General features: G+C 57.2%; 49 protein-coding genes and 4 tRNA genes (1 of these 53 running past the window's edge). 25 read left to right on the top strand and 28 right to left on the bottom strand.

Features of this window, described 5'->3' with window-relative positions:
- Positions 1 to 182 carry the 5' end (the start) of an HTH-type transcriptional regulator CysB gene (gene cysB, locus AC2D8U_RS10730; protein WP_484619046.1) on the bottom strand. Its footprint begins 793 nt before the window's first position, so the window shows 182 of its 975 coding nt (coding positions 1-182); the start codon lies at positions 180 to 182; its stop codon lies beyond the left edge, outside the window.
- A 155-nt stretch (positions 183 to 337) separates the two neighbouring features.
- On the opposite strand from cysB, the gene AC2D8U_RS10725 reads away from it, so the two are divergent.
- Entirely contained in the window at positions 338 to 1,102 is a 765-nt protein-coding gene (locus AC2D8U_RS10725; RefSeq protein WP_484619045.1) for a hypothetical protein, read from the top strand.
- A gap of 72 nt (positions 1,103 to 1,174) precedes the next feature.
- Here AC2D8U_RS10725 and topA read toward each other — a convergent pair whose 3' ends face one another.
- Positions 1,175 to 3,838 (bottom strand): type I DNA topoisomerase, encoded by a 2,664-nt coding sequence (topA, locus tag AC2D8U_RS10720; RefSeq protein WP_484619044.1) that lies wholly within the window; start codon positions 3,836 to 3,838, stop codon positions 1,175 to 1,177.
- Between the two features lie 329 nt (positions 3,839 to 4,167).
- On the opposite strand from topA, the gene astB reads away from it, so the two are divergent.
- Complete coding sequence (gene astB, locus AC2D8U_RS10715) at positions 4,168 to 5,499, top strand: N-succinylarginine dihydrolase (protein WP_484619043.1); 1,332 nt, start codon at positions 4,168 to 4,170, stop codon at positions 5,497 to 5,499.
- Between the two features lie 56 nt (positions 5,500 to 5,555).
- Here the strand turns inward: astB and AC2D8U_RS10710 are convergent, their stop codons facing one another.
- The gene (locus AC2D8U_RS10710; protein ID WP_484619042.1) at positions 5,556 to 7,649 is read right to left on the bottom strand and encodes a hypothetical protein; all 2,094 of its coding nucleotides are present in this window, start codon (positions 7,647 to 7,649) and stop codon (positions 5,556 to 5,558) included.
- 227 nt (positions 7,650 to 7,876) lie between these two features.
- On the opposite strand from AC2D8U_RS10710, the gene AC2D8U_RS10705 reads away from it, so the two are divergent.
- Positions 7,877 to 9,166 (top strand): dicarboxylate/amino acid:cation symporter, encoded by a 1,290-nt coding sequence (locus tag AC2D8U_RS10705; RefSeq protein ID WP_484619041.1) that lies wholly within the window; start codon positions 7,877 to 7,879, stop codon positions 9,164 to 9,166.
- Between the two features lie 210 nt (positions 9,167 to 9,376).
- Here AC2D8U_RS10705 and AC2D8U_RS10700 read toward each other — a convergent pair whose 3' ends face one another.
- From AC2D8U_RS10700 to AC2D8U_RS10690, 3 genes are all read right to left on the bottom strand, one after another.
- Complete coding sequence (locus AC2D8U_RS10700) at positions 9,377 to 11,743, bottom strand: phosphoketolase family protein (RefSeq protein ID WP_484619040.1); 2,367 nt, start codon at positions 11,741 to 11,743, stop codon at positions 9,377 to 9,379.
- Between the two features lie 733 nt (positions 11,744 to 12,476).
- On the bottom strand, positions 12,477 to 13,502 hold the full coding sequence (gene sohB / locus AC2D8U_RS10695) for a protease SohB (RefSeq protein WP_484619039.1): 1,026 nt from the start codon (positions 13,500 to 13,502) through the stop codon (positions 12,477 to 12,479).
- A gap of 104 nt (positions 13,503 to 13,606) precedes the next feature.
- Entirely contained in the window at positions 13,607 to 16,165 is a 2,559-nt protein-coding gene (locus AC2D8U_RS10690) for a VolA/Pla-1 family phospholipase (protein ID WP_484619038.1), read from the bottom strand.
- A gap of 262 nt (positions 16,166 to 16,427) precedes the next feature.
- On the opposite strand from AC2D8U_RS10690, the gene AC2D8U_RS10685 reads away from it, so the two are divergent.
- A complete protein-coding gene (locus AC2D8U_RS10685) occupies positions 16,428 to 17,171 on the top strand; it encodes a YciK family oxidoreductase (RefSeq protein WP_484619037.1) in 744 nt (247 codons plus the stop codon).
- Between the two features lie 98 nt (positions 17,172 to 17,269).
- Here the strand turns inward: AC2D8U_RS10685 and rluB are convergent, their stop codons facing one another.
- The 5 genes from rluB to AC2D8U_RS10660 all read right to left on the bottom strand — a co-directional run bounded on the left by rluB (position 17,270) and on the right by AC2D8U_RS10660 (position 21,073).
- Positions 17,270 to 18,139: a 23S rRNA pseudouridine(2605) synthase RluB gene (gene rluB / locus AC2D8U_RS10680; protein ID WP_484619036.1), complete on the bottom strand. Its 870-nt coding sequence runs from the start codon at positions 18,137 to 18,139 to the stop codon at positions 17,270 to 17,272.
- Between the two features lie 11 nt (positions 18,140 to 18,150).
- A complete protein-coding gene (gene scpB / locus AC2D8U_RS10675) occupies positions 18,151 to 18,735 on the bottom strand; it encodes an SMC-Scp complex subunit ScpB (protein WP_484619035.1) in 585 nt (194 codons plus the stop codon).
- Positions 18,732 to 19,517 carry a segregation and condensation protein A gene (locus AC2D8U_RS10670; protein WP_484619034.1) on the bottom strand — a complete coding sequence of 262 codons (786 nt, stop codon included), beginning with the start codon at positions 19,515 to 19,517 and terminating at the stop codon, positions 18,732 to 18,734. The genes scpB and AC2D8U_RS10670 overlap by 4 nt, the downstream gene beginning before the upstream one ends.
- A 72-nt stretch (positions 19,518 to 19,589) precedes the next feature.
- Positions 19,590 to 20,210: an L-threonylcarbamoyladenylate synthase gene (locus tag AC2D8U_RS10665; RefSeq protein ID WP_484619033.1), complete on the bottom strand. Its 621-nt coding sequence runs from the start codon at positions 20,208 to 20,210 to the stop codon at positions 19,590 to 19,592.
- 29 nt (positions 20,211 to 20,239) lie between these two features.
- Positions 20,240 to 21,073: a PHP domain-containing protein gene (locus AC2D8U_RS10660; protein WP_484619032.1), complete on the bottom strand. Its 834-nt coding sequence runs from the start codon at positions 21,071 to 21,073 to the stop codon at positions 20,240 to 20,242.
- A gap of 309 nt (positions 21,074 to 21,382) precedes the next feature.
- On the opposite strand from AC2D8U_RS10660, the gene aroF reads away from it, so the two are divergent.
- The 12 genes from aroF to AC2D8U_RS10600 all read left to right on the top strand — a co-directional run bounded on the left by aroF (position 21,383) and on the right by AC2D8U_RS10600 (position 33,340).
- Positions 21,383 to 22,396 (top strand): 3-deoxy-7-phosphoheptulonate synthase, encoded by a 1,014-nt coding sequence (aroF, locus tag AC2D8U_RS10655; protein WP_484619031.1) that lies wholly within the window; start codon positions 21,383 to 21,385, stop codon positions 22,394 to 22,396.
- Positions 22,396 to 23,952 (top strand): anthranilate synthase component 1, encoded by a 1,557-nt coding sequence (locus tag AC2D8U_RS10650; RefSeq protein ID WP_484619030.1) that lies wholly within the window; start codon positions 22,396 to 22,398, stop codon positions 23,950 to 23,952. Before aroF ends, AC2D8U_RS10650 begins: the two co-directional genes overlap by 1 nt.
- Complete coding sequence (locus AC2D8U_RS10645) at positions 23,952 to 24,545, top strand: aminodeoxychorismate/anthranilate synthase component II (RefSeq protein ID WP_484619264.1); 594 nt, start codon at positions 23,952 to 23,954, stop codon at positions 24,543 to 24,545. Before AC2D8U_RS10650 ends, AC2D8U_RS10645 begins: the two co-directional genes overlap by 1 nt.
- Positions 24,539 to 25,558: an anthranilate phosphoribosyltransferase gene (gene trpD, locus AC2D8U_RS10640; RefSeq protein WP_484619029.1), complete on the top strand. Its 1,020-nt coding sequence runs from the start codon at positions 24,539 to 24,541 to the stop codon at positions 25,556 to 25,558. Before AC2D8U_RS10645 ends, trpD begins: the two co-directional genes overlap by 7 nt.
- Positions 25,555 to 26,964 carry a bifunctional indole-3-glycerol-phosphate synthase TrpC/phosphoribosylanthranilate isomerase TrpF gene (gene trpCF / locus AC2D8U_RS10635; RefSeq protein ID WP_484619028.1) on the top strand — a complete coding sequence of 470 codons (1,410 nt, stop codon included), beginning with the start codon at positions 25,555 to 25,557 and terminating at the stop codon, positions 26,962 to 26,964. Before trpD ends, trpCF begins: the two co-directional genes overlap by 4 nt.
- A 30-nt stretch (positions 26,965 to 26,994) precedes the next feature.
- Positions 26,995 to 28,182 carry a tryptophan synthase subunit beta gene (trpB, locus tag AC2D8U_RS10630; protein WP_484619027.1) on the top strand — a complete coding sequence of 396 codons (1,188 nt, stop codon included), beginning with the start codon at positions 26,995 to 26,997 and terminating at the stop codon, positions 28,180 to 28,182.
- Entirely contained in the window at positions 28,179 to 28,982 is an 804-nt protein-coding gene (gene trpA, locus AC2D8U_RS10625) for a tryptophan synthase subunit alpha (protein ID WP_484619026.1), read from the top strand. The genes trpB and trpA overlap by 4 nt, the downstream gene beginning before the upstream one ends.
- A gap of 212 nt (positions 28,983 to 29,194) precedes the next feature.
- On the top strand, positions 29,195 to 29,755 hold the full coding sequence (locus tag AC2D8U_RS10620) for a septation protein A (protein ID WP_484619025.1): 561 nt from the start codon (positions 29,195 to 29,197) through the stop codon (positions 29,753 to 29,755).
- A 368-nt stretch (positions 29,756 to 30,123) separates the two neighbouring features.
- A complete protein-coding gene (locus tag AC2D8U_RS10615; protein WP_484619024.1) occupies positions 30,124 to 31,353 on the top strand; it encodes an L-lactate MFS transporter in 1,230 nt (409 codons plus the stop codon).
- Between the two features lie 113 nt (positions 31,354 to 31,466).
- The gene (locus AC2D8U_RS10610) at positions 31,467 to 31,766 is read left to right on the top strand and encodes a YciI family protein (RefSeq protein ID WP_484619023.1); all 300 of its coding nucleotides are present in this window, start codon (positions 31,467 to 31,469) and stop codon (positions 31,764 to 31,766) included.
- On the top strand, positions 31,766 to 32,578 hold the full coding sequence (gene xthA, locus AC2D8U_RS10605) for an exodeoxyribonuclease III (RefSeq protein WP_484619022.1): 813 nt from the start codon (positions 31,766 to 31,768) through the stop codon (positions 32,576 to 32,578). Before AC2D8U_RS10610 ends, xthA begins: the two co-directional genes overlap by 1 nt.
- 432 nt (positions 32,579 to 33,010) lie before the next feature.
- Positions 33,011 to 33,340 carry a hypothetical protein gene (locus tag AC2D8U_RS10600; RefSeq protein ID WP_484619021.1) on the top strand — a complete coding sequence of 110 codons (330 nt, stop codon included), beginning with the start codon at positions 33,011 to 33,013 and terminating at the stop codon, positions 33,338 to 33,340.
- 242 nt (positions 33,341 to 33,582) lie between these two features.
- On the opposite strand, the gene panF is transcribed toward AC2D8U_RS10600, so the two are convergent.
- Together panF and AC2D8U_RS10590 are read right to left on the bottom strand one after the other, a co-directional pair.
- Positions 33,583 to 35,040, bottom strand: coding sequence for a sodium/pantothenate symporter (gene panF, locus AC2D8U_RS10595; RefSeq protein ID WP_484619020.1), 1,458 nt, complete (start codon positions 35,038 to 35,040; stop codon positions 33,583 to 33,585).
- Positions 35,033 to 35,245: a DUF997 family protein gene (locus AC2D8U_RS10590; RefSeq protein ID WP_484619019.1), complete on the bottom strand. Its 213-nt coding sequence runs from the start codon at positions 35,243 to 35,245 to the stop codon at positions 35,033 to 35,035. Before AC2D8U_RS10590 ends, panF begins: the two co-directional genes overlap by 8 nt.
- Before the next feature lie 581 nt (positions 35,246 to 35,826).
- On the opposite strand from AC2D8U_RS10590, the gene pflB reads away from it, so the two are divergent.
- From pflB to AC2D8U_RS10575, 3 genes are all read left to right on the top strand, one after another.
- Complete coding sequence (gene pflB, locus AC2D8U_RS10585) at positions 35,827 to 38,109, top strand: formate C-acetyltransferase (protein WP_484619018.1); 2,283 nt, start codon at positions 35,827 to 35,829, stop codon at positions 38,107 to 38,109.
- A 208-nt stretch (positions 38,110 to 38,317) separates the two neighbouring features.
- Positions 38,318 to 39,058 (top strand): pyruvate formate lyase 1-activating protein, encoded by a 741-nt coding sequence (pflA, locus tag AC2D8U_RS10580; protein WP_484619263.1) that lies wholly within the window; start codon positions 38,318 to 38,320, stop codon positions 39,056 to 39,058.
- Positions 39,059 to 39,158: 100 nt separating this feature from the next.
- Positions 39,159 to 39,803, top strand: coding sequence for an energy-coupling factor ABC transporter permease (locus tag AC2D8U_RS10575; RefSeq protein WP_484619017.1), 645 nt, complete (start codon positions 39,159 to 39,161; stop codon positions 39,801 to 39,803).
- A gap of 222 nt (positions 39,804 to 40,025) precedes the next feature.
- Here the strand turns inward: AC2D8U_RS10575 and yfbV are convergent, their stop codons facing one another.
- Complete coding sequence (gene yfbV / locus AC2D8U_RS10570) at positions 40,026 to 40,463, bottom strand: terminus macrodomain insulation protein YfbV (protein WP_484619016.1); 438 nt, start codon at positions 40,461 to 40,463, stop codon at positions 40,026 to 40,028.
- A 260-nt stretch (positions 40,464 to 40,723) separates the two neighbouring features.
- On the opposite strand from yfbV, the gene AC2D8U_RS10565 reads away from it, so the two are divergent.
- Positions 40,724 to 41,917 carry an acetate kinase gene (locus AC2D8U_RS10565; RefSeq protein ID WP_484619262.1) on the top strand — a complete coding sequence of 398 codons (1,194 nt, stop codon included), beginning with the start codon at positions 40,724 to 40,726 and terminating at the stop codon, positions 41,915 to 41,917.
- A gap of 58 nt (positions 41,918 to 41,975) precedes the next feature.
- Entirely contained in the window at positions 41,976 to 44,111 is a 2,136-nt protein-coding gene (gene pta / locus AC2D8U_RS10560) for a phosphate acetyltransferase (protein ID WP_484619015.1), read from the top strand.
- A 193-nt stretch (positions 44,112 to 44,304) separates the two neighbouring features.
- Here the strand turns inward: pta and AC2D8U_RS10555 are convergent, their stop codons facing one another.
- Genes AC2D8U_RS10555 through AC2D8U_RS10540 form a run of 4 tightly spaced genes read right to left on the bottom strand, consistent with a single transcriptional unit; the run spans position 44,305 to position 46,491 of the window.
- A complete protein-coding gene (locus AC2D8U_RS10555) occupies positions 44,305 to 44,694 on the bottom strand; it encodes a CBS domain-containing protein (protein WP_484619014.1) in 390 nt (129 codons plus the stop codon).
- Complete coding sequence (locus AC2D8U_RS10550; protein ID WP_484619013.1) at positions 44,691 to 45,041, bottom strand: P-II family nitrogen regulator; 351 nt, start codon at positions 45,039 to 45,041, stop codon at positions 44,691 to 44,693. Before AC2D8U_RS10550 ends, AC2D8U_RS10555 begins: the two co-directional genes overlap by 4 nt.
- Complete coding sequence (locus AC2D8U_RS10545) at positions 45,026 to 45,802, bottom strand: DUF1538 domain-containing protein (protein ID WP_484619012.1); 777 nt, start codon at positions 45,800 to 45,802, stop codon at positions 45,026 to 45,028. Before AC2D8U_RS10545 ends, AC2D8U_RS10550 begins: the two co-directional genes overlap by 16 nt.
- Positions 45,790 to 46,491: a DUF1538 family protein gene (locus AC2D8U_RS10540; RefSeq protein WP_484619261.1), complete on the bottom strand. Its 702-nt coding sequence runs from the start codon at positions 46,489 to 46,491 to the stop codon at positions 45,790 to 45,792. Before AC2D8U_RS10540 ends, AC2D8U_RS10545 begins: the two co-directional genes overlap by 13 nt.
- A gap of 178 nt (positions 46,492 to 46,669) precedes the next feature.
- Between AC2D8U_RS10540 and AC2D8U_RS10535 the strand changes: the two genes are divergently transcribed.
- On the top strand, positions 46,670 to 47,107 hold the full coding sequence (locus AC2D8U_RS10535) for a hypothetical protein (protein ID WP_484619011.1): 438 nt from the start codon (positions 46,670 to 46,672) through the stop codon (positions 47,105 to 47,107).
- On the opposite strand, the gene ggt is transcribed toward AC2D8U_RS10535, so the two are convergent.
- The 4 genes from ggt to AC2D8U_RS10515 all read right to left on the bottom strand — a co-directional run bounded on the left by ggt (position 47,104) and on the right by AC2D8U_RS10515 (position 51,407).
- Entirely contained in the window at positions 47,104 to 48,837 is a 1,734-nt protein-coding gene (gene ggt, locus AC2D8U_RS10530; RefSeq protein WP_484619010.1) for a gamma-glutamyltransferase, read from the bottom strand. The two genes, AC2D8U_RS10535 and ggt, sit on opposite strands and share 4 nt — an antisense overlap.
- Positions 48,838 to 48,969: 132 nt before the next feature.
- The gene (locus tag AC2D8U_RS10525; RefSeq protein WP_484619009.1) at positions 48,970 to 49,092 is read right to left on the bottom strand and encodes a hypothetical protein; all 123 of its coding nucleotides are present in this window, start codon (positions 49,090 to 49,092) and stop codon (positions 48,970 to 48,972) included.
- A gap of 365 nt (positions 49,093 to 49,457) precedes the next feature.
- Positions 49,458 to 50,366: a class I SAM-dependent methyltransferase gene (locus AC2D8U_RS10520; protein ID WP_484619008.1), complete on the bottom strand. Its 909-nt coding sequence runs from the start codon at positions 50,364 to 50,366 to the stop codon at positions 49,458 to 49,460.
- Between the two features lie 12 nt (positions 50,367 to 50,378).
- On the bottom strand, positions 50,379 to 51,407 hold the full coding sequence (locus AC2D8U_RS10515; protein WP_484619007.1) for an AI-2E family transporter: 1,029 nt from the start codon (positions 51,405 to 51,407) through the stop codon (positions 50,379 to 50,381).
- 87 nt (positions 51,408 to 51,494) lie between these two features.
- Here AC2D8U_RS10515 and folX point away from each other — a divergent pair, with 87 nt between their 5' ends.
- Together folX and AC2D8U_RS10505 are read left to right on the top strand one after the other, a co-directional pair.
- A complete protein-coding gene (folX, locus tag AC2D8U_RS10510) occupies positions 51,495 to 51,860 on the top strand; it encodes a dihydroneopterin triphosphate 2'-epimerase (RefSeq protein ID WP_484619006.1) in 366 nt (121 codons plus the stop codon).
- 20 nt (positions 51,861 to 51,880) lie between these two features.
- Entirely contained in the window at positions 51,881 to 52,786 is a 906-nt protein-coding gene (locus tag AC2D8U_RS10505) for a TIGR01777 family oxidoreductase (RefSeq protein WP_484619005.1), read from the top strand.
- Positions 52,787 to 52,840: 54 nt separating this feature from the next.
- On the opposite strand, the gene AC2D8U_RS10500 is transcribed toward AC2D8U_RS10505, so the two are convergent.
- Both AC2D8U_RS10500 and AC2D8U_RS10495 read right to left on the bottom strand, forming a co-directional pair.
- Complete coding sequence (locus AC2D8U_RS10500) at positions 52,841 to 55,306, bottom strand: ABC transporter permease (protein WP_484619260.1); 2,466 nt, start codon at positions 55,304 to 55,306, stop codon at positions 52,841 to 52,843.
- On the bottom strand, positions 55,306 to 55,992 hold the full coding sequence (locus tag AC2D8U_RS10495; RefSeq protein WP_484619004.1) for an ABC transporter ATP-binding protein: 687 nt from the start codon (positions 55,990 to 55,992) through the stop codon (positions 55,306 to 55,308). Before AC2D8U_RS10495 ends, AC2D8U_RS10500 begins: the two co-directional genes overlap by 1 nt.
- 40 nt (positions 55,993 to 56,032) lie before the next feature.
- On the opposite strand from AC2D8U_RS10495, the gene AC2D8U_RS10490 reads away from it, so the two are divergent.
- Positions 56,033 to 56,647: an arylesterase gene (locus tag AC2D8U_RS10490; RefSeq protein ID WP_484619259.1), complete on the top strand. Its 615-nt coding sequence runs from the start codon at positions 56,033 to 56,035 to the stop codon at positions 56,645 to 56,647.
- Positions 56,648 to 57,121: 474 nt separating this feature from the next.
- Here AC2D8U_RS10490 and AC2D8U_RS10485 read toward each other — a convergent pair.
- From AC2D8U_RS10485 to AC2D8U_RS10470, 4 genes are all read right to left on the bottom strand, one after another.
- Positions 57,122 to 57,197 (bottom strand) — tRNA-Glu (locus AC2D8U_RS10485).
- A gap of 63 nt (positions 57,198 to 57,260) precedes the next feature.
- A tRNA-Ala gene (locus AC2D8U_RS10480) sits at positions 57,261 to 57,336 on the bottom strand.
- Positions 57,337 to 57,343: 7 nt separating this feature from the next.
- Positions 57,344 to 57,419, bottom strand: a tRNA-Val gene (locus AC2D8U_RS10475).
- Positions 57,420 to 57,577: 158 nt separating this feature from the next.
- Positions 57,578 to 57,653, bottom strand: a tRNA-Glu gene (locus AC2D8U_RS10470).
- Between the last annotated feature and the right edge of the window lie 18 nt (positions 57,654 to 57,671).

The raw sequence follows: 57,671 nt of genomic DNA, 5'->3' as shown, positions 1-57,671 counted from the left end.
GGGGTCACATGGGTCAAATGTTTGCCGCTGCGGCCGAAGATCTGGATCCCCAACTCATCTTCCAGCATCCGAACCTGTTTGGAGATCCCGGGCTGGGAGGTATACAGGCTCTCTGCTGTGGCGGAGACGTTGAGGTTGTTATTGACCACTTCAACGATGTATCTAAGCTGCTGCAGTTTCATTGGGCTTGGTAACCAGTTAATTCCTATGAGTTATATTATTACCACAAAACACTATATCAAAAGAATAACGAGTGTGGCTCGACCACATCACAGAGGTGTAGCCCGGACGCGGTTTGGTGTAGCATTAGGACAAATAGAAAGGATCCAAGAAAACCATGTCTTTAACCTTGATTCTGCTTCTGATCGGCGCCTTGCTGCTGCTGGCGATCTGCATCAATTTGCTGCAGCAGCACAAGGAGCAAGTTGAGCTTGCCCGCAGGCAACAGTTAGCCAAGCAAAGGGCCATCATCGATGAGTCCGAACAACTGCTGGCAGCCGGTGCCCTACTGCCCATGAGCAAAGCCCTGTTGCAGATGCTTAATCAACGGATCCTCGATGCCGTTCTTGCTTCCCTCGAGTTGGACAAAAAGAGCAGCGACCTTCAGCGACGGAAAAGTGATATTGAGGCCCAGCTGCTGATCCTGGGTAAGGACTCGGGCAACGATCAAAGCCTGGATAGCTTTACCGTCCCCAATAACGACAAACAGGTCCTTTCTCTGGTCCAGTCCCTGAAACGTCTTAAGGATGTGATCCGCCATGAGCACAACAAAAGCCGGATCAGCCAGGAAACCTTCGTCTCAGAAAACAGCCGGGCAGACCAGTTACTGGCCCGGATCAACGTCGGCGTCCTGGCAGACCGGGCCCGCCTTGCCATGCAGAACGGTCAGCTAGGCTCGGCCAAGCATCTACTGTCAAAGCTGATCAGCAACCTAAATATCAATCACAATCAAGATATTACCTTTCGAGACAGCATGATGGGCAAAGCCCAGCAGATGCTTGCTGAAATCGATCTGCGCCAGCAGGAGAGCCTGCATGAGGCCAATCCTGGTCGAGCTCCGGACGAACTGGACGAACTCTTCCAGCCTAAGAAAAAATGGTGACCCGTTGGCGGTAAACCCAAGACATAAAAAAGGGCGCTCCATGGAGCGCCCTTTTTTGTGGTGAACGCCGGATCAATCGGCTTTCTTCACCTTGGACTTCTTAGTCTGCTCCTCGCGCCACTGGCCGCCCTCATACTTGGCGATCCAGCCACTGGCCTTACCCTCCACCTCGGAGGCCACATACTGCTCCTTGGTCTTGCGACTGAACTTCAGCAGGTAGGGGTTGCCATCCTCGTCCGCCACAGGCGCATCGGCCAGGTAGTAGAACTTGGGTGAGATCCGATCCTTAAAGCGCTTAAGCTCCTCGACCTTGGGCGCGCGGGTTTCGCGGCTCTTGGGGAAGGTGCTGGCAGCCAGGAACAAACCGGCTGCGCCATCACGCAGTACGAAGTGCGCATCGGACTTTTCACAGGGCAACTCCGGCAGCGGCACCGGATCTTCCTTCGGTGGCGCCACTTCGCCGCTCTTAAGCAGCTTGCGCGTGTTCTTACAGCCGGTTTCCTTGCCGTCGGTGCAGGCAAAGTACTTACCGAAGCGGCCGTCTTTGAGCTCCATATCCGAGCCACAGCGATCACACTCGATCAGCGGTCCGTCATAGCCCTTGATCTTAAAGCTGCCCTTTTCCACCTCGTAACCGTTGCACACCGGGTTGTTACCACAGACGTGCAGCTTACGGGTCTCGTCCACCAGATAGCTGTCCATGGTACTGCCACAGATCCCACAGCGACGCTTGGTGATCAGGGCTTCCGCTTCCTGATCGTCCGAGGTGATCGCTTCCGCTTCCTCCCCCGGGGTCAGATTTATGGTGGTCTTACAGCGCTCTTTGGGCGGCAGGGCGTAACCGCTGCAGCCGAGGAACACCCCGGTGGTGGCGGTGCGGATCCCCATGGGACGTTCGCAGGTCGGACACGGAATGTCGGTCAGCACCATCTGGTTGGGGCGCATGCCGCCTTCCGCTTCGTCCAGCTCGGCGGTTTCCAACTGCTGGGTCAGATCGCCGTAGAAGCCGTCAAGGACATCCTTCCAGTCCAGGTTACCCTGGGCGATCTTATCCAGTGTCTCCTCCATGGAGGCGGTGAAATCATAGGAGAGCAGCTCCTGGAAGTTCTCCACCAGGCGATCGGTGACGATCTCCCCCATCTTCTCAGCAAAGAAACGGCGACTCTCCACCCGCACATAACCACGGTCTTGGATGGTACCGATGATGGAGGCGTAGGTGGATGGGCGTCCGATCCCACGCTTTTCCAGTTCACGTACCAGGGAGGCTTCGTTAAAGCGAGCCACCGGCTTGGTGAAGTGCTGCTTGGGATCCAGGCTGGCCAGCTTCAGGGATTCACCCACGGTCACATCGGGAAGGGTCTTATCCTCTTCGCCTTTGCGTCCAACCGGTGGCTGAGCACGGGTCCAACCATCAAACACCATGATCCGGCCTTTGGCCTTGAGCTCATAATCGCCCGACGTCGCAGTAATGGTAGTGGCATCGTATTTTGCCGGGGTCATCTGACAGGCCACGAACTGACGCCAGATCAGCTCATACAGGCGCTGGGCATCACGCTCCATGGTGCTCAGGGTACTGGCCTTCACGTTAACGTCTGAGGGACGGATAGCTTCGTGTGCTTCCTGTGCCCCCTCTTTCGAGCCGTAGACATTCGGTCCCTTGGGCAGGTACTTGTCGCCAAATTCCTGACCGATAAAGTCCCGTGCACTCTCCACCGCTTCTTTGGACAGATTAGTGGAGTCGGTACGCATATAGGTGATGTAGCCCGCTTCGTACAGACGCTGAGCCAAGGTCATGGTCTTCTTCACCCCAAAGCCCAGGCGGGTACTGGCCGCCTGTTGCAAGGTAGAGGTGATGTAGGGGGCTGACGGACGGCTGGAACTGGGCTTGTCTTCCCGGTTGCTGATCACATACTGGGCACCGGTCAGCGCGGACACCGCCTCGTCGGTTTCGGCCTTGTTGGTCAGCTTCAGGGTTTTCCCCTGAAACTTGGCCACTTCCATTCGCAGCGCGGTACCGCTGGCATTGCTCAGATCGGCATGGATATCCCAGAACTCTTCAGGCACAAAGGCCCGGATCTCCCGTTCACGCTCGACAATGAGGCGTACGGCCACGGACTGAACCCGACCGGCAGACAAGCCACGGGCCAGTTTTTTCCATAGCAGTGGCGAGACGGTAAAACCCACCAGACGATCCAGGAAGCGGCGAGCCTGCTGGGCATCGACCTTGTGATGATCCAGGAATAGGGGCTGGGCAAACGCGTCCTGAATAGCAGATTTGGTGATCTCATTGAACACCACGCGACGGTAGCGAGAATCATCACCACCAATCACTTCCTGCAGGTGCCAGGCAATGGCTTCCCCTTCCCTATCCAAATCCGTTGCGAGATAGACGGTATCGGCTTTTTCCGCCAGGGTCTGCAACTCTTTGACCACCTTTTCCTTACCCGGCAGAACTTGATAATCGGCTGCCCAATTATCCTTAGGATCGATCCCCATTCTCGCAATCAAGGATTGGTAGTCACGCTTCGCTTTGTAGCGCGCTTTCTCTTCCGGCGCCATCTTGCGCACTTCCGCCGCTGTCTTGGTCGCCACGGGCTTCTTGCCGGACTGACTCGCAGAGGTCGGCAGGTCCCGGATGTGACCCACGGAAGACTTCACGACAAAATCTTTGCCGAGGTATTTATTGATGGTTTTCGCCTTGGCTGGCGACTCCACAATGACCAGGGATTTGCCCATTTGACTGGTTCGGACCTTATAAACGCGGTGGATGGTAATTTGGCTTCATATATAGAGGCATGAAGGCTGAGATTCAACCCTAGCACCGGCGAATGCCCGCTGCTGAGTCGATTTTTGTTCAGTAAAGGTTTTTTTCGCGACTGAACACGCACTTGCAGAAATTACTAATGCATCCAGCGCCGACAAGCAAGTAATAGTTATGCAAATGTTGGTTTTTTGGCAGTTTCCCGCTCACTTGTGGCGAATATTTAACCCCGTATACTGGCTCGCATACCCTTGGGTCGCTCACCGGCTCACCCACATCCACGGCAAAATTCAGGAGGGACCCAATGCACCTTGAGGCCAATTTCGACGGTCTGGTCGGTCCAACACACAACTATGCGGGCCTGTCGTTTGGCAACGTTGCCTCCCAGTCCCACGCCAACCTGATCTCTAACCCCAGGGCCGCCGCACTGCAGGGCCTGGATAAAATGATCGCCCTGACCCGGTTGGGGATGATCCAAGGGGTATTGCCGCCCCAGTCTCGGCCGGATCTGCACACCCTCAAGCGACTCGGCTTTGCCGGGCCGCCGGAGCGACTCCTCGAACAGGCCTTCCATCAGGCCCCCCAACTGCTAATGGCCTGCTGCTCAGCCTCTAGCATGTGGAGTGCTAACGCGGCTACCGTCTCGCCAAGCCCCGACAGTGCCGACGGCATGGTCCACTTCACCCCTGCCAATCTGGTGAATCAACTGCACCGGGCCCTTGAGCCGGAACAAACGGCCCGCACCCTCAAAGCGGTATTTGCCGATACCAATCACTTCGTCCATCACGCGCCACTCCCCGCTCATGAGACGCTCGGAGATGAGGGTGCCGCCAACCACACTCGATTGTGTCGGGGCTATGAGCATCCAGGTGTACAACTTTTTGTCTATGGCCGCAGCGCCACCGATCCGGCCCGCCCAGCCCCTAAGCGTTTTCCCGCCCGGCAAACCCTGGAAGCCAGCCAGGCCATTGCCCGCCTGCACCAGCTGGATCCCGCCCAAACCCTGTTTATTCAGCAAAACCCCGACCTGATCGATCAGGGGGTATTTCATAATGATGTGATAGCCGTGGGCAATCGAAATCTCTTGCTGTGCCATGAACAGGCCTTCCTTGCCCAAGCCCAGGCCCTGGCACAGATCCGCCGAGCCTTTGGTGAAGGCCTGCAGATCCTGGAAGTACCTACCGAAGCCGTTTCCATCGAGTCAGCGGTACGAAGTTACCTGTTCAATACTCAGCTCCTCACACTGCCAAACGGCCGCCACGTCATCATCGCCCCGACCGAATGCCAAACCGATCCTCAAGTGGCAGCCTATCTGAACGGTCTGATCCAACCGGGGGGGCCTATCGAAGAGGTGATCCATGTCGATCTGAAACAGAGCATGCAAAACGGCGGCGGGCCAGCCTGCTTGAGACTGAGGGTCGTCCTCTCCGCCGCCGAGCGTGCCGCCGTCAACCGAGAGTGTCTGATGAATGAAGCTAAATACCGCCAACTGAGCGACTGGGTCAAACGCCACTACCGTGACCGGTTACTGCTGGAAGATCTGCGTGATCCCAAACTGCTCGAAGAGAACCAAACGGCCCTGGATGAACTGACCCAACTGCTGGCCCTGGGCAGCATCTATCCGTTCCAACGATAAATTTTTCCATATATAAGAAGGGCCAGCAGTCACTGGCCCTTTTTGCTCGTCATCGCTTAAGGTGTGGGGGCGACAATAGCGACGCTGTCCGATGAAACAATGCCACTGGGCGTTTCGATCTCGACCCTCAGGGTGCCATAGCCATCACTGGTATCCACCCCAACACCATAGGCACCGGGACCACAGCTGCTTCGCCAATCGGCCAGAAGCTCCCCTTCATTAGAAAGATGGTAGGTTGCCGCTGAAGTACTGGGCTGCTCGTAGCTGGCACGCCCGGCCGTTTTGAGTGGATCATCACCCGAAAAACGAATGCTGGACTCCACCGGGACCGGATTCCAAGTGCCGTCCGGTGCGATATCAATCACGCAGGCCTGAGCACTGGCAACCCCTTCAAGCTCGTCGGCAAACCAGAAGCTGCCATTACCATTATGCCAGCAGTCATACCAGTTGAGGCCATCCCCGTCTTCATCCAATTGATCAAGGTGACAGAAGTAAGCCAAGGGCGCTGCACCTGAAAAGACGATCACGCCAGACCGATTCACATCGACCAGTTCCTGGCTGCAGTGACCATTGTTCAGCGCATCACCCTGGCACAAGATCCCGTTGTACTGGCCATCCGCCGGATCCCGTTCGCCGTTGCTGTTCCGATCAAGCAACTGCTCATCCCGATCGAAGTTACCATCTTCATTGGCATCCACGTAGGCCTCTGACTGATCAAACCCAGCCTCAAACTCGCCGAAGTCAAACAGGCCATTACCATTGGGGTCGACGAAGGACTCCTCACCTTCGATAAATGCCATCACGGTCGCTCGGGCATTGTCGGGGCGATGATCCTGGGATTGCCACAGCACCGAACAGCCGCCATCAAGGGTCAGGCACCGGGACTCAATGCCTCCGCCTTCGGTAATAAAGGAGATCGCCGTCCCGTCAGGCACCCAGTTGCCGAAATGGTCCGCCGCTAAGACATTGACGCTGATCTCGACTCCGTCATAGCGCCAGGCCTCGGGGTTATAGGCCGAAAAACTCAGCGAAAAGTTCTTGTTTGTTGGCAGGCCAGTACCGATACTTAGTCGCTTGGAGACGCTGGCGATCACCGGTGCACTGTCCACGATCTCGGCCAGTACCCGTACCGATCCCGGTAGATTCGCCGAGCGCAGGGTGGTCGAAACCAGGCCCTGGCCGTTACTCAACGCCTGCTCCGGGGAGAAAGTCACCTTCTCCTTCCCACTGGCCAAAGCGAAGGCGACATTCACACCCTGCTTGGCTCGGCCACTCTCATCGAGCACCTTAAATTGCACAACGGAACTGGTTGCCCCCCCGGTCCCCTGCAGCTGCAAATACTCAGGTGAGACGGACTCAAACTGGAGACTGGCCACGGGAGTCTCGGCCAGGGCCACGGTCACACTGTCGGAAGCCACATTGCTACCGAGCAACAAGGTTGCCGTGATCAGATCTTGTTGATCACAGCCCGAAGCACGGTAGGTGGCAATCGCCTGCCCGTCACTGGCCATCACCTCCTGATCGATCTCCGCAAGTCCGGCCTGACTGCAAGTTGAGCTGAAGTCGACCCGGACCGGCTCGGTATAGGCCTGGCCCTCGACGGAGAGATCGGCGATCACTGCCAGCGTGGAGCCATCGGCCAGTTCCTCGCCAGCAGCCAGAGAGAGTGACAAGGAGAGGTCCACCTCAATGGCGTTGATCTCGCCATACAGGGTGGTGCTGGTATCGGCGTAAGCAGCCGCCACAGTTACTATCCCCTCAGCTTCCCCCGCCAACAGGCGCACCAGGGCGGAGCCATCACTGGCACTCAGTACCCGACCATCAGAGGGGATCAGCGCCCCCTTATCTGTCGTGATCTGGATCAGCTCGCCTTCCACCTTCACCCCGTCACGCATCACCTGCGCGCGAAGCACGGCCGGTGCCCGAGCATCCAGACGGTTGGACTCGGTACAGTTGGACAGTTCGATGGTGCTCTGTTCGGGACAGGACCACATGGTCAATGCCACCGTATGGATGGCATCTACCGGGGGATTGGCAGGATCGATCGGACCCGTGGAGGGATCACTCTCCTGTAAACTGCCTCCCCCACTGCAGCCAGCAACCGAAAAACTCCAAAACAGTGCAATAAACCATCGAAAAACAATACGCATCACCGACTCCATGTCACATAACGAGCACGCCGCAGCAACGATGCGCCAGCGCGGCCACATCAAAACCACCCCAAAACTCAAACAAAACAAACATCTGCACTAAACATAATAGCCACCCCCGCAACAACTGATGTCAAACTTATACATTTGCCCCCTTTTTTGTTGGCGGGGGTTCCTGCTAGGCTATCGGCCATTAGAAAAACGATAAAATTCTCGAAGGAAGTAACATGAGCTTAAATTCCACTAAGAAAATGGGCCTAACGACCCAGATCCTGCTGGGCATGTTTGCCGGTATTTTTATCGCGCTGTTGCTGCGCAACCTGGCCCCGGGCAGTGAGTTGGTTGAAACCGTCTTCACCGACGGGATCTTCAACGTCCTGGGCTCCATCTTTGTCTCCGCCCTGCGGATGCTGGTCGTGCCACTGGTCTTCATCTCTCTGGTTTGTGGTACCTGCAACCTGTCTGAACCGTCCAAACTGGGACGCCTGGGTGGCAAAACCGTGGGTCTGTATCTGCTGACCACGGCCATCGCCATCTCCGTGGCCATGGCCGCCGCGATCCTGATCCACCCGGGTAACGCCTCCCTGCAGCAGCCGGACCTGGCTTTTGCCGCCAACACCGCGCCTTCACTGGCTCAAGTCGTGATCGATCTGGTGCCTCGTAACCCGCTGGCCGCCATGGTCGAAGGCAATATGCTGCAGATCATCGTATTCGCGATCATCTTTGGTTTCGCCATCGCCCAACTGGGTGAGAAAACCACAAAGGTTCGTGCACTGTTCAATGAACTGAACGATGTTGTCCTGAAGATCGTTAACATCGTCATGATCCTCGCACCATACGGCGTCTTTGGCCTGATCGCCAAACTGGGCATGACCCTGGACATGAACGCCTTTGAGTCGGTAGTAAAATACTTCTTCGTCGTCCTGGGCGTACTGCTGTTCCATGCTGCCGTGGTCTACCCAATCCTATTGAGCGTGTTCGCCGGTCAAAACCCGATCACCTTCCTCAAGAAGATGGCCAGCGTTCAGATGTATGCCTTCTCCACCGCCAGCTCTGCAGCCACCCTGCCGATCACCATGGATAACGCTGAGAAGCGCCTGGGCGTACACAACCGGGTTGGTTCCTTTACCCTGCCTCTGGGTGCCACCGTCAACATGGACGGCACTGCCATCATGCAGGGCGTAGCCACCATCTTCATCGCCCAGGTGTTTGGTATCGATCTGTCCATCGCCGACATGCTGATGGTGATCCTGACCGCCACCCTGGCCTCCATCGGTACCGCTGGTGTACCGGGTGTTGGCCTGATCATGCTGGCCATGGTGCTGCAACAGGTTGGCCTGCCAGTAGAAGGGATCGCCCTGATCCTGGGTGTCGACCGCCTGCTGGATATGGTCCGTACCGCCGTGAACATCACAGGTGATACCGCCGTTTCCGTGATTGTTGCCAAATCCGAAGGCGAACTGGATGGCGAGATCTACGGTAACCCAAGTGCCGGTGCCGAGCTGAAGCGCGCCTGATCATCACGCGATAAGAGAAGCTCCCGAGCGGGTCATGCCGTTCATTTAAGAGAAACAGGATCGGTTGACCGCTCCCAGTGAGACTCTGTAAAGGTCCCAGCTATCACTAGTTGGGACCTTTTCTTTTGCAACTCACCTCAGCTCTTCACCCCTGCGGTTCACACCGATGCTCCTCCCGGACCCATCATGTCGCTCCCCCCTTCCCAACATCTAACGGGACCAAACCCAGTCGGTGATCTCCTGGGGATCCACCCCATGCGCCTTGATGTAACTGCGGTGATCAACCAGCCGCTGCAGCATGTCAGTGGTGATCTCAATGTGCTGGGCATCGGTGATCACCCCCTGCTGGAACGCCTTGTAGGCCATGTCGACCACAAGGTGGTAGCGACTGGTGCCGTTGCGGACCCCCATATCAAACGGCGTAGTGGTGGACCCCTCCTCGACATACCCTTTGACCCGGCAACGCTTGATCCCCGTGTAGTTGAACAGCAACTTTTGGATGGTATTGGGGTAACCGTGATAGTTGATCACCACCCCCTTGTCGGACGTGAAGAACTGATCGAGCTGTGTGGGCCTCCTGCCATACTTGAGACTGCCGATGCCATCGGAGGTCAGCTCCGAGATGTTGACGAAACGGATCCGCAACTCCGGCACCAACTGACGGATGATCACCAGAGCCGCCATACACTCCTGAGTGACATAGTCGCCGCAGGAGGCGAGCACCACATCCGGATCGTCATCGGAGGCGAAGTCCCAAATCATGATCCCCTCTTCACACTGCCGCCGTGCCTCCTCCAGGGTCAGCCACTGGGGCAGGGATTTCTTACCCGCCACAATCACATTGAGCTTATCCCGGTCGTCAAACGCCTTCTCCGTGTAACACAGGGTGCTGTTGCCATCAGCGGGCAAATAGGCGGAGATGATGGTGGGGTGTTTCTCCAGCATCGCCCCCAGCAAAGAGGGATTCTGGTGTGAGTAGCCGTTGTGGTCCTGGCGCTCCAGCAGTGAGGAGAGCACCACGTTGCAGGCGGGCACCGGCTTGCGGAACGGCACGCCCTGACTGGCGTAGACGTATTTACAGTATTGATCGCACATGGAGGAAACCACCTGGGCAAAGGCTTCGTAGGTGGGGAACATGCCGTGCCGCCCGGTCACCGTGTACCCATGGAGCATGCCAAACAGCAGGTTCTCAGAGAGCAGCTCCATCACCCGACCATCCCTGGCCATATCCTGGTCCCAGGGCTCTATCGGCCACTGCCAGGCCCGGTCGGTCTCCTCAAACACCGCTTGCAGCTGGTTGGAGTAGGTTTCGTCCGGGCTGAAGATCCGCAGGTTACGCTGCTTTGAATTCAGCCTGAACGCGTCCCGCAACCACTCACCCATCTTGTTCATAGAGACGCCACGCTGGCCCCTCGGCGTCTCCGGACCATAACTGAGCTGACTCAGGTCCGGCTTATTCAGTGGCCGGACGATCTCGCCGCCATAGGAGAGGATCTGGCGTCCAATATGCAGATGCTCGGGGGGGATCAGGGAGCAGATCTCCTTGTCGAACTTCACCTCCCCCTCGTCGGTGATCTTGTAAAGATCATCAAACTGGTAGCTGGCCAGCCATTCATTCAGCAGGGACAGGTGCTCGGGGTTGGTGGCCGCCTGATTGATGATCACCTGGTGAGACTCGCAGTTGCCCTCCAGCTTCTTGCCGTCCGCTTCCTTGATGCCGGTCCAGCCCTTGGCGGTGCGCATGGCAATCAGGGGCCAACGGGGCTTGCTGACATCCTCGCCGCTGCGGGCTCGAGTCTGGATCTCATCGATCACTTCCATCGCCCGATCCATGGCATCCGCCATCTGGGCGTAAACATCCTTATCGCGCTGATCATCGACAAAAAGCACTTCGTAGCCCAGGCCGGTAAACTCCATTCGGATCTCATCATCGTCCATCCGGCCCAGTCGGGTGGGGCCAGAGATCTTGTAGCCATTGATGTGCAAAATCGGCAGCACGGCACCACAGGTGGCCGGGTTCACCAAGCGGTTGGCATACCAGGAGGCCGCTAGGGGCCCGGTTTCCGATTCCCCGTCGCCGACCAGTACCACATTGATCAGATCTGGATTATCCAGGGCCGCCCCCCACCCCACCGCAAGGGAGTAACCCAGCTCCCCCCCCTCCAGGATCTGGCCCGGCGCTTCCGGGTTGGCGTGGGAGGGATAGCCGTAGGCGGCGGAGAACTTCTCACAGATATTGCGCATTCCCGCTTCGGAATAGGGGATGGTATTGGGGTAAAAGTGGGACAGCGAGCCTTCGATAAACAGGTTGGCCTGCACGGCGGGAAAGCCGTGACCCGGCCCAACCAGATAGAGGAAGGGGCGCTGATGCTGGCAGATGAGCCGGTTGATATGGGCGTAGACAAAGGCGATGCCGGGACAGGTTCCCCAATGCCCCAGCAATCGAGGCTTGATGTCATCATGCTGCAGCGGGCGCTTCAACAACACATTCTGCTTCAGGTAGATCTGTGCGACGGAGAGAAAATTGCTGGCGCGCACCATCTTTTTCAGGGCGCTTAACTCTTTCTTGCTGGCCATGGTCTGCCTCGATTTCACTATAGGAAGTTAGAGGATACTTAGGCCGATAAGGGTAGTTGGCTGGCAAAGGCTTTGCGTCGCGGATCGAGGGTAAACAGCCACATTCGATTGGCAAAAAGAGTCCTCTTACCGTGATACACTGGATGGACCATGGCGGAGCCCGTGGCTTTCTTTTCAGGCCGACTCAACAGCGCCTCCTTGCCCTCCTTGCCGTCAGCCGCTCCCACTCCTCTCAGATCACTTGATCTGGGAAGGGTCCCGATCAGCAGAGGCTTCGCTCTTTATCCTGAAGCAGCTCCCTGACGCTCACCTCGACCAGGACGCGATCGTTGCAAAAACCTTCATGCAGGTAACCAGAAACCGTTCGCCCTTCAATAGCGGCACCAGCACCGAATGACGCTCCAACTCACATTGAGCCTCCCGCCTCAAACATCCTGCACGCCTTCTGTTGTGTAGCTCTCCACAACTCAGAAAACAGCGTTCATAAGCAGACCGGATGATGAAACGAAGAGAGCGGCAGAGGATGGCGCTTATCCCGACGAGCTTGAAAAAGGTTCATCGCGGATCTCAGCAGAAAAAAGAAGCGCCGTCGTAACGACACAGCCTTCCAGGTGCTGGCCCTGTTGCTGCTGAATCATTGCTCAGAGCGGGTTTCGCCATCGGTTTGTCGGCCGACAGGATCAAAAAAGCCCCGCAGGCAAAACCTGCGGGGCGATTCAATCGGGCACAAGCCTCAGCGTTTAATGGATTGCCCCATCTCCGCCAGCTTCAGCATCACACCTTCCACTGCCCCTTCGGCCCCCTTGCCCAAACGCTTGGCCAGGTTCTTCTTCTCGACATACTCCAGCTGCAAAACCGGCTTATCTTTGAATTTGGCCATCAGGAAATCATCAGAGGTCTGCAGCCGGTCTACCAATTCCAACTCCAGGGCCTGCTGACCGAACCAATGCTCCCCGGTCGCCACCTTGGCCAGATCCAGCTGAGGCCGATACTTCCCCACAAACTGTTTAAACAGCTCGTGGGTGTGTTCCAGTTCATCGCGGAACTTGTCCCGAGCATCCTCGGTGTTCTCCCCAAACATGGTCAGAGTACGCTTAAACTCGCCCGCCGTGTGCTGCTCAAACTCGATGTCGTTCTTCTTAAGAACCTTATTAAAGTTCGGTAGCTGAGCGATCACGCCGATAGAGCCCACGATGGCGAATGGCGCCGAGATCACGGTGTTGGCGACACAGGCCATCATATAGCCACCGGAGGCCGCCACCTTATCCACCGCGATGGTCAGGGGAATGTTTGCCTCCCGTATCCGGTCCAATTGGCTGGCCGCCAGACCGTAGGCGTGTACCATGCCGCCGCCACTCTCAACCCGCACCAAAACTTCGTCTTTGGCTTCAGCCACCATCAAGAGGGCGGAGATCTCCTCCCTCAGGTTCGCCACCTGGGCTGCATCAATACCCGCTTTGAAATCGATGACAAACAGGCGCCCTTCCCGCTCCTGGCCTTTGCTGGCCTTCTCCTTGGCCTTACGTTCGGCTTTGCGCTCTTTAGCCTTCGCCTTCAACTGCTCCTCACTGAGCAGCTCAGATTCCAGCTGATGCTGGTAACTTTCCAATTTCTCCGACAGATCATGGATCTTCAGCGTGCCCTTCTGGGCCTTCTGGGATTTGTTCACCGCCGCGGCAGCGACAATCACCAGCAGGATCGCCGCCACCAGGGTCACGGCCTTGGCCAAAAACAGGCCGTACTCGTATAGAAATTCCAAGATCTTCTCCCAAAACACAATTTCTCGCTTCAGTGTACCCAAAGCCCACCATGGTTCGAAACAAAAAAGCCCGGCGAATGCCGGGCTTGCAGCTCCAATTCAGACTATTGAGTGCCTTGTATCACGCCGGGATCACTGTTCTTGATGCTTTGTCCGAGGGTCCGGGCATGTTCCACTACCTGAGTTTGCATCTCCTTGGTCGCCCGAAGCGAATCCATTGGATCGATCCCCGGGATCTCCGTATCCGGTGTGATCAGTGAACTGTGATGCCCCTTACTGAACCGCACAGCGCCACTTGCTCGCTCTACACTCGATGGCGTGCTCTGAGTGATCCCCGGTAAGCCCATGACGGCGATCAAAGGTTCGGTTCCGGACAGCGGGAAACCCGTCACGGTATTGGGCAGCGTCTGGTCGCCCGGGTTGGTACCACCCACCGCCTCATCGCCAACGATCTCCACCAAGTGCACCGGTGTCCCGGTCGCCACCAATTGCTTCGCATGGTTGATGGGATCCATCGCATCGACGGCGGTCTGCATTGCCAGAGCCAAGGCTGGGATTATCTCTGCCTGGATCTGAGCCACCACGGCATCACATTGTGGCGAATCGATAACGCTTTTCGCACTCTGGTCGAAGCAGGCGGGTTGCAGCTGCTGGACAAGAGTAGTGATCAACAACGGACCAAAAGCCGGCGAACCCGCGAATACGCCCGCCAATCCCCCGGCTGGAGCAACCAGGCTGGCATTGGCAATGCCATAGGGATTCGGCGCCTCGCCGGCATCAAAGCTGTTGGCATAGGCTGTCGCACTCGTTCCAATGATCGCTCCAAGACTCAGCCCCTGCAAACTGACCCGACCCATATCAAAGGTCGGCGCTCCTCCTGCCAATAGCTCACCTTGGGTCAAAGCTGTCAAAGCAAGACGCAGTGCCAGGTGGTCGATGATCCCCTGACGGAAGTTGTCTCTCAGGGTCAAGGGACTACCAATATTGACGAAATTCAGCGGATTGCCCTTGTCGAACAGGTTAAAGCCAGGAAACAGGGCGTTCAGGCTGGGATCCGTTGCCGATACCGCGTAAGCACCTGTCGTCGGATCAAACAGCTTGGAGCGCTCGCCATGCAGCGGCATATCGATGGTGATCGTCGCAATGCTGGCCAGGGTGTAGGCACCGGCTGTGGCCAAAGTGGTTTCCTTGGTCCCACCCAGGCCGTGAAGATTGATCGATACCGGCCAGGACGCGGGTGCCTGGTAGGCGGGTGCGCCGGGGATCTCCGCAAAAAACGCAGTCAGCTTGGCGACATTGGGGATAGAGATCAGTACGGGAACCTCGTCTCGGATCTGGCCACCGCCAAGACAGGTCATCAGATCTGCGCCACCACAGGGGTTGGGCACAGGATTAAAGCGGGTCAGATGCTTATTGGGATCCGCGGGGGTACCGGCATTATCGCCGGTATCCAGAATAAATTGGCCGCCGACCAGTTGACTGGGATCCGCAAGGGCCCCCTGAGGATCGATCCCTTGAGCCAGTGCCTGAGCCTCAAACCCGGCCAGACTCAAGCTGCCCGCCTCCAGCGCCTGAAGCACCGCCACCGGGCTGTCACCCAAGGCACTCCAGCGGTCATTGATCTCCTCGCTGTCCATCGGGAAGGCCTGCAGATAGGGCAGCCTGAGTATGGCACCATAGAGATCCGCCATATCCGCCAATGCGCAGGCGTCATCCCCCACAGCACACTCGCCGCCAAGTGGCTTTAAACCCAGTCGTTCCGCCACTGTCATGCCTGTGGACGCCGGTGGCCTTACCCAAACCGGTGCAAACAGAGGAGAGATCGCAACCTGAGGATCCGGCTGCAACCCATCGGCCATCAGCATCGCCGTGGTCGCCACCACATCCTGTACCGACTGAGTGGTAAATACGCCGGAGTAGGTGATGCTCTCCTTATCCACCGAGTGCGCCGCCGCCAGGGCATTCTCATAATTATTGGTCAATCCCTGCAGCAACAACTGCGAAGGCGTCACCAGAGGCTGGCTGTCGATGTCCAGCTTGAGCAGCTCGTAGATAGTCGAGGGAGCAACGGCCTTGCCTTCGCTGTCCATCAACTGGCGGGTGGTGATCACCGCATAGCTGCTGGCCGGTGCCAGAGGCTGAAGGGGCACAACCTGGATACTGTTTCCGCTGGCCGCGGTGACAAACGCCTCACCAAACTTAAGCTCTTCACCCACCTTGCAGATGGACAGATCCGGCGCACCCGAGCATTCGGGGTCCGGCGACAGGGCGCCGCCGAGCGTCACCTCAAACAGGCGCACCGAGCCCGGCAGCGAAGCCGAGGCCTCGTCGAGCATGACCCCTTCGATAGCGGGGATCATCTCAAGAACGATCGGCATCTGGGTCGACCAACCATCCAGCGCTCCCAGGGCAATTTGAGGGTTGGTATAATCACCACTCTCCTCCCCCGGGATCTCCAGGGTGCCATCTGGCGTACCGGAAAAGAGCAGATCATTAGGCAGAGGCAACACCGGCTCCGCGGCCCCCGGATCGAAGGCGATCCGGGATAAACGCTGTGGCTCGGGTGTGGGTGTGCTGTTGATAAGGTCCTGATGGCTGTCTCCATTGCAGCCTGAAAGGCCAATAACGGCGGTGATGGCGACACTTAGCAGCAAGCGTTTCATGTACTCTCCCCAATCCTTTGCTTTTCCTTTGTTTTCCAGCGCAGCATTGGTCACAATAATGCTCCGTATTGGGACCGGAAATACATCCAGAGCTGACTGTTCCCGATTAGGAAAGTAACTCACAATCCGACGGTTAGCTACAAAATCAAAACATTTGTTTGATGATTTCCTCCCTCCATGGCAGGTGCACGTTTAAAACAACGCGCAATAGAGTTAAATCACGAATTAAGTCAGACAATTAAACTCAGCACAGGAAGTCATCATGTTGGAATTTCATGCTCGACCCGAAGCACTGCAGGGCAAGGTGATCCTGATCACCGGAGCCGGAGCCGGGATCGGTCGCTGCGCCGCACTGACCTATGCCGCCCACGGTGCCACCGTGATCCTGCTGGGCCGGACAACGGCCAAACTGGAGCAGGTCTACGATGAGATCCTGGCCGCCGGTGGCCCGGAGCCCGCCATCGTACCCCTGGATATGAAGGGGGCCAGCGAGCAAAACTATGCCGATCTTGCCCTCACCATCGAAGAGCAGTTTGGCCGCCTCGATGGCCTGCTGAACAACGCCTCCCTGCTCGGTGCCATCACCCCGTTCGAGCAGATCGAGCCGGCCCTGTTCGAGGAGGTGCTTAAAGTCAATGTCACCGCCCAGTTTATGCTGACCCGTGCCCTGCTCCCTCTGATGAAGCGAACGCCGGGTGCATCCATCGTCTTCACCAGCTCTGGCGTGGGTCGCAAGGGACGGGCCTATTGGGGCGCATACGCCATCTCCAAGTTCGCCACCGAAGGGATGATGGAAACCCTGGCCGACGAACTGGCCGGTACCTCGCTGCGCTGTAATTGCATCAACCCCGGGGCCACGCGCACCAAGATGCGTGCTACCGCCTTCCCGGCGGAGGATCCCCAGACGTTGAAGAGCGCCGAGGATCTGATGCCACTTTATCTCTACCTGATGTGTGACGACAGTGCCGAGATCAACGGCCAGAGCCTGGATGCCCAACAGCGCTAGCCGTTCGTTTTTAGCCTTTAGCTAAAAGCTTCCAGCTGACGACTAATGACGAACAAAAAAGGCAGCCCGAGGGCTGCCTTAGTTTTCCTGTCCGCACCTTACTTGCGTTTTGGCGTGGCACCACGGGTACGGTGACGACTGACCGCACGGCGGATCTTGCTGGTCTTCAGATTCTTCTGACGACGCTGACCCACTTTATCCTGGGACAGCAGGGTACGGCTCTCCGGATCCATCTCCACCAGAGCACGCAGGTAGTTGACCTGATCCAGTGGCAGCTCCATCCAGCCACCACGGGGCAAGCCCTTAGGCAGGGGGATATCGCCATAACGGATCCGCATCAAGCGGCTCACCTGTACCTCCTGGCTCTCCCACATACGGCGAACCTCACGGTTACGCCCCTCGGACAGCACCCCGTGATACCAGGTATTGATCCCCTCGCCACCAGCGCGGCCCAGGCGTTTGAACTTAGCCTGACCATCCTCCAGCTCCACGCCCTGTCGCAGGCGATTGAGCATGGCATCATCCACTTCACCGAACACCCGAATGGCATACTCCCGCTCGACTTCACGAGAGGGGTGCATCAGACGATTGGCCAGTTCACCATCTGTGGTGAACAACAACAGACCCGAGGTGTTGATATCCAGGCGACCGACGGCCACCCAACGGCTATCTTTCAGCTTGGGCAGACGGTCAAATACGGTAGGACGACCCTGAGGATCGATACGGGAACACAGCTCCCCTTCCGGCTTGTAATAGGCCAGTACCCGGCAGATCACATCCTCTTCCGTTTTCAATGACACCGCATGGCCGTCGATCCGCACTTTCAGATCCGTGCCGCCATCGATGCGGTCGCCTAGCTTGGCCACCTTACCGTCGATGCTAACGCGCCCTGCGGCGATCATCGCCTCCATCTCACGACGGGAGCCATGACCTGCTCGAGCTAAGACTTTCTGTAGTTTCTCGCTCATTAATCTCTTCTTTAATGTACCTGTGGCTCGGGCTCTGCCTCACCGGCGCTGAACAGGGCCACCAGGGCCTGTTCATCGTCCAGCGGCGGCAATTGAGCCAAGCTGTCCAGACAAAAGTATTGCAAAAATTCATCGGTCGTTGCGTACAACGCCGGCCGTCCTGGCACTTCTTTATGTCCGATCACACGGATCCAACCGCGATCGGACAGGGTTCGCATGATGTTGGCACTGACCGACACGCCGCGAACCCGTTCAATTTCACCCCGGGTAATGGGCTGCCGATAGGCGATTAACGCCAGTGTCTCAAGCAATGCCCGGGAATAACGTGGCGCCTTTTCCTGCCACAAGGCACTTAAGGGCTGGCTGAGATCCGGATGGCTCTGGAAACGATAGCCACCGCCCACCTTGACCAGTTGAATGCCACGTGGACGGTAATCCAGTTCCAGTTCATCCAGCACTTCGTTGATGCGACCGACAGAGACCGCGAAGTCCGCCAGCACACTCTGTTTCAAGCCCTTGGCGCCCAATGGACGGTCCGCCACAAACAGCGCGGCTTCAATCAGCTGCTTGAGCTGTTCATCATTAATCCGGCTCATGCCCTTGCCCTGACGTGGATCTGGCTGCCCGGTGCAGCCTGTTGCAGCTCGATCAGCCCCTCCTTGGTCAACTCCAGGATCGCCAGGAAACTGACCACCACCCCGGCACGTCCCTCTTCCGGCGTAAACAGCGCCTGAAAGGGAGTAAAACGATCCGCTGTCAGCATAGCCAACACCTTGCTCATTCGCTCCCGGGTCGATAGGGCTTCCTTCGCTATCTGGTGATGCTCAAAATGATCGGCCCGTTGCACCACCTCACGCAGTGCCCCCACCAGTTCGGACAAGTCCACTTCCGGGGGGATCACCACAGGGGCCAGATCGGCCGCCCGCTCGGCATGGGCTGGCCAGAAATCCCGTTCGGCCCGAGGCCGTGCGTCCAGATCCTGAGCAGCCTGCTTGATCACTTCGTAGGCCTGCAGTTGGCGGATCAGCAAGGTACGGGGATCGATCTCCTCCTCCTCCTCACTGATCTGACGCGGCAGCAGCAGGCGTGATTTAATCTCAGCCAGGGTCGCCGCCATCACCAGATACTCCGCCGCCAGCTCAAACTTCATCTGCTCCATCAGGCCGATGTATTCCATATATTGCCGAGTGATGGGCACCACGGGCAGATCCAGAATATCGAGCTTCTGTTTTCGGATCAGATAAAGCAGCAGATCCAATGGCCCTTCAAAGGACTCAAGGATCACTTCCAGTGCCTCGGGTGGAATAAAGAGATCCACCGGTGGTGCCATCACCGGCTCACCACGGACAACGGCCAGCGGCAAGGGTTGTTGGATCATCACGGAAGTCTGGGCCATAGATCGAGTAAAAAACGCGTCATTATAGGGAGCGCTATAGCCTTTGTCAGCGAATTATTCAAAGGGTGTGGGATCCCCCGCACCACGACGCAGGATCCGGGCTTCATCGTCACTGAAATCGACGACCGTCGTTGGGCTCTCCCCCAGGATCCCGCCGTGGATGATCAGATCCAGTTGGTGCTCCAGTTTCTCCCGGATCTCTTCCGGATCCGACTCGGTCAATTCGGCACCGGGCAAGATCAAGCTGGTGGACATCAAGGGTTCTCCCAACGCCTCCAGCAGCGCCAGAGCAATAGTATTATCCGGTACCCGAATGCCGATCGTCTTACGCTTCTCATTGAGCAAACGACGGGGCACCTCCTTGGTGCCTTTAAAGATAAAGGTATAGGGTCCAGGGGTATGGCTCTTGAGCAGACGGAAAGCCGTATTGTCGACCCGAGCATACAGGGAGAGCTCGGCCTGATCCCGACACATCAGGGTAAAATTATGATCAGAGCGCAACTGGCGGATCCGGCAGAGCCGGTCCAGCGCCTTCTTATCGCCGATGTGACACCCGATGGCATAACCGGAATCCGTGGGGTAGGCGATCACGCCGCCCTTATGGATCAATGCCACCGCCTGATTGATCAATCGGGCCTGAGGATTGTCCGGGTGCATATAGAAAAACTGACTCATAACCATTCCTTTGTTATAGGCACAGCGACTTAAGACGGCAACCAGTCCAGTCGGTGCCAGACTCCGGGTTGCTCCGGCCGATGAAGACCCCGGCCCAGTTCAACCCAGCGACTGGGAAAGTGAAAATCCGAACCGGCGGAGATCAACAACTCATACTCACGGGCCAGTTCCAACAAAAATTGCCGCTGCTGAACATTCTGCTGGCAGTGGATCGCCTCCATGGCATCACCACCAACCGCTTTAAATTCCACCAGAAGCTTGCGTAACCACTTGTTAGACAATTGATATTTACTCGGATGGGCCAGGACTGCAAGACCTCCGGCCCGATGGATGGCCGCCACCGCCTGCTCGATGCTGCACCATTGGTTACGCACGAAGGCACTTTGCCCCCGCCCCAGATACTTATCAAAGGCAGCCTGCTTGGCACTGACGATCCCCCGCTCCATCAAAACCCGGGCAAAGTGGCTGCGTCCTATACTGCCACCGGCAGCATAGCCTAGGGCTTGCTCCAGGGTTCCCTCAATCCGTCGCTTGGCCAGCTTGGCGGCGATCGCTTCGGCCCTGCCCTGTCGCTGCTGCGCCTGGCTCTCCAGCAGCGCCTTGAGCGTCGGATCCTCCAACTGAAAATTCAGCCCGACAACATGAATATCGAAACTGTGCCAGCTGGTGGAGATCTCAACGCCATTGATCAGGCGCAAGGCACTGTCGGCTGCCGCATTTTGGGCTTCAACCAGGCCGTCAACCGTGTCGTGATCCGTGAGTGCCAAAATATCGACCTGCTGATTCAAGGCACGAATCACCAGATCGGTGGGAGAGAGCGTGCCATCGGAGGCGCGGGAGTGGCAATGCAGATCGATTTTCATAACGGTCCTTTATGGAATTCGAAGCATTGTACTCCAGCCAGGCGCAAAAGTCCGTTTGCACGAATTTTGTCCTTGACACAGATAAACGCCAGCCGGTAACCTTTCGGTGTAAAGACAATCCGTCAACTTTTCATTACAGGTTTACACTCGATGTCAAACTCCCAGTTCAACAACGCAAATTGGTGGTGGCTCTCCCGAACATAGCGGGGGTGCAATGAACTGTACCTGATTGAAAAAGTAAGAATTTCATAAAACCCGCTTTCGCCAATACGAAAGCGGGTTTTTTTATGCCTTTAGGAAATACACCCAATGATCATCATTTTGAAAGCCGGCGTTTGTGAAGTGGATGCCAAAGAGCTGGTTCAAAAAATCGAAAGCACCGGCCTTAAACCACTCTACATGCCAGGTGTAGAGCGCACGGTCTTGGGTGCCATTGGCGACGAACGGATCCTGCAATCGCTCAACCTGGACAGCGATCCCCGCGTCGATGAGATCAAACCCATCCTGTCCAAGTACAAGCAGGTTTCCCGTGAACTCAACCCCATCGACACCCATGTCATGCTGGGCAACCACGCCGTCGGTGGCGAACGGTTCACCGTCATCGCCGGCCCATGTGGCGTCGAAGGACGCGACCAGATCCTGGATGTGGCCGAGATGGTCAAGGGCCATGGCGTCGCAGCCCTGCGCGGGGGCGCCTTCAAGCCGCGAACCAGCCCTTACAGCTTTCAGGGCATGGGCGAAGCCGGCCTGAAGCTGCTCAAGGAAGCCAACCGCGCCACCGGACTGCCGACGGTGTCCGAAGTGATCGAAGCCAGTGATGTAGATCTGATGGCGCAATACGTTGATGCTTTGCAGATCGGTGCCCGCAACATGCAGAACTTCCGCTTACTGGAGGCCGTCGGCGAATGTGGCCTGCCGGTGCTGCTCAAACGGGGCATGAGTGCCACCATCGAAGAATTCCTGCTGGCCGCCGAGTACATAGTCAACGCCGGCAACCCCAACGTCATCCTGTGTGAGCGGGGCATTCGCACCTTCGAGACCGCCACCCGCAACACGCTGGATCTCAATGCCGTCGCCTACCTCAAACGCAAAACCCATCTACCTGTGCTGGTCGACCCCAGTCACGGCACCGGCATTCGCGAGTTGGTTGCGCCACTGTCTTATGCCAGCGCAGCCGTCGGTGCCGATGGTATTATCGTCGAAGCCCATATGAACCCAAGGGAAGCCTTGTCGGATGGCCATCAGTCTCTCGATGGCAATGACTTCGCCGCCTTGATCTCGGGCCTACGCCCCTTTGTTGAAGCCGCCGGGAAGCGCCTCTAATGACCACGAACCTTCAGTCCGGGCAAGCTCGGACCCTGACCACATCCGTGAACTACCACAGGGAAGCCGCAGAGGTATACCAGGCGCTGTGCGGGGATCGCCCACACACCCTGCTGCTCGAATCTGCGGAGATCGAATCCAAAGCCGGGCTCAAAAGCCTGTTGATGATCGACGCCGCCCTGTCCCTGCGATGCATGGGCCGCACCGTGGAGATCACCGCATTAACCGTCAACGGTGAAGCCCTGCTGCCGTTCATCGCCGAGCTGCTGGCCGAATACCAGCCACAACCCAGTGACAAAAGCCTAAGCGTCACCCTGCCACAGCCCATAGCCGGGCTCGATGAGGACAGCCGACTCAAAGCCGCCTCACCCTTGACCGTGCTGCGCCTGCTGCAGCAGCAGATCCGCTCTGATAACGCCCTGCCGGAGTCGGTGCTGCTGACCGGCTGCTTCGCCTTCGATCTGGTGGCCAGCGTCGAACCACTGCCCGAAGTAGCCGACAGCGCCAACAACTGCCCGGATTACCTGTTCTACCTGGCAGAGACGACCCTGTTGCTGGATCATCAGGCCCGCACCGCGCGGCTGCTGGGGTCCGTCTTTGGCGGCGACAAAGCCGAACTGGTGATGAACGACAAGCGCCAGCGCTTGGGTGCGCTCAGTGCCACACTGGCTCAACCTCTGGCCCCACTGCCGCAGGAAGTCCCGGCGCCCCACCCGGTCGAAGTGAATCAGAGCGACGCGCAGTTTCGGGCCGTGGTGAACGATCTCAAAGAGCACGTGATCGCCGGCGATATCTTCCAGGTGGTACCGGCACGCCGTTTCTCCCTGCCCTGCCCCGACCCGTTAGCCGCCTACGGCCGCCTGCGGGTGCTCAACCCCAGCCCCTACATGTTCTACATGCGAGCCGAAGACTTCACCCTGTTTGGCGCCTCGCCCGAGAGCGCACTCAAGTATGAAGTGAGTACCAACCAAGTGGAGATCTATCCCATTGCCGGCACCCGTCAGCGTGGCAAGTTTGCCGACGGCCGCATCGACCACGATCTCGACAGCCGCATTGAGCTGGGCCTGCGTCAGGATCAGAAAGAGCTGTCTGAGCACATGATGCTGGTGGATCTGGCCCGCAATGATGTGGCCCGCATCTCTCAGCCCGGCACCCGCCGTGTCGCCGAACTGCTGAAAGTGGATCGCTACAGCCATGTGATGCATCTGGTGTCCCGGGTCACCGGCCAACTGCGTGAAGATCTGGATGCCCTGCACGCCTACCAGGCCTGCATGAACATGGGCACCCTCACCGGCGCCCCCAAGGTCAGCGCCGCCAGCCTGCTCCGTCAGGCCGAAGGCGAGCGTCGCGGCAGCTACGGCGGCGCCGTCGGTTACCTCAATGGTCGCGGAGACATGGACACCTGCATCGTGATCCGCTCGGCACTGGTCAATGACGGCATCGCCCACGTTCAGGCCGGGGCCGGGGTGGTGTTTGACTCCGATCCCCAGTCCGAAGCCGATGAAACCCGCAACAAAGCCCAGGCCGTGCTGCGCGCCATAGGAGGTGGACAATGATCCCGGTAACGCTTCTTGACAACTTCGACTCCTTTACCTGGAATCTGGTGGATCAATTCCGCAGTGCTGGCTACCCGGTCACCGTCTACCGCAATGACATCAAGGCCCAGGTGCTGGCTGATAAACTGCTGGCCCAAGACGAGCCTGGGGTGCTGGTCCTTTCCCCCGGCCCCGGTGCCCCACACGAGGCCGGATGCCTGATGGAACTGCTCGGCTTAGTGGCCGGTAAATTGCCGGTATTGGGGATCTGCCTGGGTCACCAGGCGCTGATTGAACACTATGGCGGCCGGGTCGGCCGGGCAGCCGAGGTGATGCACGGTAAATCCAGTCCGATGCAGCACGATCAAAGCCCGCTGTTTGACGGCCTGCCCAACCCGCTGACCATCGCTCGCTATCACTCTCTGGTCGGCCTGGAGCTGCCGGATTGCCTGCACGTACCGGCACAAGTCGACGGCATGGCCATGGCCGTGGTGCATCCCCAGCACCGTGCCGTGGGCTACCAGTTCCACCCCGAGTCCATCCTGACCGAGCACGGCGCACAACTGTTAAGCCGTACACTGACCCTGCTAACCAAGGACGCGCCGCTATGCTAACTCCAACCCAAAAACTGATGGCCCAACTGTTTGAAGGCCAGCCCCTTTCCCGTGAGCAGGCCAAAGCCCTGTTTGCCGATGTGGTGACCGGCTTGGTCAATGACGTGGAGTTGGCCACCGTGCTGACCGCGATGAAGCTGCGCGGCGAAACCATCGAGGAGATAGCCGGTGCCGCAGAGGCGCTGCGCGATGCCGCCAAGCCCTACCCGCGGCCGGAAGGAGACTTGCTGGACATCGTCGGCACCGGCGGTGACGGCGCCAATACCTTTAACATCTCCACTACCGCCACCTTTGTCGCCGCCGCCGCTGGCGCCAAAGTCTCCAAACACGGCAGTCGCAGTGTGTCCTCGCTGTCCGGTGCGTCGGACTTGCTGACCCAATTCGGCATCAACCTGACCATGACCCCGGAGCGCTCAGCCGAATGCTTAGAGCACTTAGGGGTAACCTTCCTGTTTGCCCCCTTCTACCATGCCGGCATGAAACACGCCGCCCCGGTTCGAGCTCAGCTCAAGACCCGCACCCTGTTCAACCTGCTGGGGCCGCTGATCAACCCGGCCCGTCCAACCCAGATGCTGCTGGGCGTCTATGATGCGGCTCTGGTTCGCCCCATTGCCGAAGTGGTCCGTTCCTTGGGGGTAAAGCGCGCCCTGGTCGTCCACGGCCTGGGCCTGGACGAGCTGGCCATCCATGGTGAAAGCACCGTGGTGGAGCTTAAAGAGGGTGAACTCATCGAGCGCAGCTTCAGCCCGCAAGATCTGGGTGTCGCCCAGTTTGATCTGACCGAGATCCGTGGCGGCGAGCCGGAGGAAAATAAACACATCACCGAACAACTGCTCAGCGGCGGTGGCACCCCGGCGCAGCGTGCGGCGGTAGCCGTCAATGCCGGCGCCGGCTTGTATCTGGCAGGGTTGGCCGATTGTCTTAAAACCGGCACCCAGTTAGCGCTGGCCACCATGGACTCCGGCAAGCCGCTAGAACTGCTGCGTGCCTTTGCCGAGGCCAGCAGCCAATGAGCGAACTCAAACACAACTTCGACATGACCCAGCTGCGCCAGACCGGCACCGTGCTGGATAAAATTGTCGCCACCAAACCGGCCCACATTGATGCCCTGGCCGAGCGCTATGGCGACTTGCTCAACACCCGCGGCGCCCCATCCGAACGCAGCCTGTTTGCTGCGCTCAAGCAAGGCCCCACCGGTTTCCTGCTGGAATGCAAGAAAGCCAGCCCCTCCAAAGGGCTGATCCGTGCCGATTTTGATCCCGTAGCCATAGGTACCGTTTATGACAAGTACGCCGCCGGGATCTCCGTTCTGACCGACGAGCAGTTCTTTCAGGGCGATTTCGAATACCTGCGAGCCGTTCGGGAAGCCGTCTCGGTTCCCGTTCTGTGCAAAGATTTCATCATCGATCCGCGCCAACTGCGCCTGGCACACAATCTGGGTGCCGATGCGGCGCTGCTGATGCTGTCGGTGCTCAACGACGAACTCTATCTGCAACTGGCAGAAGAAGCCGAACTGCTGGGGCTGGACATACTGACGGAAGTGAGCAATCAGGAGGAGATGGATCGTGCCATCGCCCTCAATGCCCGCATCGTCGGCATCAACAACCGGGACTTACGCGATCTCTCCATCGATCTGGCGACCACCGAGCGCCTGGCCGGCCAGGTACCCTCCGATCGCGTCGTGATCAGCGAGTCGGGCATTTACACCCACAGCCAGGTCCGTCGCCTGGCGCCCCATGCCGATGCCTTCCTGGTGGGATCCAGCCTGACCGAACAGGCGGATGTGGATTTGGCCTGTCGTCAGCTGATCTTCGGTCACACCAAGGTGTGTGGCCTGACCCGGGCGGAGGACGCCGTGGCCGTGGCCCGTGCCGGTGCCAGCTATGGCGGACTGATCTTCGCCGAGAAGTCGCCCCGCTGTATCAGCCCAGAGCAGGCCAAACGGATCATTAATGCCGCGCCTCTGAACTACATCGGCGTGTTTGTGAATCAGTCCAAGCGGCAGATCGCCGCCTTGGCCAAGGAGCTGAACCTGTTTGCGGTGCAACTGCATGGCGACGAAGACGAAGTCTATCTCGACAAGTTGCGCCATGCCTTGAGTCGGGAGGGCTGCAGCTGCCTGCTCCTAAAGGCGGTACGCAGCGATCTGAGCAACGACGTCGGCAACGCCGATCGCCGCCTGTTCGACAGCGCCACAACCAGCCAGTTTGGCGGTACCGGGCAGACATTTGACTGGGATCGGATCGCCGAGCAGCGCAATGAGGCGTTTCTGGCTGGCGGCCTGGGGCCTGAGAACATTCACCAGGCGGCGCAGCAACATTTCTACGGACTGGACCTCAACAGCGGTGTTGAGTCCAGCCCAGGGATCAAAGACCCCGCCAAGATCGCAGATTGCCTGAACCAGATCCGTCAGTATTGAATTGAATAGAAGAGATAAAGAGAACCCAAGATGAGCATCCTTAACCCCTATTTCGGCGAGTTCGGTGGCCAGTTTGTGCCACAGATCCTGATGCCGGCCCTGGATCAATTGGAGCAAGCCTTTATCGAGGCCCAGCAGGATCCCGATTTTCAGCGCGAGTTTACCGATCTGCTGAACAACTATGCAGGACGCCCAACGGCCCTGACCAAGACCCGTAACTTCAGCCCCAACCCCAAGGTCACCATCTACCTCAAGCGGGAAGATCTGCTGCACGGTGGCGCCCACAAGACCAACCAGGTGCTGGGCCAGGCACTGCTGACCAAACGCATGGGCAAAAAAGAGGTGATCGCCGAGACCGGCGCCGGCCAACATGGTGTGGCCAGCGCCCTGGCCTGTGCCCTGCTGGGACTCAAATGCAAGGTATACATGGGCGCTAAAGACGTCGAGCGTCAAAGTCCTAACGTCTTTCGCATGCGCCTGATGGGCGCCGAGGTGATCCCTGTCCACTCGGGCTCCGCCACCTTGAAGGACGCCTGTAATGAAGCGCTGCGCGACTGGAGTGCCAACTACGACAAGGCCCATTACCTGCTGGGCACCGCCGCCGGTCCCCACCCCTTCCCCACCGTGGTGCGCGAATTCCAGCGCATGATCGGTGAAGAGACCAAGCAACAGATCCTGGCCAAAGAGGGTCGACTGCCCGATGCGGTGATCGCCTGTGTCGGCGGCGGCTCCAACGCCATCGGCATGTTCGCCGATTTCATCGAAGAGGAGAGTGTTGCACTGATTGGTGTCGAGCCGGCTGGCCACGGCATCGAAACCGGCGAACACGGCGCCCCCCTGGCCCACGGCAAGCTGGGGATCTTCTTCGGCATGAAAGCCCCCCTGATGCAGGACGAACACGGCCAGATTGAGGAGTCCTATTCGGTCTCCGCCGGACTGGACTTCCCCTCCGTCGGCCCACAGCACGCGCACCTGGCGGCCACCGGCCGTGCCCAATACCCCTCGGTGACCGATGCCGAAGCACTGGAGGCGTTCCAGTTGCTGGCCCGCTCTGAGGGCATTATCCCGGCACTGGAGTCGGCCCACGCCCTGGCCCAGGCCTACAAGATGGCCGAAGCCGCCACCGAGGAGACCCTGCTGGTGGTTAACCTGTCCGGTCGCGGTGACAAGGACATCTTTACCGTTCACGATATTCTGGAGAAGGAGGGCAAACTGTGAGCCGTTACTCCCAACTGTTTACCGCCCTCGAGCAGCGCAATGAAGGCGCCTTCGTTCCCTTTGTTACCTTGGGCGATCCCAATCCGGGCGACAGCCTGGCGGTGATCGACGCCCTGGTGGCCGGTGGCGCCGATGCCCTGGAGCTGGGCTTCCCCTTCTCCGATCCCTCAGCCGATGGCCCCACCATTCAGGCGGCCAATATCCGTGCCCTGGATGCGGGCACGACCCCAGCCCAGTGCTTCGAGATCCTGGCGCAGGTTCGGCAAAAATACCCCCAATTACCCATCGGTCTGCTGGTCTACGCCAACCTGGTGTACGCCCCGGGTCTGGAATCCTTCTACGCCCGTTGTGCCCAGGTAGGCGTCGACTCGGTCCTGGTGGCCGATGTGCCGGTGCAGGAGTCGGCCGAGTTTGCCCAGGTAGCCCAACGCCATGGAGTAGCCCCCATCTTCATCGCCCCACCCAACGCCAGTGAGGACACCCTCAAGGCGGTTGCCGAAGCCGGTGACGGCTACACCTACCTACTCTCACGCGCCGGGGTGACAGGAACCGAGACCGCCGCTGGCATGCCGGTAGATCATCTGCTGACCGGCCTGAAGCGTTTCAATGCGCCCCCGGCCATCCTGGGCTTTGGCATCGCCAAGCCTGAGCAAGTTCGAGAAGCGATCGGTGCTGGCGCGGCGGGGGTGATCTCCGGCAGTGCCGTGGTGAAGATCCTCGAAGCCAACCTGGATGACGGCCAGGCCCGTGATGAAGCGCTCAGAACCTTCTGCCAGGAGATGAAAGCGGCGACCCGCTAACAGGTAACATCACTTGAGATTGGCCGCCCCACAGGGCGGCCTTTTTGGTTCCCTTTACCAAGCGCTGCGGCCCAATGACCCGGATTCACCCCATCCCTGTGGCGCAGATCACCTGACAGGGGATCCCAGGTTCGGTAGACTGTGCCCTAGGCTCGGCTCTGAGCCAGGTTCAGGAAGCTGCCCCGACGTCCACTACGAAGCAAGAGAATTCAATGAAACAACTGCTCGATTTTCTACCCCTGCTGGTGTTTTTCGCCGTCTACAAGTTCTATGGGATCATTCCGGCCACCGGTGCCATTGTAGTGGCCTCGGCGGTGCAGACCGGCCTGATGTACGCCTTGTACCGCAAGGTTGAAAAGATGCATCTGATCACCTTCGCCCTGCTGGTGGTCTTTGGTGGCCTGACGGTAGCCTTTAACGACGACGCCTTCATCAAATGGAAGGTGACCATCGTCTACAGTCTGTTTGCCGCCGCACTGCTGATCAGCCAATGGATGGGCAAGCCTGCGATGAAGGCCATGCTGGGCAAGGAGATCACCCTGCCCGATGCCATCTGGGCTCGGATCGGCTACGCCTGGTCTGCCTTCTTCCTCTTCTGTGCTGGCCTCAACCTCTATGTCGCCTTCACCATGAGCCAGGAAACCTGGGTCACCTTTAAGGTGTTCTACCTGATGGGCATGACCTTCACTTTCCTGCTGCTGACCATTGCTTACCTCTACCGCCATATGCCCAAAGAGGACGAGGTTGCCTCAAAGGAAGACAAACAGCCCTGATCCCGGCGGCTAGCTCCTCGGTACATAAAAAAGCGCCCGTGGGCGCTTTTTTACATAACGGAGCGTGATCCCGATCACACTGCTTTTTTGCAAAAACTGTGCGCCTCGTCAAAAGCCAAAACTGAACACTTTTTGTGCGTTTCAGCGCTGGTGTGCCCGTCCCTTTCCCTCTATAGTACGCCGTCCTTAAATGGACTGACCAAGTTACCAAGGTGTCGCCGGTTACGTTTTGAACAACAGGGTGGTATTGCCCCCTTCGTTTGACTGCGCCACCTTCGTGCCCTCGCCCAAAGCGATGGCGTCCCACAACCCGAATGTTGAAACTGCCCCGGCATCGCCGTCTGGGGAGCGTGTCAAAGAGAAGTGTGATGAATCGAGCCGTAAAGATCCTGATTGCTGGTATCGCAATCAACCTGTGTATGGGCGTCCTGTACGCTTGGAGTGTTTTCAGCAAAGCCCTGGTAAGCGAACTGGGCTGGTCCAGTGTTGATGCTGGCATGCCTTACACCGTGTCCATCGTAGTCTTTGCGGCCTCTTTGCTGGTTGCCGGGATCCTGCAGGATCGCATGGGCCCACGCCGTATGGTGATCCTGGGCTCAACCATGGTGGGCCTGGGCCTGATCGCCTCCTCTTTCGCCACCTCCGTAGTCGCCCTGGTGCTGACCTTCGGTGTGATGGTCGGCGCCGGCATCGGTTTTGCGTACGCTTGTCTGACGCCAGCGGCAATGAAGTGGTTCCACTCCTCCAAGAAGGGATTGGTTAGCGGCCTGATCGCCGGTGGCTTCGGCATGGCGCCCCTGTACCTGGCGCCAACCACCACGGCACTGATCAACCAATACGGCATCAACAACGCCTTCCTGGCGCTGGGCTGCGGTGTACTGCTGATCGCCCTGCCACTGGCCTTCACCATTGTGAACCCACCGGCGGGCTACACCCCGGAAGCACCGAAAGGCGTGGCCCAAGCGGCCGCCAAAGCCGATGCGGGTAAAGACTACAGCTGGCGTGAGATGGTAAAAACCAAGCAGTTCTACATGCTGTGGGTGATGTTCGCCTTTGCCTCTTCTGCTGGCCTGATGCTGATCGGCAACATCACGACCATCGCCAGCGTTCAAGGCGGGATCGCCAACGCCGCTTTCCTGGTCGCGGCACTGGCGGTATTCAATACCTTTGGCCGTATCGGCATGGGCATGCTGTCCGACAAGATCGGTCGCGTTCAGACCCTGCTGCTGGTATTCCTGCTGCAAGGCGTGAACATGATGCTGTTCCCCATGTTCACCACCGAGATGGGCTTCGTTCTGGGTGCCGCTCTGGCAGGTATCGGTTATGGCGCACTGCTGTCTGTTTTCCCGACCATCACCGCCGATTACTACGGTCTGAAGAACTACGGCTCCAACTTTGGTGTGCTGTACACCGCTTGGGGTGTGTCCGGCTTCATGGGTCCCGTTATGGCCACCGTGGTGGTTGATCAAACCGGCTCCTACGCCATTGCCTACACTGTGTCTGCCATCATGCTGGCTGTTGCCGCTGTACTCGCGGTGATCATCAAGCCCATCGGTGCCGAGTCCAAAGAAGAGAAAGCGGAACTGGCAACGGCCTGATCCGACTTAGCTTCTACGAAAAGCCGACGCCCATGCGTCGGCTTTTTTGATCCTTGCGCTCATGTTACCTTGCCTTCGATCACCGTTAACCTAAGGAAGAAAGGACCCCTATCATGTGGTATATGATCTGCTCCACCGATGTCGATAACAGCCTGCCGCTTCGCAAACTCTCCCGTGAGGCCCACCTCGCCCGTCTCCAAGCGTTACAGGACCAGGGCCGCCTTCTGACCGCAGGTCCACTGCCGGCCATCGACAGCAATGACCCGGGTGAAGCGGGCTTTACCGGCTCACTCGTCATCGCCGAATTCGACTCCCTGCAAGCGGCACAAAGCTGGGCGGACGCCGATCCCTATATCGCGGCAGGAGTCTACGCCCACTCTGTGGTGAAACCATTTAAAAGGGTCTTCGGCTAATGAAGTTCGTCTCCTTCAACATCAACGGTCTGCGAGCACGTTTGCATCAACTCCAGGCCCTGATCGACAAACATCAGCCGGATGTCATTGGCCTGCAGGAGATCAAGGTCGACAACGACCAGTTTCCCCAGGAGGCGATCGAGGCGATGGGGTATCACGTGGTCTTCCATGGCCAGAAAGCCCACTATGGTGTTGCCATGCTGACCAAGCAGGTTCCCCTTGCTGTGCAGTATGGCTTCCCCACCGACCCCGACGACGCACAGCGACGCATGATCATGGTGACAATCGAAGATCCCCAGGGACGACCAGTCCATGTGCTCAACGGTTACTTTCCTCAGGGTGAAAATATCAGCCATGAGACCAAGTTCCCTGCCAAACGTGCCTTTTATGCTGATCTGATGGCCTACCTTGAGGCACATCACTCCACTGAAGAGCAGTTGGTCGTGATGGGTGATATCAACATCAGTCCCACCGATCTGGACATCGGCATCGGCGATAACAACGCCAAACGCTGGCTCAAAACCGGCAAGTGCTCTTTCCAACCCGAGGAGCGCCAATGGCTCAAGCGCCTGCTTGATTGGGGCTTGACCGACAGTTACCGCCACCTCAACCCAAACATATCGGACCGTTTTAGCTGGTTTGATTACCGCTCTAAGGGGTTTGTCGACAATCGGGGGCTACGCATCGATGTGATCCTCACCAGTCCGCCACTCACAGCCCGACTGGAGCAGTCCGATGTTGACTACGAGCTTCGAGCCTTGGAAAAACCCTCGGATCACGCCCCGATCTGGACCCGTGTGAACACTCAGTAGAACAAAAAAGCGATAAATAGGGACGACTTAGGCCAAGCTGAGTCGTTCTTATCTTACAGCCCTGTGTGTTTCCCTCCCTAGCTGTGAATGGCTTTCATTCCGATATTGGCTCTCCGCTTTCGCTAAACCTTTAGGATCTCTCATCACTGTTTTTTTAGCAGAACAGCGACAACACCCCATCAACACTAGGGATACAACCTAAAACCATGTTCATATCAGTTCTGTAAGGACATGATATAGATAGGTATTTATTTCACAAATACTGTGTGCTCGTTCTCACTTTTTGCCATTCTCACTGGCAGGAATTAGCCGCTACTGATATCAATGGACTGCGCTTAAGGAGATTGTTCGGCAGGACCGCCTATTCAATTTGCGCCCTTGACTGAACGCCCTACTAATAAGAACCCTGTTGAGCAGAGGAAAAATACAACAATGAGTCAAGCTCAATTAAACAAAATCATGGAATGCGTTGAGATCTTCCGTGAAGTGTACAGTGAGATCCCACCCCAGACCTGCCTGATGTTTATGCAGGTATGCCAAGAGGAAGGCTGCTCCATTAAGGAGCTTCAGGAGCGCTTTGAGATGTCTCAGGCCAGTGCAAGTCGTAATGCCCGCCTGCTGTCCGATCGGGTCCATTCCGGCCGTAACGGACTGGGCCTGGTGGAGCTGCGTGTGGACGAACAGGACTACCGCATTAAACGCGCCTACCTGACCGAGCGCGGTCGTGAGATCCGTGACCGTCTGGCGGGGATCCTGCACTAAGCGGGATGCCAGTGACAAAAAAGGCTGCTCAAATGAGCAGCCTTTTTTGTCTCTAAGCGGGACCCACTAAACATTAATCGACCCCGCTGACAATGAGCAAAAAGCCCTTTGGTTCAATGAACCGGACTTGAGACCTGAGCAGCTATGGCAGGTCACAACCAGCGTTCTAACGTATCGTCGGCAGATCTCACGACGCCAGACTATGCCAGAAACCGCCTTGGCATTTGCATGGAGCCAAAGGCTCAGACCGGAGGGGAATGACGCGTTGCTTGTGCCTCGCTGCACTCCTTGGTAACACACACGCTAACCAGGAGAAAGACCAACCCGGAGAGTGCCAGTGCCGGGACAATAGGATGCAGTTGCAAGGGTTTGAGTCCCATAGTACTCCAGTACAGGAAGCTCCCCGCTCCCGAAACCATGGACAAAATAGCGCCGCGGGCGGTTGCCTTTGGCCAGAATAACCCCAGGATCAGCGGCCAGAGGAACACAACCTGGAGTACACCAAATGCGGTGAGATTCAGCCAGACGATCATCTCAGGGGGGTCCAGGGCCAGCCAGCCACAGCCCAATGCCAGGCTGATCATCACCCCATAGCTCAACAGGCGTTGCGCCCGCTCACTCAAAGGGCGAAGCCTTTGTACCAGGTCTTTTACCAGGGTCGACCCCGTCTGCAACAACATGGAGTCCACCGACGACATGATCGCGGCCATTGGTGCGGCAAGCAGCAAACCGGCTAATACTGGCGGGAACAGGGTCACCATCAGGGTGGGCAGCACATCATCAGGGCTGGCGAGTTCCGGCAGTATTGGCCGTGCCAGCACCCCTGCCAAGTGGGGCAGTAAAATCACCAAGGAAGAGACCAGGGTTCCCAGGATCATCGCCTGTTTCAGCGCCTTGCCATCGCGCACCGCCATGGCACGTAGTGCCGTATGGGGCAACCCCAGGGTTCCAACTCCTACCAGGATCCAGAACGACAGCAGGAAAGGCCAGGAGAGGAAGTCCTCGGGGCCCCTGGGCGTCAATAAGGCAGGGTCAACCTGGGCGACCTGCTCGGTCAGGTTCGGTAACCCTCCCCCATGCCACAACAGGCCAACGAACAGAGCCAGCATCCCGAATAGCATCACCAGACCTTGCAGCGCATCCGTATAGGAAACCGCTCGAAAGCCGCCCCAAAGGGTATAAACCAAGACAGTGCCCACAAACAGGGCCAGGGCGAACTCGTAGTCCATCCCGGTCATCACCGCCAAAAGGCGGGCGCCTCCGGTGAATTGCACCACGACCATACCGATAAATGCACCGATCAAGCTGATCCCCGAGATCCACAGCAAGGCACTGCTCCGGTATCGCTGATCCAGCACATCGAGAATGGTCACGGCCTGATGACGGCGGGCCAATGCCCAGATCTTGGGACCCACGACCCCCAGGGTCAACATGGCCACGGGCACCTGGATCATTGCCAACAATACCCAGCCCAGACCGAACTTGTAGGCCGCACCGGGTCCGCCTATAAAGGAAGAGGCGCTGGTATAGGTGGTGACCAGGGCCAGGGCCAACAGACCGCCCCCCATAAACTGCCCGCCGAGAAAGTAACGATTGCTAAAATCGCCGTTTGCCTCGGAACGCCTCGCTGCCAGACGCGAGATCAGCAAGGTCACCAGCAGATAGGCCAGGATCGGTAACAGCAGGCCCCAATTAGTCATCCCTGTCACCCCGCAACCACAAGGTAACCGCCACGCTCAAAGACACAGGCGCAACCACACAGGAGATCCAAAACCACAAAGGTAGACCCATCCAGTTACCCGCTTTGCTGAGCCAGAGTGGCCCGGTGATCCAAAGCAGAAAATAGGCCAGCGTCAGCAACAGCGAGCCCTTAGCCAGGCTCGCAGCATTGATCCCCTGCATCATCTCGATTCTTTACCTTAAACAGCAGCAAGTCGCCAATGGTAAGCAATGCAAAACGGGATGCCAAGTAAAGTTCAAAACAGGTCAAACATATTTGGTCAGACCATTAAGAGTGATTCATTTTTGATCCAACCCCGCCAGCTTGACTCCACAGCCACACCGAACGACGAGATCCAGATCACCACAAAACCACACCAGCACAGATTCAGATCACAATTTTTGAATAATTTGTCACCAGCCGAGATTTCAGTCTGCGGGAGCAATGCACCCTCATTGCGGCTGTGGTAATCTTCGCCTTGTAATTTGGTAATACCAATACTTAACAAGTAAACTGCCCCCGGCGACTTACAGGATGCAAAAGGCGGCAGGGTTCACACAAATACATCGGCAGCGCGATATACTCTCAGCTGTGATTGATGTTTGTGGCGAGCTGACCAGGCGAAAACTTGGCGCGTTACCACACAGTTTTACAACCTCCGGCTAAGGCGGGAGGTGCGGCTGAATTGCTCATCCGCTTTTTTCCGACTCCGACGGTACGGGGTCGGCACCGGTTAACCTCGGAATGTACGAGAAAGGTAGATCTCATGACTGATAAAACCGAACAGTTCTCCCAAGCTTGGGACGGCTTCGCCGCTGGCGATTGGAAAACCGAAGTCAACGTCCGTGACTTCATCCAGCAAAACTACACCCCATACGAAGGCGACGAAGCCTTCCTGGCCGGTGCCACCGAAGCCACCAACACTCTGTGGGCCAAGGTGATGGAAGGTATCCGTCAGGAAAACAGCACCCACGCGCCTGTCGACTTCGACACCGATGTGATCTCCACCATCACCGCTCACGACGCTGGCTACATCAACAAAGATCTGGAGACCATTGTTGGTCTGCAGACTGAAGCACCGCTGAAGCGTGCCATCATCCCTAACGGTGGTATCCGTATGGTTGACGGTGCCTGTAAGGTTTACGGTCGTGAACTGGATCCTACCATCAAGGAGTTCTACTCCGAGCACCGTAAGACCCACAACGCCGGTGTCTTCGACCTGTACAGCCAGGACATCCTGCGCTGCCGTAAGTCCGGTGTACTGACCGGTCTGCCGGATGCCTACGGCCGTGGCCGCATCATCGGTGATTACCGTCGTATGGCTCTGTACGGTGCCGACTTCCTGATGAAGGACAAGTACGCTCAGTTCGTCTCCACCCAAGCGGATTTCGAAAACGGCGTTAACCTGTCCGAGACCATGCAGCTGCGCGAAGAGATCGCTGAGCAGCATCGTGCCCTGGGCAAGATGAAAGAGATGGCGGCCAAGTATGGTTTCGACATCGGTCGTCCAGCACAGAATGCCCAAGAAGCGATCCAGTGGACCTACTTCGCTTACCTGGCGGCCATCAAGTCCCAGAACGGCGCTGCCATGTCTCTGGGCCGTGTCTCCACCTTCCTGGACATCTACATTGAGCGTGACATCGCCAATGGCGTACTCACCGAGTCTCAAGCTCAGGAGATGGTTGACCATTTCGTCATGAAACTGCGTATGGTTCGCTTCCTGCGTACCCCTGAGTACGATGAGTTGTTCTCCGGTGACCCAATCTGGGCGACTGAGTCCATGGCCGGTATGGGCACCGACGGTCGTACCCTGGTTTCCAAGACCACTTTCCGCTTCCTGAACACTCAGTACACCATGGGCCCTTCTCCAGAGCCAAACATGACCGTACTCTGGTCTGAGCAATTGCCAGAAGGCTTCAAGAAGTACGCGGCGAAAGTATCCATCGATACTTCCTCCATCCAGTACGAAAACGATGATCTGATGCGTCCTGACTTCCAGTCTGACGATTACGCCATCGCGTGCTGTGTATCCCCAATGGTTGTGGGTAAGCACATGCAGTTCTTCGGCGCCCGCGCTAACTTGGCCAAGACTCTGCTGCTGGCCATCAACGGTGGTGTTGATGAGAAGACCGGCATGCAGGTGGGTCCTAAGATGGAAGCGATCACCGCCGACGTTCTGGACTTCGAAACCGTTTACGCCAAGCTGGATACCTTCATGGACTGGCTGGCCAAGCAGTACGTGACCGCGCTGAACAGCATCCACTTCATGCACGACAAGTACTCTTACGAGTCTGCACTGATGGCACTGCACGATCGCGACGTAACCCGCACCATGGCGTGTGGTATCGCCGGTCTGTCCATCACCGCTGACTCTTTGGCTGCCATCAAGCACGCCAAAGTGAAAGTGATCCGGAACGAAGACGGCATCGCGGTTGACTACGAGATCGAGGGTGATTACCCGAAATTTGGTAACAACGATTCTCGCGTAGATGACATCGCCTGTGAGCTGGTAGAAACCTTCATGAACAAGATCCGTTCTTTGAAGACTTACCGCAACGCGATCCCAACTCAGTCCATCCTGACCATTACCTCTAACGTGGTATACGGTAAGAAGACTGGTAACACTCCGGACGGCCGTCGTGCCGGTCAGCCGTTCGCTCCGGGTGCCAACCCAATGCACGGCCGTGATGAGTCCGGTGCCGTAGCTTCCCTGACTTCCGTAGGTAAACTGCCGTTTGCCCACGCCAAAGACGGGATCTCCTACACCTTCTCCATTGTACCAGGTGCCCTGGGCAAGGATGACAACGGTCGTCGTGCCAACCTGGCTGCCCTGATGGACGGTTACTTCAAGCACACTGAGTCCCGTGAAGGTGGCCAGCACCTGAACGTGAACGTGATGAACCGCGATATGCTGCTGGATGCGGTGGAGAACCCAGAGAAGTACCCACAGCTGACCATCCGTGTATCCGGTTACGCCGTACGCTTCAACGCTCTGACCAAAGAGCAGCAGCAGGACGTGATCACCCGTACCTTTACCAACGCCCTGTAAGGGATAGGTAAAACGGATAGGCCCCACCGGATAACCGGTGGGGCCTTTTTTATGGCCTTTATAAAGCATTTGGGTTATAAATTGTTCGGTCAGGCGCCATATGGCCAGAACTTATGGCCGAACCCGGGGTGTTTTCGTTATCCTAATCCCATAATCAGAGATTATTTTGACGATAGTCACTCTCTACACTGTGAGTCAGGAGTCGATCATGGGCGTCAAGGGACGCGTACATTCTTGGGAGACCTGCGGCACCGTTGACGGGCCGGGGATCCGCTTTATCGTATTTTTACAAGGCTGCTTGATGCGCTGTCTTTACTGCCATAACCGTGATACTTGGGATCTGGATGGCGGCAAAGAGGTCAGTGTCGATCAGATCATGGAGCAGTTAACCAGCTATCGTCACTTCTTTGAAGCCAGTGGTGGTGGCATTACCGCCAGTGGTGGCGAAGCGGCCTTGCAACTTGAATTTGTTCACGAGCTGTTCTCTGCCTGTAAAGCCGAGGGGATCCACACCTGCCTGGACACCAACGGCATGATCCGCAAGCACACTGAGATCGTTGATCAGGCACTGGCCGTGACCGATCTGGTGCTCCTGGACATAAAGCAGATGAACGACACGATCCACCAGAACCTGGTGGGCGTCTCCAATAAGCGTACCCTGCAGTTTGCCGAGTATCTCAACCGGATCGGCAAAAAAACCTGGATCCGCTATGTTGTGGTGCCGGGTTACACCGACGACGATGCCTCAGCACAAGAGTTGGCCGATTTCCTGGCCCCCATGGACAACATTGAGAAAATCGAAATGTTGCCCTACCACGAACTGGGTAAGCATAAGTGGGAAGCGATCGGCGAAACCTATCAACTTGATGGTGTGGCCCCACCGCCGAAAGAGACCATGGAGCGCCTCAAGGCAATCTTTGTCAGTCGTGGCCTAAACGCAAACTACTGAGCATAATCCCTCACTAAGAACCGGCCATGTGCCGGTTTTTTTATGGTTTATCTAGCCCTATCGCATACACTGGAGAAAAGGCAGGCAGCTGAGGTGACGGATGAATGAAGAGCTGAATCTGGTCTTTTCCCTACTCTACGCCGTCTTTCTCGGCTGGATCTTCAAAACCAGTGCCCTGCGCCAAAACTGGCGCTTGCCTACCTATCGCCACCTGTGCCTCGCGGCCAGCCTGGGACTGCTATGTCTGTGGCGGATCCGAGCCGGGATCTACGAAGGGCTGGATCTGCACTTCCTGGCACTGCCACTGATCACCCTGATGTTCGGCTGGCGCAGCGCCATCCTGATCGCCTCCGCCCCCCAACTGATCCTGCTACTCTTTGGTGTCGATCTTTGGTCCAACAGTGCCGGGGTGTTCTGGTTGGGGATCACCCTGCCCATTCTGGCCAGTTACCTCTGGCTAATGCTCTGCCATAATCTGCTACCAAAAAACTTATGGATCTACGTCTTTATCGGTGCCTTCCTCAATGGTGCCCTGGTTTATGCCGTTCGCACCTTTGGCCTCGCCCTCTGGTATCAGGGCAGCTACGACTGGAGCCTGCTACAGGATAACTATTTGATCCTTATCCCTCTGTTCCTGTTTCCCGAAGCCATGCTCAACGGTTTCCCCACCACCCTGCTGGTGGTCTACAAGCCCGAGTGGCTGGCTACGTGGGATGAGAAACGCTACCTGCAGGGGAAAGACTAGATGCTGAGGGGCCAGGTACTGGAAGTCTACGGCTGGGTGCTGAGTACTGGGTGCTGGGTGCTAGGTGCTAGGTGCTAGGTAGAGCATCAAGGCACCGGCCTTTCCTAGAACCCAGGCGCTTCCCTAGAACCTAGACTCTTTGCTGGCACTCGGACTTGGCTCCTGCCCCATAAAGGAACGCCGCCCCAGTGGGGGCGGCGACTCGGTCACAGCACGGCGGTCTTACATGTCACGCCAAAAGGCGGTGTCGAGGCGTCTGAACGCTCGTTCTAACAGGCACGCCATGTGCTGATACTGGGACTGTGGCACCAGAGGCGCCACTTCGCAACCGGCTTCCACCAATCGCGCTCTAACCTCCTTACACCAGCTTAAAACGGATAACGGTAGAGGTTGTACCGACCGCCATCCTAACCAGTATAGACCTTGCAGCGGTAGACTGACGATTAACAAGGCTTGTGCCAGGGCCAAGCCCATCACCTCATTACCCAACAACATGAGTTGAAATGCCAGACCGACCATGGCCACGACAGGCAGCCAAGTCAGACCAAAGCGAGTAGCTTTGATCACCCTAAATTCAGGAAAGCGATTACCCAGCTCAGGGTTTAACGGCCAAACCTTCATATAATGGTGGCCCGCTTTGAGTCGTTTAAGGAGTTGCATGAATAAGATTGCCCTTGCTAAGTGAAACCGATCACAGACTGCGAACTCTTACACCGTAGCACAATTCCTACGCGGCCGTAATCGGGTAAAATGGTCTTACCTTAGGCGGCTGTGTGATCCTTCTCCGTGAACTTGTTTCAGGACGTGAACCATCACACAAAACTGCCACGACTATACTGATAGTTTTCTATCACTTTACGGTGCCGGGCTGACGTCATGTTGGCTGGTCTGGCAAACAACATACTCCTTTAGGTGTTGAAATAATGAGCAAACTTGTTCTGGTTCTTAACTGTGGTAGCTCCTCTCTGAAATTTGCCGTTCTGGACGCGCAAACCGGTGACGAGCACCTGTCTGGTCTGGCTGAGTGCTTCAACTTGGTTGACGCCCGTATCAAATGGAAGCTGGACGGTAAAAAAGACCAAGCGGATCTAGGTGCCGGCGCAGCCCACCGTGAAGCTCTGGACTACATGGTTAACACCATCCTGGCTAGCAAGCCTGAGCTGGCTGAACAGCTGGTTGCCATTGGTCATCGCGTGGTACATGGCGGCGAGAAGTACACCAAGTCCGTGCTGATCGACGACGCCGTACTGGCCGGTATCGAAGAGTGTGCCACCCTGGCCCCACTGCACAACCCGGCTGCCCTGATCGGTATCCGTGCCGCCAAGGCCTCTTTCGCTGGCCTGCCACAAGTTGCCGTTTTCGACACCGCATTCCACCAGACCATGCCTGCCGAAGCGTACTCCTACGCTATCCCGCAGAAGCTGTACCGCGAGCACGGCATCCGTCGCTACGGCATGCACGGCACCAGCCACCTGTTTGTTGCCGGTGAAGCTGCCAAAGCCCTGGGCAAAGACGCTGCCGATACCAACGTGATCTCCTGCCACCTGGGTAACGGTGGTTCCATCACTGCCGTACGCAACGGCAAGTCCGTTGATACCTCCATGGGTCTGACCCCACTGGAAGGTCTGGTCATGGGCACCCGCTCTGGTGATCTGGATCCAGCCATCGTCTTCCACCTGGTAGACAACCTGGGTTACACCCTGACCGAAGTCAACAACATGCTGAACAGCCAATCCGGCCTGCTGGGTCTGTCCGAGCTGACCAACGATTGCCGCGGCATCGAAGAAGGCTACCAGGAAGGCAACAAGGGCTGCGTACTGGCGATGGAAGTGTTCTGCTACCGTCTGGCCAAGTACATCGCTTCCTACACAGTGCCTCTGAAGCGTGTTGATGCCATCATCTTCACCGGCGGCATCGGTGAGAACTCCGACCTGATCCGTAAGAAGGTACTGGAGCACCTGACCATCTTTGGTTACGAAGTTGACGAAGAGAAGAACCTGGCTGCCCGCTTCGGTGGCGAAGGTGTGATCACCAAAGACGGCACTCCTGTTGCTATGGTGATCCCAACCAACGAAGAGTACGTGATCGCATCCGATGCTCTGAGCCTGATCTAAACTCAGACGCAAAGTTCGGGCTCCTTCGGGAGCCCGTTTTTGGTGACAAGAGGAAATTATGTCCCGAGCAATTATGTTGGTCCCGGTCGGTACCGGGGTAGGCCTGACCTCCGTCAGCATGGGTATGGTCCGTGCCCTGGAGCGTCAAGGCGCTAAAGTAAACTTCTTCAAACCTATCGCCCAGCAACGTCCTGGCGATATGGGCCCAGAGCGCTCCACCACCATCCTGGGTACCTCCCCGACCATCAATCCGCCAGAACCCCTGTCCATGGCGTTTGCGGAGAAGTGCATCACTGCCGGCGACACCGACGTGTTGCTGGAGGAGATCGTTGCCACCGCCAAACCGACCGAAGCCGATACCGAGGTACTGGTTGTTGAAGGTCTGGTACCAACGTCTGGCCACCCGTTCGCCAACACCATGAACGCACGCATCGCCAAGGCGATGGATGCCGACATCGTGCTGGTGATCAACCCGGGCGCGGATTCCGCAGCCCAGGTACAGAGCCGTCTGGAAGTGGCTGTCAATAATTTTGGCGGTAAAGCTAACAAGCGGATCCTGGGTGCCATCGTCAACAAGATTGGTGCTCCGGTTGATGAATCTGGCCGTGCCCGCCCAGATCTGTCCGAAGCCTTCGATCACGACAACGTGGTCCGTGGCAGCCAGTCCGAGATGTTCCAGCTGTCCGCCAACAGCCCGGTGCCTATCCTGGGTGCCATTCCCTACAACCTGGGGCTGGTTTCCCCACGCGCTTCCGATCTGGCCAAACACCTGGGTGCCCGCATCGTCAACGCTGGCGACATGAACAGCCGTCGTCTGCGTCGCGTCAGCTTCTGTGCCCGCTCCATTCCGAACATGATCGGCCACCTGCAGGCCGACTCCCTGCTGGTGACCTCTGCCGACCGTGAAGACGTTGTCGTGTCCGTGTGTCTGGCGGCCATGAACGGCATGAAGCTGGGTGCTCTGCTACTGACCGGTGGTTATGAGCTGGACGAACAGGTAGAGCGTCTGTGTCAGCAAGCCTTCGATACCGGCCTGCCGGTCTTTATGGCGGACACCAACACCTGGCAGACCGCCCTGAATATCCAAAACTTCAACCATGAGATCCCACTGGACGACATGGAGCGTATCGAGGAGTCCCAGAACTTTGTGGCCTCACACATCGATCGCAAATTTGTGGAAAGCCTGACCGACAACTCCAAGCGCGAGCGTCGCCTGAGCCCACCGGCTTTCCGTTACCAGCTCACCGAGTTGGCCCGTAAGGCCGGTAAGCGCGTCGTGCTGCCGGAAGGTGATGAGCCGCGTACCATCAAGGCCGCCGCCATCTGTGCCGAGCGCGGCATCGCCGAGTGTGTCCTGCTGGGTAACCCGGCCGAGATCCGCCGCGTTGCCGAGCAGCAGGGTGTGACTCTGGGCGAAGGGATCGAGATCATCGACCCAGAAGTCGCTCGTGAGCGCTACGTTGCGCCGATGTGCGAACTGCGTCGCAACAAGGGCCTGACTGAAGTCGTTGCCCGCGAGCAGCTGAAGGACACCGTTGTCCTGGGTACCATGATGCTGGCCGAAAACGAAGTGGACGGCCTGGTATCCGGTGCGGTGCACACCACGGCCAACACCATCCGTCCACCGCTGCAGCTGATCAAGACCGCCCCAGGCTCCTCCCTGGTGTCGTCCATCTTCTTCATGCTGCTGCCGGATCAGGTTCTGGTCTACGGCGACTGTGCCATCAACCCGGATCCGAATGCCGAACAGCTGGCCGAGATCGCCATCCAGTCCGCAGACTCCGCCAAATCCTTTGGTATCGAGCCTAAGGTTGCGATGATCTCTTACTCCACCGGCAGCTCCGGCTCCGGCGCCGACGTAGAGAAGGTGCGTGAAGCCACCCGCCTCGCCCAGGAGAAGCGTCCAGATCTGGTGATCGACGGCCCGCTGCAGTACGACGCGGCCGTAATGCCTAACGTTGCAGCCTCCAAGGCTCCAGACAGCCCAGTTGCAGGTAAAGCGACCGTCTTTGTGTTCCCAGATCTGAACACAGGCAACACCACCTACAAGGCGGTACAGCGCTCCGCGGATCTGATCTCCATCGGTCCTATGCTGCAAGGCATGCGCAAGCCGGTGAATGACCTGTCCCGAGGTGCCCTGGTGGAAGACATCGTCTACACCATCGCATTGACTGCGATTCAGGCCAACGCCTAATGAAAAAGCCGGACTCCTTGAGTCCGGCTTTTTTCTGTCCAAGGCCCTTACTTTGCCCTATTTAAGGGCATCTCGCGTTGCCTGGTGCAAAACTAAACTAAGCAAAAAACTCTTTGCAATGAATAGGTTGAAAGTAATGCACCGGCGTTTCAACAGGCTTGTCCACAGATTCTGTGGATAACCTCAGGCCGGCTTAAGTTATCCCATTAAGCACCAGATCACGGTAGCTGATCATCCCCACTATGGTATCCCCGTCCACCACGGGTGCCTGATTGATACCAAAGCGCTCAAATAAACGGGCGCAATAGCGCATTTGCATGGTACTGGGCACGGTGATCACGGGTTTTGACATGATCTCGTAGAGATTGACCCGCCCGGGGGCGCGATTTTTCGCAATCACCTGTTTGCCAATGTCGGACAGGAGCACTAGGCCATATTCATCGCCTTCGTCTCGCTTGGCCACCACCACAGCTTCAGCACTTTCCCGGCGCAACCTTTCCACCGCCTCAGCCACCGTATGTAAACCATCCATCTGTACCCAGCGATCACTCATCACCTGCTGTACCGATGTCCGAGTCGTCATAATTTATCCTCCACCGTCTCACTCAGACTTTCAATCTGGTGAGCCACGCCCACCACATCCTCTACATCCAGCTGCAAGGCAATTCCTGTGCCCGGCGTGTGGTCAAAGTTACCTTCCTTTGCCAGGGTTTCCAGGACCGAGCGGGCCAGGTGTTCCTCCACCACAAACAGTAAGACATCCCGCTGCAGTTCCAGATTCAAACCAAAGAAGGTCTTCTTAGGCTTCAACCCTTCACCCCTGGCGTGGTTGATCAGGGTAACACCGGTTGCCCCAGCATCACGCGCAGCCTGGATCAAAGCCGTCGATTGAGTATCATCGACGAAAGCGACTATCAATTTGAAGCGCATTGTGTACCTCGCTTTTCCTGGCGACTGCGCCGCCACTCCATTAACTGGGCATACCCCATTACCGTCATGATGGGAAACAGACTAGCAAAGGCGATCAGGCCAAAACCATCGATTAAGACACTGCGACCCGGTATCGCACCGGCCAGCCCGAGGCCCAGGGCTGCGACCAGAGGCACAGTCACCGTGGAGGTCGTCACGCCACCTGAGTCATAGGCCAGGGGAATGATCATGGCTGGGGCGTAGCGAGTCTGGATCACCACGACCAGATAGCCGGTCAAAATATACCAATGGATGGGATCCCCCACCACGATTCGGTAGCAGCCTAAAGAGATCCCCGTCGCTACCCCCACGGCAACAGCCAATCGAAGGCCCCAGGGGCGAATGCTTCCTCCGCTAATCTCATCGGCCTTCATCGCCACCGCGATCAAAGAGGGCTCGGCAATCGTTGTCGCAAAACCTATTGCGAAAGCAAACAGATAAACCCAGTAATAATCGATCCAATGATCCGGTTTCCCCAGGAAAGCTGGGGAAGTGAGTTGCTGGGCCATCACCTCCCCCAAAGGAAACAGCGAGTGCTCCAGCCCCACCAGAAACAAGGCCAGGCCCAGTACCACGCAGCCCAAACCCAAGAGTTTTTGCCGCACCTGGGCAATCGGCTGGCGCAAGACCACAAACTGGAAGCCAAAAAGCACAAGAACAATGGGCACCACATCAAGCAGGGTCTGCAGGAAGGTTGCGCCGATCTCGCTTATCCAACCCATGGTAATAGGATCCCAAAGAGGAGCACAAAAATAATGGGCAGCAGGGAGGCAAAGGCGATCAAGCCAAACCCGTCCAGCATCGGATTACGCCCCTCGATACTGTGGGCCAATCCCACTCCCAGGGCGGTAACGAGGGGGACGGTAATGGTGGAGGTGGTCACGCCTCCAGAATCGTAGGCGATACCGATAATCGAATCCGGGGCAAACAAGGTAAGCACCATCACGGTCAGGTAGCCACCGATGATCATGTTGGGGAGGGACCAAGCTAGCAGGATCCGCAATACCCCCAACACGATAGCGCAGCCCACGGATAAGGCCACCACAGAGCGTAGCTGGTTGGCATAGAGCTCCTGGGCTTTAGCACTGGCTTCAATCTCACCGGCTTCGGCCGCCACTTCTGCCGCTTCCTCCGCCACGGCGATAAGGGCGGGCTCGGCCACTGTTGTGCCAAAGCCCAGCAGGAAAGCAAACAATAACAGCCAAAAGACGGATCCCTTTCGAGCAAAAGCCTGGGCAAGGGACTCGCCGATAGGAAACAGTGCCAGCTCCAGCCCATAGATGAACAGGGTCAGCCCAGCCACGACCAGGAACATGCCCAGGAGTATCGTGGCCACCCCAGGTAAAGGCTGCGCCAGCACACCCCATTGGAAAAACACCACCACCAACACGATGGGAAGCAGGTCCCTCATACTGTCCAAACCGGTGCGATAGAGCTGTACCCGTTTCAATCGCCCTCCAGGCAACGTCATCCCCAACACACAGTTAACCATATATCAACAACATTGTCCGATGATCCTGATCAAGGCGAAGGGGGGTTGATCTTCCCCTGACTGCCCCCTATCGTAGCCGGGACATTGGGAGAAATTAATGATCAGAACCTTTTGCACTTTGCCCCTGTTGCTGGTGCTAACCCTGCTTACGGGATGCAAGCCGACCGTCGTTGAGCCCAAACCGGAAACCACCGCCTTGCGCTTTTTTCATGCTCTCTATGTCGAGCAAGACCTTCCCCTCGCTCTCTCCCTGGTCGAGCCTGAACTGGCGCAACTAATGCGCCACTATCGCGTCGCCAGCCAGATCCAGCGCAATGTGATCGGACTGGCCCTGACGGATGTCGAACTGGCCATCACAGAGGTGGATATCGATTTTTTCCGACGCCGAGCCAGTGAGGTCGAGATCCTGGTCCAGCTACGCGGTTATCAGGGCACTCGCTATGTGATCGACGATCGACGAGTGAAGCTGAAACGCAAAGAGGATCGCTGGCTGATCACTCGACTCTACAGCGATCCATTCAAAACCAACGGCTAAGGCTCTTTGGTGATCTGCCCACCCGCGGCACTCCCCTCACGTCGGGGATCCGCCGCCCCAAGCCAACCCCGCTCCGTTCGCCGGATCACCTGAACCCCACTATTGAGTTCGCCTAACTTCACCTGATAACCCAAGTCTTCCATTTGCCCAGCCAGCGCCTCCTGGCCCCGACCGGCCTCGAGCCGCAAATAGTCGTTACGATGACTCAACCTGGGCAGCGCCAAAGCCTCATCCAGAGGCAATTGCCAGTCCAGCAGTGCAATCAGCATCTGACTGACATAGCTGATGATCCGGCTTCCACCTGGTGAGCCCAGGGCCAACACGGGTTGCCCATCTGCGGCCAACACCAGGGTTGGTGCCATGGAAGAACGAGGCCGTTTCCCTCCTTCTACCCGGTTGGCTGCCGGGTGCCCAGGCTCCCCAGGATGCAGGGAGAAATCGGTCAACTGATTATTGAGCAAAAAGCCCCCCACCATCAGTGAAGAACCAAAAGCCATCTCAATACTCGAAGTCAGACTGAGAAGGTTACCCTGGCTGTCGGCCATCACCATATGGGTCGTCGAGGGCAGCGGGGCCGTATGATCCGGGCCAAAGGTAAGGGAAAACTCTCCGGCCTCGACCTTTCCGCCATCGTGTAACAGCGGAAGCTGACGCTTTCTCGCCATCAAATATTCCCTGTCGAGCATCTCCTTAACCGGGACTGCCACATGATCCGGATCCGCCAGATAACGGGCTCTGTCGGCATAGGCAACACGGGAAACCTGGCTAAACCTGTGGGTGAACTCACTCCCACCAGGAGCCATCATGGCCACATTGGTGGGCGACAACATGGTCATGATCTGGCCAACGGCAATCCCCCCTGAGCTCGGTGGTCCCATTCCACAGATCTGATATTGCCGATAGCGACTGCAGATGGGTTCACGCCAGCGCGGTTGATATGTCTGCAGATCACTCTGCGTCATTTGCCCGGGACGGTCCGGATCTGTCCGAACCGCCTCTACGATCTTATGGGCCAGGGTACCTCCATAGAACGCTTGGGGGCCCTCATTGGCAATAGCCTCCAGAGACGCCGCCAGTTCAGGGTTGCGAAGCCTATCTCCGGCACTAAGCCAGCTCCCCTTTGGCGCAAAGTAGTCCCGTGCTGAACCGCGTCGGCTCAAGCCGGGATTGATCTCTTTGGCCAGCAGGGAGGCCAGTCGAGGTGACACCTCAAACCCCTCTCGAGCGAGGGCGATGGCCGGTTCAAACAGCTCTGGCCAGGGCAAGCGTCCATAGCCTTGATGCGCCTCGTACAGTGCTGCAATGACGCCCGGAACTCCCACAGAGCTGCCTCCCACCACCGCTTCCATCCATGGGACAGGCCGAGCCTGGTCATCCAGAAACAGGGACGGGGTCGCCGACACAGGGGCTTGTTCTCGGCCATCCAGGCTGAGCACCCGTTTCTGGGCTGCATCCCAATAGAGCATAAACAATCCCCCACCAATCCCTGACGATTGAGGCTCGGTTAGGGTCAGCACCATCTGGGCTGTGATGGCGGCGTCCACGGCACTCCCCCCTCGGTCTAGTATTTGACGGGCTGCCTCCGTGGCGTAGTGATTGGCCGTCGCAGCCATATAGTCCCGTTCCTCAACAACAGGTTGTCTCGCAAAGCCGGTAGCCGCTTCAGGCTCACGCTCCGCTCCCTGGCATGCCCATACCAGCCCCAACCACAATAAGGCGCTCCAACGCATATCAGGTCCTTGAAATAACACATGAGTTCTCAGTCTACGCCAACCCGGATCGGTCGTGCACCAACAGCGGGATCCCACCGATACAAAAACAGCGACCCTTGGGTCGCTGTTCTTCGAAGACTGCCGGGATGATTAGTCCAGAAAGGCCTCATCATCCAGATCGGTAGGCAGCTGCTCTGCCACTTCATCCTGAACCTGATAATACGCGTCCTGATAATCCTGCATGTCATTCCCCAGTTCTTTGCCAACTTCCATCACAAATACCTCTCAATGGATGTGGCGCCCTTCACACCACAAATCAATTATTAACAGCTTTTCACACCCAATCAAGATAAGTTTTTGTTTTTATTCTTATTGGCGTTTTATTACATGCACTTTCTTACAAGCCCTTGTTTTCATCACGCGAAGTAGAGAAAGTGTTAGTAAGAATCCATCAAGCCCTATGGGTAACCCGGCACAAGCTCGACAGAGTGACAGGAAGGAAAAGAGGAAATGGCACGCTCGTTAGCGTGCGGCCCACAAGATTTATGGGCCGATGGAAACCATCCAATAGGGTTCAGATCAACGGAAGTGGGTCAACCCGTTGCTCCGCACCCAGCACTGGTATTGGATGGGCGTGATCACTCTTCCCGTTTGCGATAACGCAGTACCTTTAATCCCCGATCCGCATCGATCTCGGGAAAACTATCCGGGTTGGCCAACTGCTCGACATATGCCAACGAGGGGGCAGACTGAGCCACCTGCTCACGCAGAAATGCCCGACTCAGTTCAGGCGCATTGAGGCATAACAGAGCTTCACCACCGGGACTGAGCAGCTCAGGCAAGCGGCGCAACATGCGGGGATAGTCTTTGGTGGCGATGAAACTGCCCTGCTGAAAGCTTGGGGGATCGGCCACGATCAGATCAAAGGGCCCCAGTTTCTTCAATTTACCAAACGTCTTAAACAGATCGTGCCCTAAATAACGCACTTTCGCATCGAAGCCGTTTTTCACATGATTGCGCTTACCCTGACCCAGCGCAGGTTTGCTCATATCCAGATTCACCACCTCCTTGGCGCCCCCATCCATGGCATACACAGAGAAAGCGCAGGTATAGGCAAACAGATTGAGGACCTTTTTCCCCCTGGCGTGCTGGCGCACCCACTCCCTCCCCTTGGCCATATCCAGGAACAACCCATGATTCTGGCCCCGAAGCAGATCCAGTTCAAACCACAATCCCCCCTCCTGCACCCAGTGCGGTTTCGGAGGTGGCGTACCGATACAGTGGGTCTGGGCCGGGCTTTGATGGCGATCCTGCCAGATCAGACTCAACGGAGCCGGACTGACCCCATGCCACCAGGTGCCCAGCTGAGCCAGGAGTTCGGCCTTGTCCTCTTCACTCAATGGACAAAAGTGGGTGAACAGCAGCGACGGGGCCAGGTAGTCCAGGGTCAGCCCTTCCAAGCCGGGGAAACAGTGCCCCCGGCCATGGAACAAACGGTGGCAGCCGGACTCCGGCAGCTGCGCCGGTAAGTGAGGAAGCAGTTGCATGTAAGGTGCTCATTATTCGACAGGGGCTTGAGGCTCTGCGGAGGCCACGACCGGCTTAGGATCCCCCTCCAGCAACACGGCCAGCCAGCGGCCGTCATTGGAGGACTCCAGCCCGATCTTAACGATCATGGTCAGGGGGACCGACAGCAGCATACCGACGGAGCCCAATAGCCAGCCCCAGAAAATTAAGGAGAGGAAGACTACCAGAGTCGACAGGCCAAGGGTACGCCCCATCAACCTGGGCTCGACAACATTGCCCATTACCATATTCGCCGCGACGTAGACACTGGCGGATGCAGCCGCCGCACCGACACCAAACTGAAGAAAGGCCAGCGCCACCGCAGGCACCGCCGCGATAATAGAGCCAATATTCGGGATGTAGTTAAGCAGGAAAGCCACCAGGCCCCACAGCAGGAAATAATCCACACCGATCAGGTACAAGCCCAACCCACAGAAAACCCCGGTTGCTAGGCTAACCAAGGTTTTGATCGCCAGGTAACGATTAACCGAATCCAGAAAACGATCGATCTGTTGCAGCCGCATCTCCGGATCGTCCAAAGCGTAGTGCAGCTTGCGATTGAGGCCGGATGCCTCAAACAACATAAAGACCACCGCCAATACAATCAACAGGGTGTTGGCCATCAGGTTGCCCAAGCCTGACAGGATGTCCGTCGCCAAGCTCATGGCTCGGCTGGGATCAAACTGTTCCCTGAGCTGTTCGGTCGACAGGTGGATATTGAACTGACCAAGGAAGTCGATCATCGGCTGGAACTGACCGGTCAACTGCTCCCGATATAGCGGCAGCTGGCTGCGAAAATCCGCAATGGAGCTGCCCACCAGGGTCCCCATCCACAGGCTTAGCAAAACGACTAGGGCAATCACCGCCAGAATGGCAATGCCCCTTGGCAAGTAGGCCCGCATCAATAATCTCACCAAAGGTGAGCAGATGATGGCAATAAACATCGCCAATAAAAATGGCACCACGATAGCACTGGCCGCCTTGATCCCGGCGAAGATGACGACCAGGGAGGCTACCGTCATTGCACTGCGCGAGGCCATTGAGACTTGATTAAGGGGGGACGGAGCCATTAGTTTGGTTACCGAACGCTAGGGAATATGGTGGATATTATGATGCAAAACCAGGCAGTTATTCGAATAAAAAATCTTCGTTTGCGCACTTTTATCGGCATTAATGATGAGGAGATCCAAAACAAACAGGATGTGGTGATCAACGCAACTATCGTTTATTGTGCCAAACGTGCAGCCAACAGCGATAATATGACGGATGCGCTCAACTACCGTACCATCTGCAAAGCCATCATTGCACTGGTAGAAAACAACCGCTTCAGCCTGCTGGAGAAACTCACATCGGATGTGCTGGCCCTGTGTCGTGAGCACCATTGGGTCGACCAAGCTACAGTAGAAATAGATAAACCCCACGCTCTGCGTTTTGCCGACTCTGTCTCCATGCAGTTGACTTGGCAACGGGAGTAAGTAGATCCGAGGTACCTTGAATGAAGATCCTGATCACCGGGGGCACTGGTTTTATCGGCCGTGCCCTGATCGACGCCCTGCCCCAACACCAATTTACCGTACTCAGTCGGGATGTCATTAAAGCTGAGGCGCAACTTGGCAGCCAGCATCAGTATCTTCGCTCCCTCGCCACTTTGACCGATCTCAACGGCTTTGATGCCGTCATCAACTTGGCGGGGGAACCCATCGCCGAGGGGCGTTGGACTACGCGAAAGAAGCGCACGATCTGTGACAGTCGCTGGCAAACCACGGCGAAATTGACGGCGCTGCACGACAACAGCACCCAACCTCCTGCCGTGTGGATCAACGCATCCGCCATTGGGATCTATGGCCCTCGGGATCCCGAACCGGTGGACGAGAGTACCCCGGTCCACGCACTGGATTTTGCCGCCCAGGTCTGTGAGCGTTGGGAGCAACTGGCCCAACGCACCGCCGGGCGATCTCGACTTTGCATTTTACGCATCGGCCTGGTGCTCCATCCTGAAGGCGGGGTACTGAAGAAGATGCTGCCAGCCTTCCGACTGGGGCTCGGCGGCCCCATGGGCAGTGGCAAGCAGATGGTATCCTGGATCCACAGGGAAGACCTTATCGCCCTGATCATCTACCTGCTGCATCACGACAGTGCCGCTGGTGTGTTTAACGCCACCGCCCCCCATCCGTTAACCAATGCTCGCTTCAGTGGAATGCTGGCCAAGACTCTGCACCGACCAGCCTTGTTACCCATGCCAGCTTTTGCCCTGCGACTGGCTTTGGGGGACATGAGTGAGTTGCTGCTGACCGGGCAGGCCGTCCTTCCCAAGGCCGCCGAAATGGCTGGCTTTACCTTTCAATATCCGATGCTGGAGGATGCATTGGCTTCGTTACTGGCGCCCTCACCATCCCCCTGAGCCGAGGAAAACTCGCGGCTTTGGGCTCCATCGCATGCACGGGCTCAAGCCCCCCTATGCAGTGCGCTGCAACAGCTGGGCGCAGCGGTTGGCCAGCAGACGCCGACAAGCCCACAGCCCCAGCAAGCCAATCACGCTGGCACCGAGCAAGGGAATGCTCCACCACCAGTGCCAGTGAGGCTGGATCTGCAAGTCAAACACCCGTGTCTTGATCAACACCAGCAGCAGCTCAGCCACCATCACAGCCAATACTCCGGACACTGCACCCAGCAGCATGAATTCACAACCAATGGCCGCCTTGAGCAAGCTTCCCCTGGCGCCTAAGGTACGCATAATGGCCAGTTCCTGGCGCCGAGACGCCATTCCGGCTTCCGTCTGGGCCATCAACAGCAGACTTGAGGCCCCCCCCACCACCAGCAAGACCCACCCCAAGGCCAAAGAGACTTGATCGACCACCCCCCTTAACTGGGCAATCATGGCACCAACATCGATCACCGACACCGTGGGAAATTCGCGGACCAACACCGACACCAGCTCAGGTTGTGCTTGTGGATGCTTAAAGCTGGCGATAAAGGTAGGAACAAAGGACTCCAGCATCACGGGGGGAAAGATAAAAAAGAAATTTGGTTGCATGGTTTCCCAGTTCACCTGTCGCAGGCTGGTTACCGTCCCACTTACCTCCCGGCCATCAATAACAAAGCTCAGCCTATCGCCCAGCGTGATCCCCAACCGCTCAGCCACTTCCGACTCCACCGAGATTTGATCGGTCGCCTCAGGTTCAAACCATTCTCCAACCAAAAGCGGATTATTGGGTGGCAGTTCCCTTCGATAGGTCAGGTTAAGCTCCCGTCCGATCCCCTCACGCCCCTGTGTAGACTCTGCCTCTTTGGTTACCCGCTGGCGCACGGTTTCTCCGTTGATGGCAGAAAGGCGCCCACGGATCACTGGATAGAGATCCGTGGCAGACACCTGTCGACTCATAAGGAAATCTGACACTTCCTGGCGTAAGTCCGGCGCGATATTCACAAGAAAATGATCCGGCGTCCCCTCCGGTAGCTGGCGTTGCCAGTCCTCCAACAGATCCTGGCGCAAAGCTAAGACGGTCAGCAGCAACATCAAAGCCACCGTAAAGCCGACCAGTTGCAACAGGTTCTCGCGCGCCCGTCGCCGCAGTCCGGCCAAGGCCAACTGCAGGGGAGAGCCCGTTCTCACGCCCAACTGTCGCCCCCAGGCCAGCAGCACAAAGGCAACTCCAGAAAGCAGCAGCGCCAAGGCGCCGGCACCAACAAGCATTACCCAGGTCATCGTCCAGTTACCGCTGTACAACCAAGCGAGCAATGCCAGTGATGACAGCGCTAAGAACCCGTTGATCCAACCAGCGATCCCAACAGGCTCCAGATCTCGGCGAAGCACGCGCAGCGGTGCCACCTTCAGCAGGCGCAACATGGGATACAGAGTAAAACCTACGGCCGTGATCAAACCGGTTGCTGCCCCCAGCAGCAGAGGCCTTAAGCCAACCCCATCCCCCATGGGCACCGCACCGGGTAACACACTGGCCATCCCCCGAGCCAAAAGAACGCCAAGCAGCAAACCGATGCTGATCCCCAGTACAGCGGTCAACCCCAGGTGAAATGCAAAGATCCTGCGGATCTGACGATGTTGCGCCCCCAAGGTTTTCAGCATGGCCACCACGTCGTAATGCCTTTGACAGTAGCGCCTCGCTGCAACGCCGACGGCAGCACAGGCCAGTGCGATCCCAAGCAGGGTCGCCATCAACATAAAGCGCTCTGCACGATTGATGGCACGCGATAGCGGGGAGCCCTGGTTACGGACATCAAGCCAGCGCTGGCTGGTGGTCAATTTAGCAAGCAGCCAGTCCTCAAAAGCGGCAACCGACTTTGCACTGCCAGCAAATTGGTAACTCCAGGACAATCGACTTCCCGGCTGGACTACGCCGGTCTGTGCCACATCCTGCATTCTCATCAGGATCACTGGTGCCGATGCAAAGACGTTAAATCCCCCATCGGGCAAGCGAGAAAAGGCGCCGCCTACGATAAACTCAGCATCGCCTAATTCGATGAGTTCCCCAACTTTTGCCTGCGAATGCAGTCGACTGTCTATCCATACGGAACCAAGCTTCGGCAAAGAACCGGTTAGCGTTGTTAATGGCTCAATCTCTCCCTTTAAGGGATAGGGATCCGAAACCGCTTTAACCGAGACCAACTTCAGCCCTTCTCCCATAAACGCCATCGACTGAAACGAGAGGATCTCAGCCACTGAGAGACCCAGATCCCTTGCCTGTTCCAACCAACGGCGATCCACAGCCTGAGGAGACTGGAGTACCCTGTCCGCCGCAAGAAACTGAGATGCTTCTTCCACCAGCCCCTGCTTGAGCCGCTCTGAGACCAGGCCAAGACTGGTCACCGAAAGGACGGCCAGGGCCAGGGCTGCGGTGATCAAGCGCAGTTGCCCTCCTCTGAGTTCCCGTCGAAACAGACGCCACGCCAACCCCCACTGCATCATACGACCTCCAACAGCCCGGCCTTCATCTCGACCTGTCGTTGGCATCGTTGCGCCAGCTCAAGATCATGGGTCACAAGCACCAAGGTGGTACCCAGTTCCCGATTAAGCTCAAACAAGAGGTCTTCTACCAGTGCACTGTTGGCATGATCCAAGTTACCTGTCGGTTCATCGGCAAACAAAATCTGAGGCTGGCTGGCAAAGGCTCTGGCGATGGCAACGCGCTGCTGCTCTCCTCCGGAGAGCTGATTGGGAAAATGATCAAGGCGATCAGCCAAGCCAACTCTCTTAAGCAACGCGCGCGCGCTCCCCTGCGCCCCGCTTCGTCTTGCCAACTCCAGTGGCAGCATGACGTTTTCCAAGGCGGTGAGGCTGTCTACCAGCATAAAGGATTGAAAGATGAAACCGACTCTTTGAGCACGAAGGGCAGCCCTTCCCTCCTCATCCAGTAGGTGCAACGGAGCGCCAGCCAACCAGATCTCGCCTTCGCTAGCGCGATCCAACCCGGCCAGCAATGACAACAGAGTCGACTTCCCAGCTCCGGAAGGGCCCGTCACCGCGACGGACTCTCCTTTCTTGACTTCCAAGTTCACGCCACTGAGGATGGACAGAGTGCCATCCAATGTGGCGACCTGGTGGGTCAATTCCACGGCCTTAATGGCCAACTCATTTGGAGGAGAGATCATAGTGAGGCATTCCTTGCAGCTCGTTTTAATTGCCTTTTTCATGGGAGTCAGCCCGTTCGTATGGGGCAAACCCGTCTCCATTCTAATACTGGGAGACAGCCTTAGTGCAAGTTATGGTATGAACGAGCAGGAGGGCTGGGTACAGATCCTTCAAAGAAACTTAGTGGATACTCACCTGATCAATGCCTCTGTCAGTGGCGAAACGACAGGAGGGGCACTTCGACGATTGCCGAGTCTGCTTAGCAACCATCAACCTGACTGGGTCTTTATTGAACTCGGAGGCAATGACGGTTTGCGAGGCTTCCCCCTTCCTGTCACAGAGAGAAACCTTAAAGAAATCATTCAGGTTAGCCAAGAGGCCGGAAGCAATGTCATGGTATCGAAGATCGAGCTTCCACCCAATTATGGCCGGCGATACACCCAAGCCTTTCGAAAGATCTTTCTTGATGCTGCAGAGCATTACGACGCGCAGCTTATCCCTTTCTTTATGGCTGATATCGCCATCGATCCCAACTTGATGCAAGCCGATGGGATCCATCCTAATCGAAAAGCCCAGCCCTTAATCGCCGAGTTTTTAAAGCCTTGGTTTGAGTCTGTGCATACCCCTGACTCAAGCCTAGATCCACTGTCGGGCTCCCCTCACAGAGCACAGTGACCACTCAATCAGCTCTTTATACAGTAAAAGAAGGGCAATCTGTTCGGCAGGAAGTTGGGGCAAAGGGGTTTCTGTCGGGGACAGTAGAGTTCAACATCCGGTACAAACGACAAAAAGCCACCGTAAAAACGGTGGCTTTTCGAAAGCGGCTTACCCAAGAGGTAAGATAACTGGCGTCCTGTACAGGATGCGCCCCTGTTATCAACGTGCATTGTGAGCGCGGTGGCACACCGCCCACGGCGATAGCAGTCTACCCGAAGGTAAAAAATAAGTGGCGTCCTGTACAGGATGCGCCCCCGTTATCGACGTGCATTGTGAGCGCGGTGGCACACCGCCCACGGCGATAGCAGTCTACCCAAAGGTAAAAAATAAGTGGCGTCCTGTACAGGATGCGCCCCTGTTATCGACGTGCATAGTGAGCGCGGTGGCACACCGCCCACGGCGATAGCAGTCTACCCGAAGGTAAAAAATAAGTGGCGTCCCCTAGGGGATTCGAACCCCTGTTACCGCCGTGAAAGGGCGGTGTCCTAGGCCTCTAGACGAAGGGGACCCCGGACCATCGTTTCAACTCCGATGTTAAGAGCTTCTCCCTCTACCTAAGCGAAGAGAGAATTGGTGGAGCTACGCGGGATCGAACCGCGGACCTCTTGCATGCCATGCAAGCGCTCTCCCAGCTGAGCTATAGCCCCAAAGATCTGGTGGGCGATACTGGGCTTGAACCAGTGACCCCCTGCTTGTAAGGCAGGTGCTCTCCCAACTGAGCTAATCGCCCAAATCTTTGATAACCTCCCGCTGCAATTCCGATGAATCGAGCAAGACGCTGAATAAGTGGCGTCCTGTACAGGATGCGCCCCTGTTATCGACGTGCATAGTGAGCGCGGTGGCACACCGCCCACGGCGATAGCAGTTTACCCGAAGGTAAAAAATAAGTGGCGTCCCCTAGGGGATTCGAACCCCTGTTACCGCCGTGAAAGGGCGGTGTCCTAGGCCTCTAGACGAAGGGGACCCCGGACACACCGTTTAG

It is taken from the genome of Ferrimonas sp. YIN67, from assembly GCF_057219095.1.
Note: the sequence above shows the minus strand (reverse complement) of the source record. Positions and strands in the feature narration are given on the sequence as shown.

Bases quoted from the DNA above. Each gene is read 5' to 3' on its own strand.
- panF (WP_484619020.1), bottom strand. From the start codon at position 35,040: ATGACTAATTGGGGCCTGCTGTTACCGATCCTGGCCTATCTGCTGGTG.
- trpB (WP_484619027.1), top strand. From the start codon at position 26,995: ATGAGCATCCTTAACCCCTATTTCGGCGAGTTCGGTGGCCAGTTTGTG.
- aroF (WP_484619031.1), top strand. From the start codon at position 21,383: ATGATCATCATTTTGAAAGCCGGCGTTTGTGAAGTGGATGCCAAAGAG.
- AC2D8U_RS10500 (WP_484619260.1), bottom strand. From the start codon at position 55,306: ATGCAGTGGGGGTTGGCGTGGCGTCTGTTTCGACGGGAACTCAGAGGA.
- AC2D8U_RS10555 (WP_484619014.1), bottom strand. From the start codon at position 44,694: ATGACGACTCGGACATCGGTACAGCAGGTGATGAGTGATCGCTGGGTA.
- pflB (WP_484619018.1), top strand. From the start codon at position 35,827: ATGACTGATAAAACCGAACAGTTCTCCCAAGCTTGGGACGGCTTCGCC.
- AC2D8U_RS10610 (WP_484619023.1), top strand. From the start codon at position 31,467: ATGTGGTATATGATCTGCTCCACCGATGTCGATAACAGCCTGCCGCTT.
- xthA (WP_484619022.1), top strand. From the start codon at position 31,766: ATGAAGTTCGTCTCCTTCAACATCAACGGTCTGCGAGCACGTTTGCAT.
- pflA (WP_484619263.1), top strand. From the start codon at position 38,318: ATGGGCGTCAAGGGACGCGTACATTCTTGGGAGACCTGCGGCACCGTT.
- pta (WP_484619015.1), top strand. From the start codon at position 41,976: ATGTCCCGAGCAATTATGTTGGTCCCGGTCGGTACCGGGGTAGGCCTG.
- AC2D8U_RS10650 (WP_484619030.1), top strand. From the start codon at position 22,396: ATGACCACGAACCTTCAGTCCGGGCAAGCTCGGACCCTGACCACATCC.
- AC2D8U_RS10700 (WP_484619040.1), bottom strand. From the start codon at position 11,743: ATGGCCAGCAAGAAAGAGTTAAGCGCCCTGAAAAAGATGGTGCGCGCC.
- AC2D8U_RS10690 (WP_484619038.1), bottom strand. From the start codon at position 16,165: ATGAAACGCTTGCTGCTAAGTGTCGCCATCACCGCCGTTATTGGCCTT.
- AC2D8U_RS10550 (WP_484619013.1), bottom strand. From the start codon at position 45,041: ATGCGCTTCAAATTGATAGTCGCTTTCGTCGATGATACTCAATCGACG.
- AC2D8U_RS10725 (WP_484619045.1), top strand. From the start codon at position 338: ATGTCTTTAACCTTGATTCTGCTTCTGATCGGCGCCTTGCTGCTGCTG.
- AC2D8U_RS10710 (WP_484619042.1), bottom strand. From the start codon at position 7,649: ATGCGTATTGTTTTTCGATGGTTTATTGCACTGTTTTGGAGTTTTTCG.
- AC2D8U_RS10495 (WP_484619004.1), bottom strand. From the start codon at position 55,992: ATGATCTCTCCTCCAAATGAGTTGGCCATTAAGGCCGTGGAATTGACC.
- scpB (WP_484619035.1), bottom strand. From the start codon at position 18,735: ATGAGCCGGATTAATGATGAACAGCTCAAGCAGCTGATTGAAGCCGCG.
- AC2D8U_RS10620 (WP_484619025.1), top strand. From the start codon at position 29,195: ATGAAACAACTGCTCGATTTTCTACCCCTGCTGGTGTTTTTCGCCGTC.
- AC2D8U_RS10705 (WP_484619041.1), top strand. From the start codon at position 7,877: ATGAGCTTAAATTCCACTAAGAAAATGGGCCTAACGACCCAGATCCTG.
- AC2D8U_RS10600 (WP_484619021.1), top strand. From the start codon at position 33,011: ATGAGTCAAGCTCAATTAAACAAAATCATGGAATGCGTTGAGATCTTC.
- AC2D8U_RS10590 (WP_484619019.1), bottom strand. From the start codon at position 35,245: ATGATGCAGGGGATCAATGCTGCGAGCCTGGCTAAGGGCTCGCTGTTG.
- AC2D8U_RS10535 (WP_484619011.1), top strand. From the start codon at position 46,670: ATGATCAGAACCTTTTGCACTTTGCCCCTGTTGCTGGTGCTAACCCTG.
- AC2D8U_RS10505 (WP_484619005.1), top strand. From the start codon at position 51,881: ATGAAGATCCTGATCACCGGGGGCACTGGTTTTATCGGCCGTGCCCTG.
- yfbV (WP_484619016.1), bottom strand. From the start codon at position 40,463: ATGCAACTCCTTAAACGACTCAAAGCGGGCCACCATTATATGAAGGTT.
- AC2D8U_RS10685 (WP_484619037.1), top strand. From the start codon at position 16,428: ATGTTGGAATTTCATGCTCGACCCGAAGCACTGCAGGGCAAGGTGATC.
- AC2D8U_RS10660 (WP_484619032.1), bottom strand. From the start codon at position 21,073: ATGAAAATCGATCTGCATTGCCACTCCCGCGCCTCCGATGGCACGCTC.
- AC2D8U_RS10665 (WP_484619033.1), bottom strand. From the start codon at position 20,210: ATGAGTCAGTTTTTCTATATGCACCCGGACAATCCTCAGGCCCGATTG.
- AC2D8U_RS10615 (WP_484619024.1), top strand. From the start codon at position 30,124: ATGAATCGAGCCGTAAAGATCCTGATTGCTGGTATCGCAATCAACCTG.
- ggt (WP_484619010.1), bottom strand. From the start codon at position 48,837: ATGCGTTGGAGCGCCTTATTGTGGTTGGGGCTGGTATGGGCATGCCAG.
- trpCF (WP_484619028.1), top strand. From the start codon at position 25,555: ATGAGCGAACTCAAACACAACTTCGACATGACCCAGCTGCGCCAGACC.
- AC2D8U_RS10520 (WP_484619008.1), bottom strand. From the start codon at position 50,366: ATGCAACTGCTTCCTCACTTACCGGCGCAGCTGCCGGAGTCCGGCTGC.
- folX (WP_484619006.1), top strand. From the start codon at position 51,495: ATGATGCAAAACCAGGCAGTTATTCGAATAAAAAATCTTCGTTTGCGC.
- AC2D8U_RS10525 (WP_484619009.1), bottom strand. From the start codon at position 49,092: ATGGAAGTTGGCAAAGAACTGGGGAATGACATGCAGGATTATCAGGAC.
- AC2D8U_RS10540 (WP_484619261.1), bottom strand. From the start codon at position 46,491: ATGAGGGACCTGCTTCCCATCGTGTTGGTGGTGGTGTTTTTCCAATGG.
- AC2D8U_RS10670 (WP_484619034.1), bottom strand. From the start codon at position 19,517: ATGATCCAACAACCCTTGCCGCTGGCCGTTGTCCGTGGTGAGCCGGTG.
- rluB (WP_484619036.1), bottom strand. From the start codon at position 18,139: ATGAGCGAGAAACTACAGAAAGTCTTAGCTCGAGCAGGTCATGGCTCC.
- astB (WP_484619043.1), top strand. From the start codon at position 4,168: ATGCACCTTGAGGCCAATTTCGACGGTCTGGTCGGTCCAACACACAAC.
- trpD (WP_484619029.1), top strand. From the start codon at position 24,539: ATGCTAACTCCAACCCAAAAACTGATGGCCCAACTGTTTGAAGGCCAG.
- AC2D8U_RS10515 (WP_484619007.1), bottom strand. From the start codon at position 51,407: ATGACGGTAGCCTCCCTGGTCGTCATCTTCGCCGGGATCAAGGCGGCC.
- AC2D8U_RS10575 (WP_484619017.1), top strand. From the start codon at position 39,159: ATGAATGAAGAGCTGAATCTGGTCTTTTCCCTACTCTACGCCGTCTTT.
- AC2D8U_RS10490 (WP_484619259.1), top strand. From the start codon at position 56,033: ATGGGAGTCAGCCCGTTCGTATGGGGCAAACCCGTCTCCATTCTAATA.
- AC2D8U_RS10545 (WP_484619012.1), bottom strand. From the start codon at position 45,802: ATGGGTTGGATAAGCGAGATCGGCGCAACCTTCCTGCAGACCCTGCTT.
- topA (WP_484619044.1), bottom strand. From the start codon at position 3,838: ATGGGCAAATCCCTGGTCATTGTGGAGTCGCCAGCCAAGGCGAAAACC.